Below are 56,363 nucleotides of genomic sequence, written 5' to 3'. Positions count from 1 at the left end.
TCACATTGACGACACCCATGACCGCGCAGCGGTCCCACTCTGGCAGGCCTTGGACCGTGCCTCGTCCACGCAACGTACTCATGCGACCAGCGTAGGCCCCGTACGGCACGCTGTTACGCCGCGCGGGCGTGGTGCTCCTGGCCCGGCGCCCGGGTGTGGGCGCAGGGGCGGGGCGGGCGGGCCGGGAAGCGGCGGGCGAAGGGACGCGGCAGCGCGAAGTTCACGAAGCCTTCGGCCTGCATGGCCGCGAGGGAGATGCGGGGCAGGTCACGGGCGGTGCGGTAGATGACGAAGCGGGGCTCCCAGCGGGGCCGGAACTTGGCGTTGAACTTGTACAGCGACTCGATCTGGAACCAGCGCGACAGAAAGATCAGCAGTCCGCGCCAGGTCCGCAGCACCGGTCCCGCGCCCAGCCTCTCGCCGCGGGCGAGCGCCGAGCGGAACATCGCGAAGTTCAGTGAGACGCGCGCCACGGAGAGCTTGGGGGAGGCATGGAGGGCGGCGACGATCAGCAGTTCGTTCATCCCGGGGTCGGCGGAGCGGTCGCGGCGCATCAGATCGAGGGACATGCCGTCGCTGCCCCACGGGACGAAGTGGAGTAAGGCCTTCAGGTCGCCGTACGGGGAGTCGTCGGTGTGCTCGTCGGCCTTGTGGGCGGTGGCGACGACGCAGTCCCCGTCGGCCGGGTCGCCGATCCGGCCGAGGGCCATGGAGAAGCCGCGCTCGTTGTCGGTGCCGCGCCAGTCGGCGGCGGCCCACCGGATGCGGGCCAGTTCGGCCTCGCCGATGTCGCGTACGCGCCGGACCCGGGTCTCGTAGCCGAGACGTTCAATGCGCTTCACCATCTGGCGTACGTTGCGCATCGCGCGCCCGGCGAGCGAGAAATCCGTGACATCCACCACCGCCTCGTCGCCGAGTTCCAGTGCGTCGAGCCCGGTCTCGCGGGTCCAGACCTCGCCGCCGGTCTCGCTGCAGCCCATCACGGCGGGGGTCCAGGAGTGGGCCCTGGCCTCGTCCATGAAGCGCTCGATGGCGCCGGGCCAGGCCTCCACGTCGCCGATCGGGTCACCGCTCGCCAGCATCACCCCGGACACGACGCGGTAGCAGACGGCGGCCTTGCCGCTGGGCGAGAAGACGACGCCCTTGTCGCGGCGGAGCGCGAAGTGGCCGAGCGAGTCGCGTCCGCCGTGCTTCTCCAGCAGGGCGCGCAGCCGGGCCTCGTCGTCCTCGGTGAGGCGGGCGGCAGGATGTTCGGGGCGGAACGCGAGGTAGATGGTGGTGACGGCGGTCAGCAGGCCGAGGGCGCCGAGCGAGTACGCCACGGTCCAGGAGGTGACTCCGGCGTAGTCGACGGGGCCCTCGAAGCCGAACAGCCCGTACAGCACGTGCTGGAGCCGGTCGGCGATGCTGGGGCTCCCCACGAGCCGGCCGGGGTGGATGCTGACGATGACCAGGCCGAGGCCCAGCGAACCCGCGCCGAGGAGCACGAAGTTGGCCAGGGCCCGCCAGCGGCTCCTGGGGTCGGGGAGCGCGGCGAATTCACCGCGATGGCGGATCAGCAGCAGGCAGAGCGCCAGCGAGACGAGCGTGCCGATGAGCGAGTGCCGGTAGACGAACTGCGCCAGCGCACCGGCCGGCAGCAGTACGACGGCCGCCCGCCAGGCCCGCCGTTTGTGCCGCTTGAGGCCGTGGGCGAGCAGCAGCAGCAGGACGCCCGCACTCAGGGAGAGGGCGGCGGCGAACGGCCCGAGGGCGCCGGGGAGTACCTCGGCGAGGGTGTGCATCCGACTGTGCCGGAAGCGCGGGAAGACGCCCGCGGCGACATCGATCAGGCCGACGACGGTGCAGGCGGTACCGACCAGAGTCGGTACGGATTCGGGGCGCGGGCCGCGTACGAACCTGCGTACAGGGTTCGGAACCGATCCCGATTTATCCCCATCTAGCGTGATAGACATCGCTTCCCGTGGTTCCGCGAGAGATTCTTGAGTCCTTCGGCCGAGGCCCTCCGGACGATGTGCGACCTTTAGGACGAAGCTTCCGGGGCGAGGGTTCACCCGCCGACCGGAAAATTCCAGACAAGAGAGCTCACCCCCCATGGGTCTTACGAGCAGGACATTTCTGACCCTGGCCATCGTGCTGGCCGTGGTGTTCTTCACCGCCACGGTCTGGCTCTGGCCGCGACTGGCCCGACGCAGCGTGTCCGCGGTGTTCGGCAGGATCGGTCTGCTGCTGGCGACTCAGGTGACGGTCTTCGTCTCCGTCGCTCTGGTGGCCAACAACTCGTTCCTCTTCTACGGCTCCTGGGCCGATCTGTTCGGCCGGCAGCAGGAATTGGGTGTGGTCACCGACCACGCGGCCGGAACGCCGGCCTCCAAGAACATCGTCCGGGTCGGCATGCAACGGCCGGACGTGCCGGGCGGTTCGCGGCCCGCGACGGGCGGACGGATCGACAAGGTCGTGATCGCGGGGCGGCAGTCGAAGATCGAGAGTTCGGCGTATGTGTATCTTCCGCCGGAGTACTTCCAGCCGGCGTTCGCCCGCCTGAAGTTCCCCGCGGTCGTGGTTCTCACCGGCTACCCGGGCGTCTCGGAGAACCTGCTGAAGGGCCTTCGGTACCCACGGACGGCACACGACCGGGTGAAGGCCGGTCGGGCGCAGCCGATGATCCTGGTGATGCTGCGGCCGACGGTGGCGCCGCCGCGGGACACCGAGTGCGTGGACGTAGAGGGCGGGCCGCAGACCGAGACGTTCTTTGCCGAGGACCTGCCGCAGGCGGTCTCGGACGCGTACCGGGTCGGCAAGTCGGCCCGTAACTGGGGCATCATGGGCAATTCGACCGGCGGCTACTGCGCGCTGAAGATCGGGCTCCATCACCCGGACCGGTTCGCCGCGAGCGCTGGGCTCTCCGCGTACTACAAGGCGGCCGAGGACCCGACGACCGGCGACCTCTTCCACGGCGACCAGGGGGCGCGCAACCGCTCCGATCTGATGTGGAGTCTGGACCATCTGCCGCAGCCCGACGCGTCCTTCCTCGTCACGACCTCCAGGCAGGGCGAGGGGAACTACCGCACCACACGGCAGTTCATCGCCAAGGTGAAGCCGCCCGCCCAGGTCTCGTCGATCGTGCTCGACAGCGGTGGGCACAACTTCAACACGTGGCGGCGGGAGATTCCTTCGGCGCTGGACTGGATGAGCAGCCGGCTCGACGAGAACTGAGACGAGCCGGGGCCGGGGGCGGACCCCGAGACGGGGCCGGGGCCGGGGGCGGACCGGCCCCCGGCTCAGCGTGCGGCGGCCTTGGTGACCCTCTCCACGGTCTCGACGGCCACCTCGGCGCGCGGGACGTCCTGCGCGTCCGCGTCGATCGAGCGGCGCAGTGCCTCATGGAGCCGTGCCGGGGTGAGCACACCGAGGAACCGGCCGGTGCTCTCCTTGTCGATGACGGCGATCCAGCCCGCGTCGTGCTGGAGCATGGTGGCGAATGCCTGCTTGAGCGGGGCGCCGACGGGCAGCCACGCCTCCATCCGTCGGGCGTGGGCGCGCACCGTGTCCTTGGCCCCGGTCCCGGTGGCGGAGCTGTCGGCCGGGATCCAGCCGTGCAGATTGTCCTCGCCGTCGAGCACGACGGCCCAGCGGGCCCCCTCGGCCCGCAACCGCTCGGTCGCCCTCGCCAGGGAGTCGTCGAGGTGGACGACCGGTGGCTGGTCGAGGTCGTCCTCCTCGATGGGGGTCACGGAGAGCCGCTTGAGACCGCGGTCGGCGCCGACGAAGTCCGCGACATAGGGGGTGGCGGGGGCGCCGAGTACGGTGGCCGGGGAGTCGAACTGTTCGATGGAGCCCTGTCCGTAGACGGCGATACGGTCACCGAGCCGGACCGCTTCCTCGATGTCGTGCGTGACGAACAGCACGGTTTTGCGGACCTTTTCCTGGAGTTTCAGGAATTCGTTCTGCAGTCGTTCCCGTACGACGGGGTCGACCGCACCGAAAGGCTCGTCCATCAGCAGAACCGGCGGATCCGCAGCCAGCGCCCTTGCCACGCCCACGCGTTGACGCTGGCCGCCGGAGAGCTGTTCCGGATAGCGGTCGCCATAAACGGAAGGATCGAGTCCGACAAGGTCGAGGAGTTCTGCCGCGCGCACACGGCCCTTTTCCCGTTTCCAGCCGAGGAGATGGGGAACGGTCGCGGTGTTTTCCAGGATCGTGCGGTGCGGGAAGAGCCCCACCTGCTGGATCACATAGCCGATACGGCGGCGCAGCCGGACGGGGTCGATGGCGGATATGTCGTCCCCGTCGAGCAATATCCGGCCCTCGGTCGGTTCGATCAGCCGGTTCACCATCTTCATGGTGGTCGTCTTGCCACAGCCCGACGGTCCGACGAGCGTGACCAGTTCACCCTCGGCGACCTCGAAGGAAAGGTCGTCGACGGCGGTCGTGCCGTCCGCGTACCGCTTGGTGACGTGCTCGAAACGGATCATGGTTCCCCATTGTCGCGCGTGTTCTGTGAAGGACATGTTGCTGGAATACAACGGCCTCGGTGATTGTCAGTGGTCGGGGATAGGGTCGCCAGACATCGGTGCGACGCGGTAATCGGGAGGTGGGGGACGGATGACTGCCGCACAGAACTGCATGGTGACGAACGACTGGATCTGCGGGGAGTATCTCCGTTCCCGCAGCCAGGAGTTGACCGATGCGACGGTCCAGCACATCTGGATCACCGTGGCCTCGGTGGTCATCGGGCTCGTGGTGGCCTTTCCGCTGGCGCTGCTCGCACGCCGCGGCCGCCGCTTCGCCGTACCGGTGCTGGGGCTGACGACGGTGCTCTACACCGTGCCGTCGCTCGCCATGTTCTCGCTGCTGCTGCCGCTGTTCGGACTTTCCGCGGAGCTGGTCGTCACGGGCCTGGTGCTATATTCGCTGACCATTCTCGTGCGGAACATCCTGGCGGGCCTCGAAGCGGTTCCGCAGGAGGCGAAGGAAGCCGCGAAGGGAATGGGATACGGGCCGGTCCGGTTGCTGTGGGAGGTCGAACTTCCCCTGGCGATGCCCGCGTTAATGGCCGGCGTACGAATCACCACGGTCTCGACGATCGCGCTGACGACGGTCGGATCGATCATCGGAAGAGGCGGCCTCGGCAACCTCATAGGGGACGCCCTGCCCAGCTTCTTCAAGGCACAGGTGCTCACCGCCTCGGTCCTGTGCGTACTGCTCGCGGTCGCCGCGGATCTGCTGTTGCTGGGCCTCCAGCGGCTGCTGACCCCCTGGACTCGAATACGCACCACTCACGCGCGTGTGGGCGCGGTCGCGGGTGTCACGGCAAAGGCGGCCTGATCCATGGGAGTTCTCGGCGGGGCCTGGACCTGGCTCACCACCAGCGCCAACTGGTCGGGGGAGAGCGGGGCGGCCCACCGTCTCGGCGAGCACCTGTACGTCAGCGGCGTCGCGCTCGCCCTGGCCTGCGCGATCGCGCTGCCGACCGCGCTGTACCTCGGGCACATCGGGAAGGGGGGCGCGCTGGCCGTCAACATCTCCAATGCCGGGCGGGCGATCCCGGTCTTCGCGGTGCTGGCCCTCTTCATGGTCTCGCCGCTGCGCAATGCCGGATATGTGCCTACGATCATCGCGCTGGTGCTGTTCGCCGTGCCGCCGCTGCTCACCAACGCCCATGTCGGGATGACGGAGGTCGACCGGTCGGTGGTCGAGGCGGCCCGGGGCATGGGAATGTCCGGGAGCCAGCTCTTCGTACGGGTCGAACTCCCGCTTGCCTACCCGATGATCACGGCCGGGCTGCGATCGGCCGCGGTCCAGGTGGTCGCCACGGCGACGATCGCCGCGATGGTCGGCCAGGGCGGTCTCGGCCGGATCATCACCGCCGGGTTCAACACGTACAACACGCCGCAGGTGGTCGCGGGAGCGCTGCTGGTTGCCGTGCTCGCACTGCTGGTGGAGGCGGTGCTGGTGGGGCTGGACCGGATGCTGTCACCGCTACGCCGTCGCAGGACGGCATGACGGCGCGGCACGACCGTCCGTCGGGCCCAGGCCAACGCACCCCCTCGATCGCCGGATCCCATCCCAAATAGACCCTGTTGCTGTGGACGGAGAACAACTCATGAGCAAGACCTCGCGCATAGCCGGCGCGGTCATCGGCATGGTCGCGCTGGCCGGCTCGCTCGCCGCCTGCGGCGGCGACAGCCTGGAGAAGGACAAGGGGGGCTCGGCATCGTCCGGCGGCTCCGGCGGCTCCGGCGAGAAGGGCTCGCTCGTCGTCGGCGCGGCCTCCTTCACCGAGTCCAAGGTGCTCGCGGAGCTGTACGCACAGATCCTGGACGACGCCGGATACAGCACCTCAGTCACCACGGTGGCCAATCGGGAACTGTACGAACCGTCCCTGGAGAAGGGCGAGATCGATGTCGTTCCCGAATATGCCGCGACGATCGCCGAATTCCTCAATGCCAAGGTGAACGGGGCGAAGGAGGCGGAGAAGAAGCCGGTCGCCTCCGGTGACGCGGCCGCCACGGTCGCCGCGCTGGAGAAGCTCGCAACCCCGCGCGGACTGAAGGTGCTCCCGGCGGGCGAGGCCGTCGATCAGAACGCCTTCGCGGTGACCGAGGAATTCGCCGCCGAGAACAAGCTCAAGACCCTTTCGGATCTTGGCAGGTCGAAGGCAGAAGTGAAGATTGCGGCGGGTGACGAGTGCGAGGTGCGGACGTTCTGCGCGCCGGGCCTGAAGAAGACGTACGGCATCAATGTCATTGGCATCGACCCCAAGGGAGTCGGTACACCGCAGTCCAAGCAGGCAGTCAAGGACGGCAAGGACCAGTTGGTCCTCACCACCACCACGGACGCGGTGCTGGACAGTTACGGCCTGATGTTCCTGGAGGACGACAAGAAGCTCCAGAACGCGGACAACGTACTGCCGGTCGTCAACGCCGAGGACGCGGGTTCCCAGGACATTGCCGACGCACTCGGCAAGCTCACCAAGGCCCTCACGACCGAGGATCTGGCGGAACTGAACCGCAAGGTCGATGCCGAGCGTGCAAAGCCCGCCGATGTGGCCAAGGGCTATCTGCAGTCGAAGGGCCTCATCAAGAAGTAAGGATTGGGGAGATATAGGGGGCCGCCAGGTAACCGGCCGGGAACAGATTGGCGGGCGGCCTCCCAAGCGCCGCGTACACACGGTAAATTTCAGGCCATGCCACGTGGACGTCATCGCCATTCGCCACCTCTGCACAGAATCCTTCCGTCTTCGGTCGTCGTCGGAGTCGCGATCCTCTGTGCCGCGGGCGCCTGGCTGCTCGCCGAGCCCATGGTCCTGCGCGGTCTGGTGGCCGCCGCGGCGGCCGCTGCTGTGACCGGTGCGTATCTGATGCGCAGTTGGGACCGGGAAGCGGGCCGTCGTGTCGCGGAGCTGACGCGGGCCCGCGCCGGTGACGGATGGCGGGCCGAGGAGCGCATGGCCGAACTCGAGGCCGACCTGGAGGAGTCGCGGGAGCTGCGCGTACGTCTGGAGACGAAGCTGCGCCACAAGCGCGTGGAACTCGCCGGACTGCGAGGGGAGCACGCCGCGCTGTTGCGGCGGTACGCCAACGCCGAGACCGAGCGGGCCAGCGCGCTGGAGGGTCGCAGGCAGCTCGCGCTCGAAGCCTCCGCCGCGCCCCGGGAGCTGCCCGCCGCTCGCAGCACACCGACACCGGCCGCCTATCTGCGTGCGGCCCAGGCGCTGGAGGACCTCTCGCGCAACGGGGCACTCCAGGAGGCTCGCCGCACCGCCGAGCAGGCCAGGAAGCGGGATCTCGCGGAGCGGGCCCGGGAGGCGGAGGAGCGGCAGGGCAGGCACGCGGCGGCCCCGGACCCGTCCGGGGCACAGCACCTGCGCCCGCCGACCGCCCTTCCCGCGACCCGGCCGTCCGCCGCGCTGCCCGCGACCCGGCCGTCCGCCGCGCTGCCCGCGGCGCGCACCGTGCCGGCCGTCGGCGCGGTCGCTCCGTACGCGGCGTCCCGCCGCCCTCCGGTGCCGCAGGGCAGCTTCGACTTCTTCGGTACGCAGAAGGCGCGCGCCGCCATCGAGTCCGTGCAGAACGAGGACCTCGCGGACGTGGTGGGCGAGGAGGCGCTGGCCGTGCACCGCACGGGCACGGCCGAGAGCCGGGCCGTCGGCAAGGTCATCGACCTGACCGCGCACGACGAGACCCAGCAGACGGACGTGGTGGAGCTGCGCAGCGCGATCTCGTAGGCGTGCAGGGGCCGCGAGGGCCGGGGGAGCGCGTCGGCTGCGCGCCGGTGCCGATCGCTTCCCGGCCTACTTATCGCTTCCCGGCCTACTTGTCGATGTCGCCGACGACGAAGAAGAGCGAGCCCAGGACCGCCACCATGTCTGCGACCAGCGTGCCCGGCAGCAGCTCGGTGAGTGCCTGGATGTTGTTGTACGAGGCGGAGCGGAGCTTCAGCCGGTACGGGGTCTTCTCGCCCTTGGACACCAGGTAGTAGCCGTTGATGCCGAGCGGATTCTCGGTCCAGGCGTAGGTGTGGCCCTCGGGGGCCTTCAGCACCTTGGGCAGCCGTTGGTTGATCGGACCGGGTGCCAAGGCAGCCATACGGTCCAGGCAGGCGTCCGCCAGATCCAAGGCGTTGTGCGTCTGCTCCAGCAGGCACTCGAAGCGGGCCAGGCAGTCGCCCTCGGTGCGGGTGACGACCTTGAGGATGTCCTGGAGTTCCCCGTACGCCAGATACGGCTCGTCGCGCCGCAGATCGAAGTCGACCCCCGAGGCGCGGGCGATCGGCCCGGACACCCCGTACGCGTGGACGGTCTCGGCGGACAGCGCGCCGACACCGCGGGTGCGGCCCCGGAAGATCTCGTTGCCGAGCACCAGGTCGTCGTACACGTCCATGCGGGACCGGACCGAGGCGACGGCGTCCCGGGCGCGGCCGAGCCAGCCCGCGGGGAGGTCCTCCTTGAGGCCGCCGACCCGGTTGAACATGTAGTGCATCCGGCCGCCGGAGACCTCCTCCATCACGGCCTGGAGCTCCTCGCGCTCGCGGAAGGCGTAGAACACCGGGGTGATCCCGCCGAGTTCGAGCGGGTACGAGCCGAGGAACATCAGATGGTTCAGGACCCGGTTCAGCTCGGCGAGCAGGGTGCGCGTCCAGACCGCGCGCTCCGGGACCTCCATGCCGAGCATGCGCTCGACGGCCATCACGACGCCCAGCTCGTTGGAGAACGCCGACAGCCAGTCGTGGCGGTTCGCGAGCATCACGATCTGCCGGTAGTCGCGGGCCTCGAACAGCTTCTCCGCGCCGCGGTGCATGTAGCCGATGACCGGTTCGGCGTGCTGGATGCGCTCGCCGTCGAGGACGATGCGCAGACGGAGCACGCCGTGTGTGGAGGGGTGCTGGGGGCCGATGTTGAGCACCATGTCGGTGCTCTCCGCTGCGCCGCCGATGCCGACTGTCGTCTCCGTCATATGGCCAGTATTCCCTGAGCGGCCGGGGCCCCGCCCCGGGCCCCGCGCATCGATCGCCGACGGGGCCGGGGCTTCAGCCCGGCCGCCGCGCCACCCGTTGCATCAGCCAGCCGAAGTCGCCCAGGCCGCCCCGGGCCGTCAGTTCCGCTGCCTCGCCCGCCGAGGCGAGGGCCCGTACGTATCCGGCCGGGTCGGTCGACGCCAGGGCCAGTGGCGGGCGCTCGCCGTTGATGCCGAGGTGGCGCAGCGCCTCGCGCTGCGTCAGCACCTCGGGAGGAGCCCCGGCCCCGTCGCCCATCGCCGCCGCGCACGCGTCCAGCGCCACGTGCGAGGTGAGGTCGCAGCTGCCGTCCGGCACCGGCCGCACCTCACGGCCGGACCGGAAGCCGGTCAGTGTGCCGAAGGGGGGCCGCGCCTCCCGTACGTGCGCATAGTCCACCGCCACCGCGAGCCCTTCGGCCAGCGTGGCCACCGCCCGTGCCCAGGCCTCGTCGCGCGGGCGGCCGATCTCCGCGCGGCCGCCCGGTCCGGCCGACGGCCACCAGCGGCGCAGCCACTCGGCGTCGGCCCCGGTCACCGGCTCGCCCAGCCGTTCCGCGCCGTCCGCCGTCCGGACGAGGACATACCGGTCGACGCCGTCCGCGTCGGTCTCGGCGACCTCGGTCGGGACGTTGTCCAGCCACTCATTGGCGAACAGCAGACCGTGCGTCCCGGCCGGCGGTTCGGCGCACCACTCGATCCGGGGGTCCAGACCGGCCGGGCGGGCGGCGACCTCCACGGCATGCGCCCGTACGGCGAGACCGTCGGCGCCCACGGCCGGCAGCGCCGCCAGCACCCCCGTGAGCAGTTCGCCCCGCCCCGCCCCCAGGTCCACCAGGTCCACCGAGTCGGTGCCCAGCTCCCGTGCCGTCCTGACCAGCAGCCGGGCGACGGCGGAGGCGAACAGGGGCGATGCGTGGACGGAGGTGCGGAAGTGGCCCGCCGGTCCTTCGGGGCTCCGGTAGAACCCCCCGTCTCCGTACAAAGCGGTCTCTGCCGCCTCCTGCCACCCACGCCACTCATCCGTCACGTTCCCAAGTCTCCACCTTGGGGAGTACGGTCCCAGGAGCCGGATCGGCCCTCCGGCTGACCCGTGCACCTACCGCCTGTCCCTACGCTGGGTTACGTGCAGCGCCTCTATGACTTCATCCGCAGACACCCGACGGGCGTCGACAGCTTCTGGGCTGTCTTCCTCCTCGGGCTCTCCGGCCTGTCCATGGTGGTGCACGCGGGCAGCACCGGTGAGCGGCTCACTGCCGGACTGATCGTCATCGGTTTCTGCACCGCCGTCGCGTTGCGCAGGCGCGCGCCGGAGAAGATGCTGCTGCTCACCATCGCGATGGGCGTCGCACAGTTGGTGTTCGGGGTCAGGCCGGGCGTCGTGAACTTCGCGATGCTGGTGATCGTCTTCACCGTGGCCGCCCTCGGGGAGCGATGGGCGTCCCGGCTCGCGCTGGTCTGCGCCCTGAGCGCGGCCGGTCTCTCCCAGCTGCGCTGGCCGCAGGACGTACCGCAGACCGGCTGGGCCCAGCAGGTCTTCGTCGCCATTGTGATGACCGTGCCGTTCGTGCTCGCCTGGGTGCTCGGCGACTCGATGCGGACCCGGCGTGCCTACTTCAGCCAGCTGGAGGAGCGCGCAGCCCGGCTGGAGCGGGAGCGCGAGGCGCAGTCGAAGGTCGCGGTGGCCGCCGAGCGGGCCCGTATCGCCCGCGAACTCCACGATGTCGTCGCGCACAACGTCTCGGTGATGGTGGTGCAGGCCGATGGTGCGGCGTACGTCCTGGACGCGGCCCCCGACCAGGCCCGCCAAGCCCTGGAGACCATCTCCAGCACCGGCAGGCAGGCCCTCGCCGAGATGCGACGGCTGCTCGGGGTGCTGCGGACCGGGGACGCCGAGGAGAGCGGGGAGTACGTCCCGCAGCCCGATGTGGGCCAGATCGAGGACCTGATCGAACAGGTCAGACAGACCGGACTGGCTGTCGACTTCAAGATCGAGGGCACGCCGCGCCCGCTGCCCAGCGGGGTGGAGCTGACCGCGTACCGCATCGTGCAGGAGGCCCTGACCAACACCCGCAAGCACGGCGGCCCGGACGCCGGAGCCAGTGTGCGGCTGGTCTACTTCGACGACGGGCTCGGGCTGCTGGTCGAGGACGACGGGCGGGGTGCGGCGCACGAGCTGTACGAGGACGGCGGCGCCGACGGCGGGGGCCACGGAATGATCGGCATGCGCGAGCGGGTCGGCATGGTCGGCGGCACGCTGGACGCCGGGCCACGGCCCGGCGGCGGGTTTCGGATCAGCGCATTGCTGCCGCTCAAGTCGGCCGACTAGTGCGCTCCCGGCAAGCTTTGTCGGGAGGGCACTGGTCGGCCGGCCCACCAGACTTTCGGTTGGTGCAGGACAGACACAGGACAGACAGGAGACAGCACCCCTCATGGTGATCCGCGTGATGCTCGTCGACGACCAGGTGCTGCTGCGCACCGGTTTCCGGATGGTGCTCGCCGCCCAGCCGGACATGGAGGTCGTGGCCGAGGCCGGCGACGGCGCGGAGGCGATCGAGATCCTGCGCTCCACCGCCGTCGACGTGGTGCTGATGGATGTGCGGATGCCGAGGCTGGACGGCGTCGAGGCCACCCGTCGCATCTGCGCGCAGCCGGGTGCGCCCAAGGTGCTCATCCTGACCACCTTCGACCTCGACGAGTACGCCTTCTCCGGGCTGAAGGCCGGGGCCAGCGGCTTCATGCTCAAGGATGTGCCGCCCGCCGAACTGCTCGCCGCCATCCGCTCCGTGCACAGCGGTGACGCCGTCGTCGCCCCGTCCACCACCCGTCGGCTGCTCGACCGCTTCTCACCGATGCTGCCGAGCGGAAACAGCGAACCGCAGCACAAGGGCATCGGCAAACTCACCGAACGCGAACGCGAAGTGATGCTGCTGGTCGCGCAGGGCCTGTCGAACGGCGAGATCGCGGCCCGACTGGTGCTCTCCGAGGCGACCGTGAAGACACACGTGGGCCGCATCCTCACCAAACTGAGCCTGCGTGACCGGGTGCAGGTCGTCGTCCTCGCGTACGAGTCGGGGCTGGTCCGGGCCGGCGGGGGCTGACGCGCTTCGACTGAACCGGCCCCGCTTCGAAGCAGTGGCCGCGGGCCGCCCGGCGCGTGGCCGTTGGCGGGCGGCTCTGCGGGTCCTGTTCCTCCGAAGCCACCGCACCGGTCGGCCCGGCGCGGTCGGCCGGTGCGGCAACTCCAGCGCGTCCGGCGTGTGAGGGCGGAACCGTTCGGGCGGGCTTTCCGGGGAGAACCTGTCCGGCACGGGTCGGCCGGCCCGTGCCGGACAGCAGACCGGTCGCCGGACGCCCCGTGCACGTACCGCCGCTGGGGCCTGTTCTGAGTTGGCCCGCGGCGTCGCGATGCCCGATGCGCACGCTCGCCGCACCGAACGCCGCTCCTGCCCCCACGGGGCAAGTCAGAACAGGCCCTGAGCCAGCCGCTCCAGGAACTCCGCCACCGCCGCCCGTACGTCCGCCGCCGTCCACTCCAGCCCTTCCCGCCCCACCGTGACCTCGGTGAACGACACCCCGGGCGGCCCGGCAGCCGCAGGGTGCCAGGTGCGGAAGAGCGCCACGCCCGTCTCCTCCGCCTGCCGCACCGACGCCTCCGTCAGGACATCCGCCCCGTACGGCAGCCACACCTGGAACTGGTGCGTGTGCGGCGGCTCCGGATGCACCCGGAACCACCCGGCGCCGGCCGCCGAGAAGCCCTCGGCCAGTGCCCCGGCCACCACCTTCGCGTGTGCCACGTACGAAGGCAGCTGCGGCAGTTCCCGCTCCAGGCCGATCAGCGCGGCGAGCGCCGCCGGGAACTGCTGGAAGAGCTGCCCGCCGTACCGGTGGCGCCAGGTGCGGGCCTCCTCGATCAGCGACTCGGAACCCGCCAGCGCGGCTCCGGAGATTCCGCCGAGGGTCTTGTAGAACGAGACGTACACGCTGTCCGCGAGCGCCGCGATCCGAGGCAGCTCCTGCCCGAAGTGGGGGGCGCACTCCCACAGCCGCGCGCCATCGATGTGCACCACTGCATCGCGCTCCCGCGCGGCCGCCACCATGGCCTCCAGCTCCTCCCACGTCGGTAGGACGAAACCGGCATCGCGCAACGGCAGCTCCAGCATCATCGTGCCGAACGGCTCGGCGAAGTCACGGATCTCCTGAGCCGTGGGCAGCCGGGGCTCGGACGTCGGATGGACGGTACGCAGCCCGCTGAGCGCCTCCAGCGCGCCGCGCTCGTGGACCTCGGGATGAGCGAGGGGATGCAGTGCCACCGTGGAGTTGCCGGTCCGCCCGGCCCAGCACCGCAGCGCGACCTGCTGGGCCATCGTCCCGGTCGGGAAGAACGCGGCGGCCTCCGTGCCCAGCAGGTCCGCGATCCGTTCCTCCAGCTCGGCGACGACGCCATTGCCGTAGCTGTCCGCAGGGTGGTCGAGGTCGGTGACCGATCCAGCCCCCGCGGCCAGTGCGGCCAGGCGTTCACCGAGCGGGAGGTCCATGGGCGGCCTGATCAGCACCCGCTCGGCCGCGCGCCAGGCCTTCAGCCTGCGCAGATGCTGCGCATCCTGCTGCGGCCGGCCATGATCCTCCGCGTCGCCTCCCGCCCCGTCCGCTTCCCGGTCCTCCGCGTCGCCTCCCGCCCCGTCCGCTTCCCGGTCCTCCGCGTTACCTTCCGCCCCGTCCGCCGCCTGCCTCCGGCGCGCCTGCTCATCCATGTCCGCCACATTTGTCATGGGACGATCATCACTCAGGACACAGGCCGGGACCGCATGTTCTCCCGGCCCACCCGGGCCCCTTTGACCGGACGCCCGCCCGGACTTTTCCCACAGGCTGTGGACAGCCAGGGGGCGGGGCGAAACGCTGGCGTAGCATGCAGAGAAATCGTCCGGTACCCCCCGCGGACTGGAACGGAAGGCCACCGCCGCGTGAATGCAACAACCCCCAAGGAACCCCTCGACGCGAGGGACCGACCCGCCCGCCTCACAGTCGGCGTCGTGGGCGCGGGCCGCGTCGGCCCCGCTCTCGCCGCGTCCCTGCAACTTGCCGGGCACCGACCGGTCGCCGTGTCGGGCGTCTCCGACGCGTCCGTGCGCAGGGCGGCCGCCCTGCTCCCCGACGTACCGCTGGTGCCGCCCGCCGAGGTCCTCGCGCGCGCCGAGCTGGTGCTGCTGACCGTCCCCGACGACGCCCTGCCCGGCCTGGTCGAGGGCCTTGCCGAGACCGGTGCGGTGCGGCCGGGTCAGCTGATCGTCCATACGTCGGGGCGGTACGGGACGAGAGTGCTGGACCCGGCTCTGCGGGCCGGTGCCCTGCCGCTCGCCCTGCACCCGGCGATGACGTTCACCGGCACCACCGTCGACGTGCAGCGGCTGGCCGGCTGCTCCTTCGGCGTGACCGCCCCCGAGGAGCTCCGGCTCGCCGCAGAGGCGCTGGTCATCGAGATGGGCGGGGAGCCCGAATGGATCGCGGAGGAGTCCCGCCCGCTCTACCACGCGGCCCTCGCCCTCGGCGCGAACCACCTGGTCACGCTGGTCGCCCAGTCGATGGAGTTGTTGCGTACGGCCGGGGTCGCCGCCCCCGACCGGATGCTCGGCCCCCTCCTCGGCGCCGCACTCGACAACGCCCTGCGCTCCGGTGACGCCGCCCTGACCGGCCCCGTGGCCCGCGGCGACGCGGGCACGGTCGCCGCGCACATAGACGAGCTGCGCAGACACGCTCCGCAGGCCGTGGCCGGCTATCTCGCGATGGCCCGCGCCACCGCCGACCGCGCACTCGCCCACGGCATGCTCAAGCCGGAGCTGGCCGAGGACCTGCTCGGAGTCCTGGCCGACGGCACCGGCACCACGGGCGGCACCGGATCACAGGAGCCCCGATGACCAACACGACCGGCAGGCCCGGCACGTCTGGTGCTGCGCACACGTCCGGTGCTGCGCACTCGCCCGGTGCTGCGCACCCGTCCGGTGCTGCGCACTCGCCCGGTGCTGCGCACCCGTCCGGTGCTGCGCACTCGCCCGGTGCTGCGCACCCGTCCGGTGCTGCGCACCCGTCCGGTGCTGCGCACTCGCCCGGTACGCCCGGCACGCCCCACCCCGCCGCCCCGCCCCGCACACCCGGCACCGCCCCCGCGGCCACCCTTCTTCGTACGGCCGTGGAACTCGCCGCGTTCTCCCCCCTCAAGGGGCAGCGGGCCGTCGTCATGACCATGGGCGCCCTGCACGAGGGCCACGCCACCCTGATCCGTACCGCACGCGCGGCCGTGGGCCCGGACGGCCAGGTCGTCGTCACCGTCTTCGTCAACCCGCTCCAGTTCGGGGAGGCCGCGGACCTGGAACGCTACCCCCGTACCCTCGACGCCGACCTCGCCGTGGCGGGTGCCGCCGGGGCGGACGCGGTCTTCGCCCCGTCCGTCGACGAGGTCTACCCCGGCGGCGAACCGCAGGTCCGGATCTCGGCGGGCCCCATGGGCGAGCGGCTCGAAGGGGCCTCCCGCCCCGGGCACTTCGACGGAATGCTCACCGTCGTCGCCAAGCTCCTGCACCTCACCCGCCCCGATGCCGCGTTCTACGGGCAGAAGGACGCCCAGCAGCTGGCACTGATCCGCCGCATGGTGCGCGATCTGAACTTCCCCGTGGAGATCGTCGGCGTGGAGACGGTCCGCGAACCGGACGGCCTCGCGCTCTCCAGCCGCAACCGCTTCCTGGACGTCGAGGAACGGCACACCGCCCTCGCCCTGTCCCGGGCCCTGTTCGCTGCGCGGGACAGGCTTGCCGCCCAGCAGGCGCTGCACGCCCGCGCGCAGACCACCGCGGCGACCACCGGCCGGGCCGCCGCGCTCACCGCGCTCGGCGAGACCCGTGCGGCCGCCGACACCCAGGCGGTGGCACTGGCCCGCCCCGTGGACGGACCCGCGGCGGTACGCGCCGCGGCGCAATTGATCCTCGACGACGCGGCCGCCGAACAGCCGCCGCTCGCCCTGGACTACCTGGCGCTCGTGGACCCGGCCGACTTCACCGAGATCCCCGACGACCGCACCACCGGTGACGCGATCCTCGCCGTCGCCGCGAAGGTCGGCAAGACCCGCCTCATCGACAACATCCCGCTGACCTTCGGAGCCACCACGTGACCGGAATACGGCTGACCGCCCCCGCCCCCGGCTGGTCCATCGACGCCGACGTCGTGGTGGTCGGCTCCGGCGTGGCCGGTCTCACCACCGCGCTGCGCTGCGCAGCTGCGGGCCTCGCCACCGTCGTCGTCACCAAGGCCCGCCTCGACGACGGTTCCACCCGCTGGGCGCAGGGCGGTATCGCGGCGGCCCTCGGCGAGGGCGACACGCCCCAGCAGCATCTGGACGACACCCTGGTCGCGGGCGCGGGCCTGTGCGACGAGGCGGCGGTGCGGACCCTGGTCACCGAGGGCCCCGACGCCGTACGCCGGCTGATCGATACCGGCGCCCACTTCGACACCACGGACAGCGGAGACATCGCGCTGACCCGCGAAGGCGGCCACCACCGCCGCCGTATCGCCCATGCGGGGGGCGACGCGACGGGCGCCGAGATCTCCCGCGCCCTGGTCGAAGCGGTCCGCGAGGCCGCCCTGCACACCGTCGAGAACGCCCTGGTCCTGGACCTCCTCACGGATGCGGAAGGCCGTACCGCGGGCGTCACCCTGCACGTCATGGGCGAGGGCCAGCACGACGGCGTGGGTGCGGTCCATGCCCCCGCGGTGGTCCTCGCCACCGGCGGCATGGGCCAGGTCTTCTCCGCGACCACCAACCCGGCGGTCTCCACCGGCGACGGCGTGGCCCTGGCGCTGCGGGCCGGTGCGGAGGTCTCCGACCTCGAATTCGTCCAGTTCCATCCGACGGTCCTCTTCCTCGGCGCCGACTCCGAGGGCCAGCAGCCCCTGGTGTCGGAAGCGGTACGGGGCGAGGGCGCCCATCTCGTCGACGCGTCCGGTACGCGCTTCATGGCCGGGCAGCACGAACTGGCGGAACTGGCCCCGCGCGACATCGTCGCCAAGGCCATCACCCGCCAGATGGAGCTGCACGGCACCGAGCACATGTATCTCGATGCCCGCCACTTCGGCGCCGAGATGTGGGAGCAGCGCTTCCCCACGATCCTGGCGGCCTGCCGCGCCCACGACATCGACCCGATCACCGAACCCATTCCCGTCGCCCCCGCCGCGCACTACGCCTCCGGTGGCATCCGCACGGACCTGCGGGGACGTACGACCGTGCCCGGCCTGTACGCCTGCGGTGAGGTCGCCTGCACCGGCGTGCACGGCGCGAACCGGCTGGCGTCCAATTCCCTCCTGGAGGGCCTCGTTTTCGCCGAGCGCATCGCGGCGGACATCGTCGAGGACCGGCCCCGCGCGGGCGCCGCGTCGGCCGGCACCCTTCCCACCCCCTCGCCGCTGCTCGCCTCCGAGGCACGCGGCACGATCCAGCGGATCATGACCCGGGGCGCCGGAGTGCTCCGTTCCGCCGAGAGCCTGGCCGCCGCCGCCGAAGAGCTGGAGGCCCTGCACCACAGTGCTGCCGAGGCCGCCGGGGCTGCCGAGCCCAAGGCCGCGGTGCCCGGAGTCGAGGCGTGGGAGGCCACCAACCTGCTCCTCGTCTCGCGCGTCCTGGTCGCCGCCGCCCGGCAGCGCGAGGAGACCCGCGGCTGCCACTGGCGCGAGGACCGGCCCGAGCGCGACGACGAGAACTGGCGCCGCCACCTCGTCGTCCGGCTCACCCCGGAGCGCCGACTTGTCCTCCGTCGGACGGAGACCGAGGCATTCGGACCCGTACGCACGGCGCAGGCACCAGACTGCGCAGCAGCAGCACCCCTGATTCACCCCGCCGACGTCACCGAGGAGCCGTAACCGTGAGCACGCCCGAAGAGAATCCGCGCCCCGCATCCGTGGACGTACCGCTGATCCAGATCGGCGCGCCCGCACCGTCCGCGGGCGGCTGCGGGGACGGCTGCGGTTGCGGCGGGGACGAGTTCTACGAGCTCAACCCCCTGGAGTGCGGCCTCGACCCCGACCTCGCCCGGCTCCTCGCCGACGCGGGCTTGGACCCGGTCCAGGTCGAGGACATCGCGCATGTCGCCATCGAGGAGGACCTCGACGGCGGTGTCGACGTCACCACCGTCGCGACCGTCGCCGAGGACGCCGTGGCGACCGGTGACTTCACCGCGCGTGAGGCGGGCGTTGTGGCCGGTCTGCGCGTCGCCGAGGCCGTCCTGTCCATCGTCTGCACGGACGAGTTCGCGGTCGAGCGCCATGTCGAGGACGGCGACCGTGTCGCCCCCGGCCAGAAGCTGCTGACTGTCACCACCCGCACCCGCGACCTGCTCACCGGCGAGCGCAGCGCGCTCAATCTGCTCTGCAGGCTCTCCGGCATCGCGACCACCACCCGCGCCTGGGCCGATGTGCTCGAAGGTACGGAGGCCAAGGTCCGCGACACCCGCAAGACCACCCCGGGCCTGCGCGCCCTGGAGAAGTACGCGGTGCGCTGCGGCGGCGGCGTCAACCACCGCATGTCCCTGTCGGACGCGGCGCTGGTCAAGGACAACCATGTCGTCGCGGCGGGCGGCGTGGCCGAGGCCTTCAAGCGGGTACGGGACGAGTTCCCGGACGTACCGATCGAGGTCGAGGTCGACACCCTGCAGCAGGTCCGCGAGGTCATCGACGCGGGCGCCGACCTGATCCTGCTGGACAACTTCACCCCGCTGCAGACGGCTGAGGCGGTGGCTTTGGTCGGCGGCCGCGCGGTCCTGGAGTCCTCCGGCCGGCTCTCCCTCGACACCGCACGCGCCTACGCGGAGGCGGGCGTCGACTACCTGGCCGTCGGCGCGCTCACCCACTCCTCGCCGATCCTCGACATCGGACTGGATTTCCGCGACACCGACGGGGCCGGCGCCTGATGCTGCTCACCATCGACGTCGGCAACACCCACACCGTGCTCGGCCTGTTCGACGGTGAGGAGATCGTCGAGCATTGGCGGATCTCCACCGACGCCCGCCGCACCGCGGACGAGCTCGCGGTGCTGCTCCAGGGCCTGATGGGCATGCACCCGCTGCTCGGCGAGGAGCTGGGCGACGGCATCGAGGGCATCGCGATCTGCTCCACGGTCCCGGCCGTCCTGCACGAGCTGCGCGAGGTGACCCGCCGCTACTACGGCGATGTCCCCGCGGTCCTCGTCGAGCCGGGCATCAAGACCGGGGTGCCGATCCTGATGGACAACCCGAAGGAGGTCGGCGCGGACCGCATTATCAACGCGGTCGCCGCCGTCGACCTGTACGGCGGTCCGGCGATCGTCGTCGACTTCGGCACGGCCACCACTTTTGACGCGGTCTCCGCCCGCGGCGAGTACACCGGCGGTGTCATCGCCCCCGGCATCGAGATCTCGGTCGAGGCGCTCGGCGTCAAGGGTGCCCAGCTCCGCAAGATCGAGCTGGCCCGGCCGCGCAGCGTGATCGGCAAGAACACGGTCGAGGCGATGCAGTCGGGCATCATCTACGGCTTCGCCGGCCAGGTCGACGGTGTCGTCGCACGGATGAAGAAGGAGCTGGCGGCCGACCCCGACGACGTCACCGTCATCGCGACGGGCGGCCTTGCGCCGATGGTGTTGGGCGAGTCCTCCGTCATCGACGAGCACGAGCCCTGGCTCACCCTCATCGGTCTGCGCCTGGTGTATGAGCGGAATGTGTCCCGGATGTAGCGGATACGGGACGTACCTGCGGGAACGGTTCGGCGCGGCGGGGGCCCCGCCGCGCCGCCGACGGCCAGCTAAGCCGATTTTGTCCATTTAGCACGTATTGTCGCTTCATGCCCACGCCTTACGGATCACGCGGCGGTATGGCGTTCAGCGCGGACGAGCTGCGTGTGCTCCGACGCGCCCTCGCGATCGCCCTTCACCCCACGCCCCTGCCCGACGAGGATGTCCAGGACTGCCTGCGGCTGGCGGGCGCCGTGGACGAGGCGGTCGGCGAGGCGGGACGGCTGCGCACGTTCCTCCTCGCCGATCTCGTCCGCTACCGCAACGCCCTCCCCGGCTCCGTCAGCGGCTACCTGGAGCTCCTCCAGGACGCCCTGGCGGGCGGATACGACCCCCGTCCCGACGACCTCGCCGCGCTGCGCGCCCTGCGCCACAGGCCGGTGGCCGCGGCGCTCCTGGAGCGCTGCCAGGTGCTCGCTGAGCGGTCGGTGCGGGCCCGCCTCACCGGATGTGCCGCGTCGACGGCGACCCCCGCGCCCCGTAACCGGCTCCTCGCCCTGCCCGGTGGCCGGGCCGCCGACACCGAGCCCGAACCCGAACGGCCGAAGACCCCGGCGACCCCGCCCCGGCCGACCCAGCCGTCCGGGCGCCCGGCGCCGAAGCCCTCCGAGGTCTTCCCGCCCCGCCGCCGCCCGGTTCCGCCACCGCCGCAGCGAGCCGCGGGATAGCCGCGCCGCAAGGCGGAGGGGGCGCGCGGGAGCCGGTACCGGCCTCGTTACTCTGGATGCCATGGACTACGTAGCCGCGCTCCTGCCCCCCGTGGTGATGGCCGCCTTCTTCATCGGCCTCGTCGTGACGATCGTCAAGAGCCAGGGCGGTCCCAACAAGGCCAAGGAGGACGCGGCCGTGGACATGGCGATCAGCCGCGCCGAGTCGGCCCAGCAGCCCCCGCGGACCGACGGCGTCTGATTTTCCGCACCTCGCAGCACACGAAGGGCGCACGGCCCGTCAAGAGCCGTGCGCCCTTTCGCTATGCAAATAACAGAGCATTCCCGGCATCTCGCACTAAAGTGACATTGTGCCCCGCCAATTGGGAGATCTGGAAGACGCCGTGATGACACGGGTCTGGCAATGGAACCGTCCGGTCACTGTGCGGGAAGTCCTTGAGGACCTTCAGCAGGAACGCTCCATCGCCTACACCACCGTCATGACGGTAATGGACAATCTTCATCAGAAGGGCTGGGTGCGCAGGGAAGTCGACGGCCGCGCATATCGATATACGGCGGTCTCCACCCGCGCCGCCTACTCGGCCGCACTGATGAACGAAGCCTGGTCGCACAGTGACAACCCCGCCGCCGCTCTTGTCGCCTTCTTCGGCATGATGTCCGCCGAGCAGCGCGAGGCCCTCCAGGACGCCATGCGGATCGTTCTGCCCAGTCTCTCCAGGGGCCCCGGACTCCCGGCCGATGAAGCGGCGGATGAACCAGCCGATGAACCGCCCGGCGAACCGACTGATGAACCGGCCGGAGAAGCGACCGCAGATCCGGCCGATGAGACGGGTCCGCAGGCCGGGCGATAGCGTCTGGGTATGTCCTCAGAGCTTCCGCATACCGATTTCCGTACCGAACCGTCGGTTATAAACGTGGCCATCACTGTCCGCCGTGCCAGGACCAGCGATGTGGCTTCGGTCCGCCGTCTCCTCGACGGGTACGTACGTGAAGGCATCCTGCTCGACAAAGCAACAGTGACGCTTTACGAGGACATCCAGGAGTTCTGGATCGCGGAACGCGACGAGGACGGCCGGGTCGTCGGCTGCGGTGCACTGCACGTGATGTGGGAAGACCTCGCCGAAGTGCGTACTCTCGCGGTCGATCACAGCATCAGGGGTGCCGGAGTCGGCCATCAAGTACTGGACAAGTTGTTGCAGACCGCCCGCTGGCTTGGCGTGCGGCGGGTTTTCTGTCTCACCTTCGAAGTCGACTTCTTCGTGAAGCACGGCTTCGTGGAGATCGGAGAGACGCCGGTCGACACAGATGTCTACAGTGAGCTGCTGCGTTCCTATGACGAAGGTGTAGCAGAGTTCCTGGGTCTCGAACGAGTGAAGCCGAACACCTTGGGCAACAGTCGCATGCTTCTGCACCTGTGAACGCCACAAGAAGCCGTAGCCCTATGTCCGAATCGCGCACGTTTCCCGTCTTCTCGCGATCCTGAACCTCTCCCGAGGGTTTGTGTTTTCCGGAGAAAAGCGGTTTCCTTTCCGCGTACTGCATTTTCGATGAAAGGAAATCCGGTGGCACAGAAGGTTCAGGTCCTTCTTGTCGATGACCTCGACGGTGGCGAGGCGGACGAGACAGTCACGTTCGCGCTTGATGGCAAGACGTACGAGATTGACCTCACCACGAGCAACGCGGACAAGCTCCGTGGTCTTCTTGAGCCGTACACCAAGGGTGGCCGGCGTACGGGTGGCCGCGCAGCGGCCGGCCGTGGCAAGGGCCGCGCCGTTGCGGGCGGCAACAAGGACACCGCGGAGATCCGTAAGTGGGCGCGCGAGAACGGCCACAATGTGAATGACCGCGGCCGTGTTCCCGCGGAGATCCGCGAGGCTTACGAGAAGGCCAACGGCTGAGCTGTCGACTCATCGGTCGACCGCCCCGTTCGGGCGCGCATCAACCGGGCCCGGTGGCATTCCGTCGCCACCGCGTCCACGAGCCGTACGAGATCGGGAGCACCCCCACCCCTGCTCCCGAGGCCGACGAGGGCCGGGAGTCCCGGCTCTCCCTCGTGCCGTAGCCCGGGGGGCCGCAGCCATACGGCGGCCCCCGACCGGCCCGCCGCTCGTCCGGGCGGCGTCGGAGCAGTGATCCGGCCGCCCGCACCGATGGCGGTCAGCGAGAGGGCGATCCCGCCCCACTCCAGCCAGTCGAGCAGCCCGGGCAGTTCGTCGGCGCTTCCCGCTGCCACGAGCAGGCTCATCCGTGCGCCGGTCAGCGCCACCGGTCCGGTGCGGCCCACCCGCCGCAGCGCCGCATGGCCGGCGACCGCGGGCACCTCGAGGACGTCGAACCGCAGCCCGGTCAGCAACCGCACCGGTGCGGTGCCCTCCGTTGCCCAGCCGAGCTCACGCTCGTACCACTGCGCCGACCGTGCGCACGCGTCGAGGTCCGCCCGCTCGTCGGCGAACGACGGCAGGGGGGACGGGACGGTGATGCCCATGCCGGAAGAACGGCCGAAGCACCCCCGGGGTTACGCAGGGTCCGGGCGCGAGCGCGCAGTGTGTCCGGGATGGGGGCGTGGAAAGGCATTCGGGAGCGCGAAGATGTTCGCCCGTAGCGGAGGGAACCGACGTGCGCCGCATGGACTGTCTGTAATTGCGGGTAAGACATCCCTAGTGGGGAGGGGCGACACGCAGGCTCGGGCATCTCACGTTCGCCATCGGCGTACTGGCGATAGGGGTATCTGCCTGGCCTGCGGGAACATCGTCTCGCACCATCGGGTTGGAGCAGATGTCGGCGTTCGGGGCAGGAGGCCAAGGACGGTGTCGGCAGTTGGAATGAGCGGTCCCCGCTTGCGGGACTAAGCTGCGGAAGGACAGGGAGGGGACCGACCCCTTACTGCCTGACCGCTCTGAGGAGCGATTAACGATGTTCGAGAGGTTCACCGACCGCGCGCGGCGGGTTGTCGTCCTGGCTCAGGAAGAAGCCCGGATGCTCAACCACAACTACATCGGCACCGAGCACATCCTCCTGGGCCTTATCCATGAGGGTGAGGGTGTCGCCGCTAAGGCCCTGGAGAGCCTCGGGATTTCGCTCGAGGCGGTCCGCCAGCAGGTGGAGGAGATCATCGGCCAGGGCCAGCAGGCCCCGTCCGGGCACATCCCCTTCACGCCCCGGGCCAAGAAGGTCCTGGAGCTGTCGCTCCGTGAGGCCCTCCAGCTCGGCCACAACTACATCGGCACCGAGCACATCCTGCTCGGCCTGATCCGCGAGGGCGAGGGCGTTGCGGCCCAGGTCCTCGTGAAACTGGGCGCCGACCTGAACCGGGTGCGGCAGCAGGTCATCCAGCTGCTCTCCGGGTACTCGGGCGGCAAGGAGGCGGCAACCGCGGGCGGCCCCGCGGAAGGCACGCCCTCCACGTCCCTGGTGCTCGACCAGTTCGGCCGGAATCTCACCCAGGCCGCTCGCGAATCCAAGCTCGACCCGGTCATCGGGCGCGAGAAGGAGATCGAGCGGGTCATGCAGGTGCTGTCCCGCCGTACCAAGAACAACCCGGTTCTCATCGGTGAGCCCGGCGTCGGCAAGACGGCGGTCGTCGAGGGACTGGCGCAGGCCATCGTCAAGGGCGAGGTGCCCGAGACCCTCAAGGACAAGCACCTCTACACCCTCGACCTCGGCGCGCTGGTCGCCGGCTCCCGCTACCGCGGTGACTTCGAGGAGCGCCTGAAGAAGGTCCTCAAGGAGATCCGCACCCGCGGCGACATCATCCTGTTCATCGACGAGCTCCACACCCTGGTGGGTGCGGGCGCTGCCGAGGGCGCGATCGACGCCGCGAGCATCCTCAAGCCGATGCTCGCCCGCGGTGAGCTGCAGACCATCGGTGCCACGACGCTCGACGAGTACCGCAAGCACCTGGAGAAGGACGCCGCTCTTGAGCGCCGCTTCCAGCCCATCCAGGTCGCGGAGCCGTCGCTGCCGCACACCATCGAGATCCTCAAGGGTCTGCGCGACCGCTACGAGGCCCACCACCGCGTCTCCATCACGGACGAGGCGCTGGTCCAGGCCGCGACGCTGGCGGACAGGTACATCTCGGACCGCTTCCTGCCGGACAAGGCGATCGACCTGATCGACGAGGCCGGTTCCCGGATGCGCATCCGCCGGATGACCGCGCCGCCGGACCTCCGCGAGTTCGACGAGAAGATCGCCGCTGTCCGCCGCGACAAGGAGTCCGCGATCGACTCGCAGGACTTCGAGAAGGCCGCGTCCCTGCGCGACAAGGAGAAGCAGCTTCTCGCCTCGAAGACCAAGCGCGAGAAGGAATGGAAGGCCGGCGACATGGACGTCGTGGCCGAGGTCGACGGCGAGCTGATCGCCGAGGTCCTGGCCACCGCGACCGGCATCCCGGTCTTCAAGCTGACGGAGGAGGAGTCCTCCCGGCTGCTGCGCATGGAGGACGAGCTCCATAAGCGCGTCATCGGCCAGAAGGACGCCATCAAGGCCCTCTCGCAGGCGATCCGCCGTACGCGAGCCGGTCTGAAGGACCCGAAGCGTCCCGGTGGCTCGTTCATCTTCGCCGGCCCGTCCGGTGTCGGTAAGACGGAGCTCTCCAAGACGCTCGCCGAATTCCTCTTCGGCGACGAGGACGCGCTGATCGCCCTCGACATGTCGGAGTTCAGCGAGAAGCACACGGTTTCCCGCCTCTTCGGTTCTCCCCCCGGTTACGTGGGTTACGAAGAGGGCGGTCAGCTCACCGAGAAGGTGCGCCGCAAGCCGTTCTCGGTCGTCCTCTTCGACGAGGTCGAGAAGGCCCACCCCGATATCTTCAATTCCCTGCTCCAGATTCTGGAAGACGGTCGTCTGACCGACTCCCAGGGCCGGGTCGTGGACTTCAAGAACACGGTCATCATCATGACGACCAACCTCGGGACCCGGGACATCTCCAAGGGCTTCAACCTGGGCTTCGCCGCCCAGGGCGACGTCAAGACCGGTTACGAGCGAATGAAGAACAAGGTCAACGAAGAGCTCAAGCAGCACTTCCGCCCCGAGTTCCTCAACCGTGTCGACGACACGGTCGTCTTCCACCAGCTCACCGAGGAAGACATCATTCAGATCGTCGACCTCATGCTTGCCAAGGTGGACGAGCGCCTGAAGGACCGCGACATGGGCATCGAGCTGAGCTCGGAAGCCAAGTCGCTCCTGGCGAAGAAGGGCTACGACCCCGTGATGGGCGCCCGGCCGCTGCGCCGGACGATCCAGCGCGAGATCGAGGACATCCTCTCCGAGAAGATCCTCTTCGGTGAGCTGCGCCCCGGTCACATCGTGGTCGTCGGCACCGAGGGCGAGGGTGAGGAGAAGAAGTTCACCTTCCGCGGCGAGGAGAAGTCGGCTCTCCCCGACGTCCCCCCGATCGAGCAGGCGGCAGGTGGCCCCGGCCCGAACATGACGAAGGACGTGTAGGGACGCTCCCGAGCGTCCGAGCATCTGAAGGGGCTGCCCCGGAACCGTGAGAAACGGTCCGGGGCAGCCCCTTTTGCCATGCCGCCGTGCGCCCCGCGTTGCCGGGCGTGCCCCGTCCTTCGCGCCCCGCGTTGCCGGGCGTGTACCCGTCTCCCGCGCTGCCGCGCGTGAGCCGTCCTTCGTGCCCCGCGTGGCCCCGTCTCCCGCGCTGCCCGGGTTCCGGGCCGCCATCACCGGCAACCATCAGCCCATCGGCGGCGGGACGCGTCGGCGCCCGCGTCGACCACCCAGGCCTTCACGCTGGTGCCGCCCTTGATCTCCTTACGGAGTTCGAGGGTGAACTCCATATGGATGTCGCCGACCTCGAAGGCCCCGGGCGGTCGGTGGCGCGGCCCGCGGCGTCGATGAGCTGGTTGCGGATGCCCCGGCGGCATCGGCGAGCTCGATGCCGTCCATGTCGCTGATGCCTGCGGCGTCACCGGCCATGGCTGTCCCCGGGAGCTGAGCGGGTCGCCGTGTCAGCGTAGTCAGGTCGCAGGCCGAAGGTCTCGAATCGGACGGCCTTTGGTCCCACCGGTAGTGACAAGGCACACAGCCCGATCAGGGCCTACTAGGGGCGATAGGGGAAAGCGCCGTGATCGCGCCAGGGGTCTTTGCCCCTGCGCAGCGAGGGGCTTCAGGGGGAGGGGGGCGAAAAGAGTGAATCGCTAGGTTTAGTCCGATTAGGGGCATTTGAAGCTGGTGTTAAACCTGCCCGGAAGAAGAGTTTCGATGGCTCCGGGCGTGAGGTGCGTGAGAGCGGCGGCGGTCGATTCCCAAGGCTTCGACTACGGCTTTTATTCGTAGATGGGGTATTTGTGCATCGGTCGGAGTGGGGGTTACCAAGGGATGGCCAGCCCGGCGGAAGTGCCGGGTCCAGTTACCTCCGGAGGATCTCCGCCTATGTCGAAGCGCGTTTCGTTCCAGCACTCCCGCCGCCCGTCCCTGTCCCGTGTCCGTGGCGCCGTCGTGGCAGCCGGCCTGGGAACGTCGATGGTTCTCGGCGCGGGCGCTGCGTTCGCGGCCGGCACGGCGGGTGCCCCCGGCGCCGTGAACCTGATCAGCAACTCCGCGGCCGAATCGGTCGCCCAGCAGGCGGTCGCGCAGGGCAAGGCGGCCCAGGCGGCAAAGGCGGCAAAGGCGGCCAAGGCCGCCGAACGCGCCGCGGTCAAGAAGGCGGCCTCGGCGAAGAAGGCCGCCGCGAAGCAGGTCGCCGGCTGGAAGGCCCCGGTGAGCCACTACGTGCTGAGCGCGAGCTTCGGCAATGACGGCAGCCGCTGGGCCCACAAGCACTCCGGCCAGGACTTCGCCGTGCCGATCGGCACCAAGGTCGAGGCCGCGCACAGCGGCACCGTCGTGAAGGCGGGCCCGAACGGCGGCGGCGACGGTCCCGCGTACGGCAATGCCATCGTGATCAGCCACGGCAACGGCACGTACTCGCAGTACGCCCACCTGTCGCAGATCAACGTGCACATCGGCCAGAGCGTGAAGACGGGCCAGAAGATCGCCCTCTCCGGCAACACCGGCAACTCCAGCGGCCCGCACCTGCACTTCGAGATCCGGACCACCCCGAACTACGGTTCCGCGATCAACCCGGTCTCGTTCCTGCACAAGGAAGGCGTCCAGGTCTGACCGACCGGGGCGGACCCCGCTACTGGGCGGACCCCGGGCCGTGTGCCCGAGTAACCAGTTCGAAGGCGACTTCGAGGACGGCCTTGCGCTTGTCCTCGGGGTCGTCTTCGAAGTCCTTGAGGGCGAACATGCTCGCGTGCAACGCGAAGAGCGCGGTGATGCAGCGCACCTGGTCGGCCAGTGGCGCATCGGGTTCCTTGATCAGATCGACCAGGCTGCCGGCGCGGCTCTTGATGGTCTCTCCGATGCTGAGGTCCCGTACGGTCGCCTGGTTCTCCTGCATGAAGCGGAAGAGCGGGGCGGCGGCGGTCAGCGCCGTGCTGTAGCGGCGCAGGATCTCCTTTTTCGTCTCCAGGGTGCGGGGCTGCTCCCTGCCCCACTCGATCAGCTCCTCGACCGGCCGGTTGAGGTCGTCGAAGATGCTGACCAGGATGTCTTCCTTGGTCTTGAAGTGGTAGTACAGCGCGGCCTTGGTGACATCCAGCCGCTCGGAGATCTCGCGCAGCGAGGTCTTCTCGTAGCCCTGTTCGGCGAAGAGCTCCAGGGCGACGTCCTGGATCCGCTGGCGCGTATTGCCCCGGCGTGGCTGCGGCGTGCTGCCCATGGCGCTCTCCCTCAAAACTTACTTGACGCCCGACTAGTTACGGGTCTACTTTTCCCCAGTGTAGTCAGCTAGCCGGGCGGCAAGTAAGTGCCTGGCGCACAACAGGGGATCAGGGGAGTGGGGACCATGTCGGACCTGAAGCAGGCGGCGGGCGGGAAGGCGGGCGGGCGGCCTGCCGAGAAAGCCGAGAGGCGGCAGCGCAGCGTCCGGGTGGTGATGCTTGCCCTGATGATCACGATGCTGCTCGCCATGCTGGACAACCTGATCGTCGGCACCGCCATGCCGACCATCGTCGGTGACCTCGGCGGTCTGGAGCATCTGTCCTGGGTCGTCACCGCCTACACCCTGGCCACTGCGGCCTCCACCCCCATCTGGGGCAAGCTCGGCGACATGTACGGGCGCAAGGGAATCTTCCTCACGTCCATCGTGGTCTTCCTGATCGGCTCGGTGCTGAGCGGAATGGCCCAGGACATGGGCCAGCTGATCGGCTTCCGGGCGGTCCAGGGACTCGGCGCGGGCGGCCTGATGGTCGGCGTCATGGCGATCATCGGCGACCTGGTGCCGCCCCGCGAGCGCGGCAGGTACCAGGGGCTGATGGCCGGTGTGATGGCGATCGCCATGATCGGCGGACCGCTGGTCGGCGGCACCATCACCGACCACCTCGGCTGGCGCTGGAGCTTCTACATCAACCTGCCGCTGGGCGCGGTCGCCCTCGCCATGGTCACCGCCGTACTGCACCTGCCGAAGCGGGAGCGCACCGGGGCGAAGATCGACTACCTCGGTGCGGGCCTGCTGACCCTCGGCATCACCGCGATCGTGCTGGTCACCACCTGGGGCGGCTCGGAGTACGACTGGAACTCCGCCGTGATCATGGAGCTCATCGCGATCGGTGTCGCCTCGCTCGTCGGCTTCCTCTTCGTCGAGACGAGGGCCGCAGAACCGATCATTCCGCTGCACATATTCCGCAACCGCAACTTCACCCTGATGTCCGTCGTCGGCTTCATGTCGGGCTTCGTGATGTTCGGCGCGGTGCTCTTCCTGCCGCTGTTCCAGCAGTCCGTCCAGGGCGCGTCGGCGACCAACTCGGGTCTGCTGCTCCTGCCGATGCTGCTGGCGATGATGATCGTCTCGCTGATCGCGGGACGGGTCACCACCAGCACCGGCAAGTACAAGATCTTCCCCGTGGTGGGCTCGATCCTGATGGTGACCGGTCTGTTCCTGCTCTCGCAGATGGACACGGGCACCACGCGGTTCACCTCGGGCATCTACATGGCGGTGCTCGGCGCGGGCATGGGCTTCCTGATGCAGATCACCATGCTCGTCGCGCAGAACAGCGTGGAGATGAAGGACATGGGAGTCGCCTCCTCCGCGACCACCCTCTTCCGTACGCTCGGCAGTTCCTTCGGTGTCGCGATCATGGGCGCGCTGTTCACCGGGCGGGTGCAGGACGAGATGGCGGCCCGCGGCGGCGGGGAAGCCACGGCGAAGTCCGCGCAGCTGGACGCGGCGAGCCTGGCGAAGCTGCCGGACGCGGTGCGCGAGGCGTACCAGTTCGCGGTGTCGTCCGGTACGCACATCGCGTTCCTGGTGGGCGCCTCGGTCGGAGTGGTCGCGTTGCTCGCCTCGGTGTTCGTCAAGGAGGTCCCGCTGCGGGGAGCGGGGCCGCAGGCCGCGTAGTCGGACGGTGCGCAGGAGGCCGGGCCGCAGCCGTCGGTCCCGAGCAGCCCGAGGCCCGTCCGGCCCCTTCGCGCAGTACGAGCGGCGTAGCCGTCTACGAGGAGGCTCCCGGGGCGCACCCCGGGAGCCTCCTTCCCTGTCCGGTCGTATCCGGCTCTGTGGTTGCCGCGTCGCCTGTGGCCGGGTTCTGTGTCCGGGTCGGTGGTTGCCGCGTCGCCTGCGGCCGGGTTCCGTGTCCGGCTCAGCCTTCCGTCGGCCTCCTACGGCCGGACTCCGCGCTCTCCCCGTCGCTCCTGCCCGGCGTGCGCTGCTCGGACAGGCGCAGGACCGGGAAGCTGCCGGTGTTCGTCGGTGCGTGTTCGGGCAGCCACAGCACGGCGATCGCCCCGCCCGCGCCCTTCGCCGCCCCTTCCGGCGCCGCGTTGCGGAAGGTCAGTCGGGCCCCGAGTACCCGTGCCTGACCGGCCGCGATCGTCAGCCCGAGACCGTGCCCGTGTCCGGCCCGGTCGCTGCTTCCGGTACGGAACCGGCTCGGGCCCTCACGCAGCAGCGCCGCCGGAAACCCGGAACCGTGATCGCGGATCCGCACCACCCGGCCCTCGACCGTGACCTCCACCGGGGTGGCACCGTGCTTGGCGGCGTTCCCCAGTAGATTGCCGAGGATGCGCTCCAGCCGGCGCGGATCGGTGTTGACCCACGACTCGTGCACCACCTGCACCCGCACATCCGGGTCCAGCAGCGCGATCCGGCGGCTGACGAACTCACCCAGCGCGATCTCCTGGAGCTCGGCCCGCTCCGACGCACTGTCCAGCCGGGCCACCTCGAGCACATCCTCGACCAGGGTGCGCATCGCCTGCGCCCGGTCCCGTACAAGCTCGGTGGGGCGGCCCGGCGGCAGCAGCTCGGCCGCCGTCAGCAGGCCGGTCACCGGGGTGCGCAGCTCGTGCGCGATGTCCGCGGTGACCCGGCGCTCCGCCTCGATCCGCTCGTTCAACGCGTCCGTCAACGCGTCCACCGCGCGGGCCAGCTCATCGGTCTCGTCCTGGACGACACCGCCGACGGCCTCCCTGACCCGTACATCCGTATTGCCCTGCGCGACCCTGCCCGCCGCAGCCGCCGCCTTGCGCAGCCGGCGCGACAGTTGCCCGCCGATCAGCACGCCCAGCGCGCAGCCGCCGAACACCACCGAGACCGAGCCGATGATCAGCGCCCGGTCGAGATCGTGCGTGATCGTGGCACTGCGGTCCGCGAAACGGGTGTGCAGCGAGAGCACATCACCATTGGCGAGCGGCACGGCCGCCCACACATCGGGCACCCCGTCCCCGTGCTCCTCGACATGTGTGGCACGCCGGTTCCTGCTGGTCTCCGCGCGCAGGCTGCGCGGCATCGTCGGGTCGTTGAGCTTGGCGCCGAACCGGGGGTCGGCCTTCTGCGTCTTCTTCGACTCGTACAGCAGTTGCGCGTACGTCAGCCGCTCCAGCTGGACCTCGCGCGCGTTCTCCAGCATCGAGACCCGGGCGGCGTTGTGGACGACGAAGCTGAGAGCGACCGCCGTCAGCGCGCCGACCGCCGCGATCGCGATGCTGATCTTCCAACGGACACCCGTCCGCAGGGCCGGCCGCTTCAAGGCCTGAGTTTGTAGCCGAAGCCGCGGACCGTCTCGATCCGGTCCTGGCCGATCTTGGTGCGCAGCCGCTGCACATGGACGTCCACGACCCGGGTGTCACCGCCCCACCCGTAGTCCCAGACCCGCTCCAGGAGCTTGTCGCGGGAGAGCACTGTGCCGGGCGCGGCGGAGAACTCCAGCAGCAGCCGCATCTCTGTCGGGGTCAGCGCCACCTGCTCGCCGCCCCGGTGGACCTCCATGCCGTCCGTGTCGACCTCCAGATCGCCGAAGGCCAGCACCCCGCCGACGGGCTGCGACTCCGGATCCCCGTTGCCCGGCTGTCCGCCCGCCGCATGCCCGAAGCGGCGCAGCACGGCACGGATCCGGGCGACCAGAACCGCCCCGTCGAAGGGCTTGGTGACGTAGTCGTCGGCGCCGGCCTCCAGGCCGAGCACCACATCGATCGAGTCGGCCCGGGCCGACAGCATGATCACGGGGACCGTCGACTCGTCGCGGATACGGCGGCAGAGGCTGACCCCGTCGAGCCCCGGCACCATCACATCGAGCAGGGCGATGTCGGGACGGTCGGCCCGGAACGCCTCAAGACCCGACAGTCCGTCGGGCATCGCGGTGACCGCGAAGCCGTCGCGTTCCAGCGCCAGCTGGGTGGCCTCGCGGATGACATCGTCGTCCTCGACGAACAGGACGTGGGTCTCGGCCATCGGACTGCTCTCAGTTCCCCGCCGGTTCGGCGGATTCCGGAAGACCGGCCCCTCCGTCACCGACGGCTCGGTTGAAGTCGTTGTGCACCCGGTCGTGCTCGCTGAACCGGTTGTCCGCCCAGCGGTAGGTGATCACTTCCTCGCCGGAGGGGTACGAGACCGAGTCGCTCTTCCCGTACACCTGGGCCGTCACCACCAGATCGCCGCGGTCGATGGTGCCGTACACCGCGGGCTGCTCGATGGCGAACACGTTCTCGTACGTGCCGTCGCCCCGCTGGCGGTACACATACGTGCCGACGCCCACGGAATCGGCGCAGGTCATCACGTTCACCACGACATCGGCCGAGGATCCGCCGGTCAGGGAGCCGTACGAGGTGTCCACCGGGTATTCCGAGCCGGTGCAGGGCTTCAGATCCGTCCTGACCCGCTCGCTGACCTCGGGATCCCGCTTGAGCAGCGCCACGGGATCGGCCCGGGGCGCGGGCATCGCCGTGGACGTCGCACCGGCGCTCGGCGTGACCTCGGCGACCGGCTGGGTACCTGCCGGGCCCTCGTCCCGGGTGCCGGTGCCACCGGTGGAGCAGCCGACGGTGAGCAGACCGAAAGCGGCGAGCCCGACCAGAGTCGTGGTGCTCGCCGCCCAGCCGGTCAGGGCCCGGCCGTGCCTGCCGGCGGCCCCGCGGCCACCGGTGTCTCTTCCGCCGCCCCGGTCGCCGCCACTGCCGCTGTCACCGCTGGCTTTCAGGCCGCGCACCGTTCCCGCCCCCGTTCGTCCATACCCCTGCCCGCCTGCGCCCGTACCTGTGCCATTGCCCGCGCACGTACCGGAACGCCGACGGCCGGAGCACGATCGGCCGCCGTCAGCCCCCGCTCCTCAACGAGCAGGGCCTCCCTGCTCGCTGCCTCACGGCTCTCCAGCTCCTGGCGCAGTCGCGCCAGTGCCCGGTGCAGCGTGCTCTTCACCGTACCGGCCGACATGCCGAGCGCCGCAGCCGTCTCCTCCGTACTCATCTGCTCCCAGTGTCGCAGCACGACGACGCTGCGCTGCTTGGGAGCCAGTACGCCCAGCACATCCATCAGCAGGGCGCGGTCGGCGCGCTGCTCGGTGCCGTCCTCGACGCTCGCGTCGGGCAGCTGCTCGGTGGGGACCTCGTCCAGCTTGCGGGCCCGCCACCACTCGGTACGGGTGTTGATCATGACACGGCGCAGATAGGCGTCGGCCAGGGACTTGTCGGCGATGCCGTCCCAGCGGCCGTACGTACGGGCCAGGGCGGTCTGCAGCAGGTCCTGCGCATCCACCGGGTCGGGGACCAGACGGCGTGCGCTGCGCAGCAGTGCCTCCTGCCGAGTGCGTACGTACTCCTCGAATTCGAGCACCTCGCCCTGCGCCATTCCAACCGCCTCCGTCCCCGTAGAACCCCGTAGAACCGCCGTCAGCCATCGATCGGTCGGGCTGACGTCGCTGACGCTACGGAGCTGTTGTCACGGGGTTGTGCGGAGCAGCCATACGCTGACGCACGGCTGTCCATCGGTTGTGTAACAGCGGGGGATAGGGGGCAGGAACCTCAGCTGAGCGGCAGCCGGTACTGGCCGTCGGCCAGCGGTTCGACCAGACCGTCCGCGACCAGGCCGTCCAGCGCACGGGCTCGTTGCACCGGTTCGTCCCACACCGCGTCCAGTGCCGACTGCGGAACCGGCGTCACGGCCTCGCGCAGCACGGCGAGCAGCCGTCCGCGCACCTGCCGGTCCGTGCCGGCGTAGGTCTGACCGCGCCGCGGGGGCCCCTGGTGGGCGGGCTTCCCGGCCAGCTGCCAGGCGCACTGGTCGGCGATCGGGCACCGGGTGCAGTCCTCGTTCTTGGCGGTGCAGACGAGGGCTCCGAGCTCCATCGTCGCGGCGGCCCAGCGCGCGGCCCGTTCGTCCTCCTCGGGGAGCAGCGCGCGGGCGAGCTTGCGCTCGGCGGCGGTGGTCGCGTTCGGCGGGTACTGGATGCCGGACGCGGCCCGGGCGAACACCCGGCGCACGTTCGTGTCGAGCACGGCATGCCGCTGTCCGTACGCGAACGAGGCCACGGCCGCCGCGGTGTACTCACCGATCCCGGGCAGCGCGAGCAGCTGACCGTGCTCGCTCGGTACATCGCCGCCGTGCCGTTCAGTTATTGCCTGCGCGGCCCCGTGCAGCCGGAGCGCCCGGCGCGGGTAGCCGAGCCGGCCCCAGGCGCGGACCGCCTCACCGGGCGGCTCGGCGGCCAGGTCGGCCGGGCGCGGCCAGCGGGCCAGCCACTGTTCGTACACCGGGAGGACCCGGCTGACGGGGGTCTGCTGCAGCATGAACTCGCTCACCATCACGCCCCAGGCGCCCGCTTCGGGGCGGCGCCAGGGCAGATCGCGGGCGTGCTGGTCGAACCACCCGATGACGGGAGCGTGGAGGGAGGTGGGGGGCGTCTGTGTCGCAGTCATGGCAGTCATCGCACCGACGATCCTGGCACGAAAGCGCAGGCGACGGCTCCGCGCACGGTGGTGTCGCTCCTCCTGAGGGCCCTTGGGGTGATAATGCCACCCGTCTGTCCCCCCGATATCCGGCAACCGGCCCAAGGGCTGCCCCGGGCCGTCAGCGCCGCTTGGCCCGCCGCCGGCCCCGGCCGACCGGGGCCGGCGGTGTCCCTGTACCCGGCCCGGACACCAAGACCGCCACCGGCGCCCCGCTGCTCCGTACCGTCCGGGCGAGCGACTCTGCCGGGCGGTACAGCACGGCGACCATCACGGCCGACACTGCCGCACCCAGCAGCAGACCGACCGCCACGTCATGCGGATAGTGCACCCCGACGAAGACCCGGGAGAAGGCCATCAGCAGGGCCAGCGGCACGGTGAGCCAGGCCAGCCGGGGCCGGGCGATCGCCAGGGCGACGGCCGCCGCTCCGGCGATCGCGGAATGGTTGCTGGGGAACGACCAGTCGCCCGTCGGCGGACATGGCACCAGCGAGGCCGCCGCCCCGACGACCGACCGGCAGGGGCGCTCCTCGTCCACCATCGACTTGAGCGTCTCGCTGGCCACATAGGCGAAGGCCGTCGCGATGGGCGCGAGCACCGCCAGCGCCAGGGCGCGGTCGTCCGCCTGTCGGGCGCGCCACCACCCGGTGATGAACAGGACGCCGAAGACCAGAAGTCCGAGCTCCGTCCAGATCTCGGCCAGGTGTTGCACCCATGACGGCATGTCGTGAGCGAAGTCGGTGATGTCCCGGTAGAGCGGGGCAGTAGATGAACTATCCATGTGACAGAGGGTAGTCAACGAAACGAGGCTGTCACCTCGGACGATTCCCGGGGTGCCGGCTCGACGGAAACCCCGGCGGGAGCGGGGATGGCCGAAACGGGCCGTCCCGAGATGATGATCCGCAAAACTTCAGGAGAGGGTGGTGGGCGGGGCGGGAGTTGGCGCCGATCTCTCGTACAGTTTGCGCCGTGGGATCTTTGCGTAATCCGATCGGTCCGCTTCCCTCCACCATCTACTGGCGACGGAGGGCAGTAGCGGCGACGCTGGTTGCGCTGCTCGCGTTGCTGATCGTATGGGGCGTCACCTCCGGTGGCAGCAAGAAGAACACGGACGACTCCCGGCCCGGCGGCTCGGGCCCCGTGCGCTCGATCACTCCTGGTCCCTCCCAGTCGGGTCCGGCCGTCAGCCAACAGCCGGGCGGACGCGACGAATCGGGCGACTCGGGCGGTGGCGACGGAGGCGGCAGCGGGACGGGCGAGGGCTCCGACGGCGGCGCGAGCGCCGGTGCCAGCGGTACGGACACCGGCGGCGTCCCGGGAGCCGGAGCCGGAGCCGGAGCCGGCGGTGCGAGCGGCAGCGGCGTGACGATCGGCGAGCAGGTCCCGGCAGGTTCCTCGCTCCCCAACTGCACGTCCGGAGCACTGCAGTTGAGCCTGAGCACCGAACTCAGCTACAGCCCCGGCGAGAAGCCGAAGTTCCGGTTGGTCGCCACGAACGCCTCGTCCACCACCTGCAAGGCCGACTTCGGGCCGAAGAGCGCGGTGCTCACCATCACCGAGGCCGGTGGCGACGACAACCAGGTGTGGTCCTCCCGGGACTGCCCGCGCAACGCGGGCAGCCTGCTGCTGAAGGTTCCGGCGGGCGCCACCGTCGTCCACACCGTGGAGTGGGACCGCAAGAAGAGCGTTCCGCAGTGCGCGACGCCGCCCGCGGGGACCGCGGGGCCCGGTACGTATCTGGTCGAGGCGAAGGCTCCGGGGGAGCCGGTGCAGCGCGCCTCGTTCGTCCTCGCGAAGGACTGAGGGCCCGGGAGACCGGACCCTCGAAACACTTCGGGGCCCGGTCTCCCGGGCCCCGACCGTCTTTCTGCGCGTCCCGCTAGACGTACCGTTCAAGGATCGACGACTCGGCCAGCCGCGACAGTCCCTCGCGCACGCTCCGCGCCCGCGCCTCGCCGACCCCGTCCACCGTCTGGAGGTCGTCCACGCTGGCGGCGAGAAGCTTCTGCAGACCGCCGAAGTGCTCCACCAGCCGGTCGATGATCGCCCCGGGCAGCCGCGGGACCTTCGCCAGCAACCGGAAGCCGCGCGGCGAGACCGCCGAATCCAGCGTCTCCGGCGAGCCGCTGTACCCCAGCGCCCTTGCCACGACCGGGAGTTCGAGCAGTTCGGTGTGGGAGAGCGCGTCGAGTTCGGTCAGCGCCTGGCCGACGGTACGGGACCGCTTCGCGGTCGGCTCCGGCACATAGTCGCGCACGACCAGCTCACGCTCCGGCTCGACGCCCGCGATCAACTCGTCGAGCTGGAGGGAGAGAAGCCGGCCGTCGGTGCCCAGCTCCACCACGTACTCCGCGATCTCGGTCGCGATCCGGCGGACCATCTCCAGCCGCTGTGCCACGGCCGTCACATCCCGGACCGTCACCAGGTCCTCGATCTCCAGCGCGGAGAGCGTGCCCGCGACCTCGTCGAGCCGGAGCTTGTACCGCTCCAGGGTGGCGAGTGCCTGATTGGCGCGGGAGAGGATCGCGGCGGACTCCTCCAGGACCCGCCGCTCCCCGTCCACGTACAGCGCGATCAGACGCATCGACTGCGAGACGGAGACGACCGGGAAGTTGCACTGCCTGGAGACCCGGTCCGCCGTGCGGTGGCGGGTGCCGGTCTCCTCGGTGGGGATGGAGGCGTCCGGCACCAGCTGCACACCGGCCCGCAGGATCTTGGTCATGTCCTTGTCGAGGATCAGCGCCCCGTCGAGCTTGGCAAGCTCACGCAGGCGCGTCGCGGTGAACTCCACGTCCAGCACGAAGCCGCCCGTGCACATCGACTCCACGGTCTTGTCCATACCGAGCACGATCAGCCCGCCGGTGTTGCCACGGAGAATGCGCTCCAGGCCGTCCCGCAGCGCCGTTCCGGGCGCGACGGCGCTCAATGAGGCGCGCATCAGCGCCTCGTTACCGGTGCCTTGGCCGGACTTTCCGGGCGATGCTGCCCGGTCGCTGGCTGCCACTGCACTCCTCCGGTCACAGGTTTGCGGTGCCCTTACGTCCCTCATGCCGTTCGTACGGACGGGCGAGACCAGGGCAAAGTCTACCGGCGCGCGTTCTCCTCCTGTGGGGCCTGTGCACGAGACCGCCGCGGGAGCACACTCAGTGCATCGCCCATGTTGCCGACTTCTGTGACCTTCATACCGGCCGGTACCCTCCCCGGGTCGGTCGGAACGAGGGCGTGCGTGAAGCCCAGACGGTACGCCTCGGCCAGCCTGCGCTGGACTCCCGTAACCCTTCTGACCTCGCCCGCGAGGCCCACCTCGCCGATCGCCACCAGGTTCTTGGGCAGTGGTGTGTCGCTTGCCGCGCTGGCCAGCGCCAGCGCGACCGCGAGGTCCGCGGCGGGCTCGGAGAGCTTCACGCCACCGACCGTCGCGCTGTAGATGTCCCGTTTGCCGAGCGAGCTGATCCGGCCGCGCTGTTCCAGAACGGCCAGCATCATCGACACCCGGGACGTCTCCAGACCCGAGGTGGTGCGCCGGGGCGAGGGGATCTGGGAATCGACCGTCAGCGCCTGTACCTCGGCGACGAGCGGCCGCTTGCCCTCCAGGGTGACGGTCAGGCAGGTGCCGGGCACGGGTTCGTCGCGGCGGGTGAGGAAGAGTCCGGACGGGTCGGCGAGGCCGGTGATGCCCTCGTCGTGCAGCTCGAAGCAGCCGACCTCGTCGGTCGCGCCGTACCTGTTCTTGACGCCCCGCACGAGCCGCAGGCGGGCATGGCGGTCGCCCTCGAAGGACAGCACCACATCGACGAGATGCTCCAGCAGCCGCGGCCCCGCGATCGCCCCGTCCTTGGTGACGTGGCCGACCAGGAGCGTCGACATGCCGCGCTCCTTGGAGGCCCGGATGAGGGCCCCGGCGACCTCCCGGACCTGGGCCATGCCGCCGGGCGCCCCGTCGATCTCGGGCGAGGCGACGGTCTGTACGGAGTCGAGGATGAGGAGCGACGGCTTGACGGCGTCCAGATGGCCGAGCACCGCGGACAGGTCGGTCTCGGCGGCGAGATACAGATGATCGTTGATCGCGCGGATCCGGTCGGCGCGCAGGCGCACCTGGCTCGCGGACTCCTCCGCGGTGACATAGAGCGTGCGGTGATCGTCGCTCGCCGCCTTGGCGGCCACGTCCAGCAGCAGCGTCGACTTTCCGACGCCCGGCTCGCCCGCGAGCAGCACGACGGCACCCGGGACGAGGCCGCCGCCGAGCACCCGGTCCAGCTCGCCGACGCCGGTCGACCGGGCGGTGGCCTGGCGGCTGTCGACCTGGCCGATGGGGAGCGCGGCGGTGCTGACCCGGCCGGCCGCGGTGGTCCGCACGGCGGGGGCGCCGCCGAACTCCTCGACCGTCCCCCATGCCTGGCATTCGGGGCAGCGGCCGAGCCACTTGGCGGTCGTCCAGCCGCATTCGGTGCAGCGGTAGGACGGCCGGTCCTTCGCGGATTTCGTACGGGCAGCCATGGCGCAACCGTATAGGTGGGGTACGACAACGCCGCCAGGCGCGGTCGGTCGGTCGGTCGGCACAGCCCGGCGGGTGCGCGCCCGGCAACGGTTCCGCCGTTTCCGGCCGATTCAGGAATTCTTGCCCCATGAGTCAGGACTCCTGTTCGAATCGAGGACTCCTGTTCCCTTTCGAGCGATACGTTCACCCGTAAGGATTAAATGTGCTGAAGCGGCGCTATAGGCATGCTCCGTGCTGCCTACGGTCGCCAGGTGATGAGCAGCAGGCCGGAGCCCTCCATGCACACCACCGGCGCACACCGGGCGCGGCGCCGTGCGCCCCACTCCTCGACGCAGCCGTCGCCGCGGCGGCTTCCCGCACGTTACGAGCCGCATCTCGACGGCCTGTTCACCTACTGCCTCTCCGTGCTCTGCGACCACGATGCCGCCACCGAGGCGCTCGGCGGTGTGCTCGCGATCGCGGAACGGCAGGACGGCCGGTGCCCGGCGGGTGAGGAGGAACGTAAATCCTGGCTTTACGCGCTGGCCAGATGGATGTGTCTGCGCAAGCTCGCCGAGCAGAGACAGGTCCGTCCGGCACACCGCCACAAGGCCGGGAAGCTGTCGGGAAGACAGTCGGCCGAGCAGGAGGCGATGCGGGCGGGAGGCGGGCCTCCGGGCGAGCAGCCGAGCGGGACGGCCACCCAGGGGGCGCGCGTGGGACGTCGTACGCCCCCTGCCGTTGTCGTGAAGGCCGCTGCCCCGGCCCCCTTCACTCCGGGCGGCGCCCCGGCCGGCAACGCCCGTGCCCCCGAATCCGAAGCCGCCGCCGAGGCTCACCGCCGTGAACTCGCTCGGCTGGCCTGGCCCGAGGCCGCGGGCACCACCCCCGAACAGCGCGAAGCGCTCGAACTCGCCGTACGCCACCGCCTCGCCCCGCGCGCCGTCGCCTCCGTCCTGGGCCTCGAACCGGCGATCGCCCGTGAGCTCCTGGCCGCCGCCGCCTGCGAAGTGGAACGCACCCGCGCCGCCCTGGCCGTCGTGGAGACGGGCAACTGCCCCACCATCGCCCGGCTCACCGGCGACCACCGCGTCCTGCTCTCCGCCACCCTGCGCCGCGAACTCGTCCGCCATGTCGACGACTGCCCCCGCTGCCGTCGCGCCGCCGAGCGGGTCGGCGCCGAGGGCCCCTGGCCGGGCGCTTGTGTCACCCCGGCCGCCGCGCTGCCGGTTGTCGAGGCGCCACGGCCCTCCGCGTACGTCGCGATGGTCCACGCCCAGCGGAACCGGTCCGGTGGCCCGCGCTTCGACCGGGCGGGCTTCCCCATGGACCCGAAGGACCACGCCGCGCGCCGGGACCGGCTGCGGGCCAGGGTCGTGACGACGACGGTGGTGGCAACGGTCGTCGCCGCCCCGGTGATCGCGCTGTGGACCGCCTACCGCGGCGCACCGCAGACCGGCGAGGGCCACGACGGCTCCTCGGTCACCGCGACCGAGACGGACGCAGGCCACGACTTCGACGGCACCCCGGACGGTCACTACGAGAACGCGGGCAACGCCCGTCCCCAGCCCGGTGCCCGCTTCAAGGACGGCCGCACCCCGGACGTCTCGGCCGAGGTGATCAGCTCGGGCCCGTCGCGGGGAGGCATCGGCGGGCTCACCGTCGATGCCCACTCGTCCGGCGGCACGACACTGATCCGGCTGACCGCGTCGGGCCGCGCACCCGTCGCCTGGTCGGCCCGCGCGGATGTGTCCTGGCTGCGCCTCAGCAGCTCCTCGGGCACGCTTGCCGCGGGCGAGAGCATCACGATCCGTGTCCTCGTGGTCCAGCGGCGGGAACCCGCCCGTCCCTGGAGCGCGCGCATCGCCCTCGCCCCTTCGGGTTCGGTCGTGGCGATCCGGGGCTACGGGGCGACGGCGCCCGCCGGCCCAGGGCATTCGGGTCCGCCCGCACCCTCCGGCCCCTCGGGCCCGTCCGTACCGTCGGTTCCGCCCTCATCCTCGCCGGATCCCACACACCCGACCCCTGACCCGACGGACCCCACGCCGTCACCGTCGGACCCGTCCCCGACCGATCCGACGTCGTCCCCGGACCCGTCCGGCTCCACGACCCCGACCGACCCGGGTACGGGCACCACCACATCGACGCGCTGAGGCAGTCGGGCCGGTGCTGTGACAGCCCGCGCCACATGACCGGCCGAGCCACCGGAAGGCACCTCAGTCGTCAGGCCCCGTGGTCACCGGAAGGCACCTCAGAGCCTGTCGGGTGACCTCCGACCGGGCGGCCACGCCCTGGCACGCACGCTTCCCGCGTTGTCGTCAGTCACCAACTCCCCCATAGCCTTGAAGGCATGGGGGGGGACCCCCTTCGCGTTGACTCCCTCCTCCGCCTTGGAATCGCACGCACCAGACCGCGTCCGCTATCCGATCGGAGGTCACCCGACAGGCTCTCAGCCGTCAGGCCCCGTGGTCACGCCGGATCGACCGGATCCGCCGGGTGCGGCGCCATCGGCAGCAGCGAGGACAGGCGCTCCTCGCACAGCTCGACCAGCCGCTCGTACCCCTCCTTGCCCATCAGCTCGGTGAGTTCCGGGCGGTACGACACGTACACCGGCTCCCCGGCCCCGTGCGCCGAGGTCGCCGATGTGCACCACCAGTGCAGATCGTGACCACCGGGGCCCCAGCCCCTGCGGTCGTACTCGCCGATCGAGACCTGGAGCACGCGTGTGTCGTCGGGCCGGTCGATCCAGTCGTATGTACGCCGGATCGGCAGCTGCCAGCAGACATCCGGCTTGGTCTCCAGGGGCTCCTTGCCCTCCCGCAGCGCCAGAATGTGCAGCGAGCAGCCCGCGCCCGCCGCGAAACCGGGACGGTTCTGGAAGATGCACGAACCCTTCCAGCGTCGCGTCTGGCGTTCCCCGTCGTCGTCGACCTCGACCCAGCCGGTCTCCGTGCCGACATCGTGGAACTGCCACAGATCGGGAGTCAGCCGTTCGACATGGCTCGCGACCCGCTTCTCGTCGTCCTCGTCCGAGAAGTGCGCACCCAGCGTGCAGCACCCGTCGTCCGCCCGGCCCGCCTGGATTCCCTGGCAGCCACTGCCGAAGATGCAGGTCCACCTGGAGGTGAGCCAGGTCAGGTCGCAACGGAAGATCTGTTCGTCGTCCGCGGGGTCGGGGAACTCGACCCAGGCGCGTGCGAAGTCGATCCCCGTCTCGTCTTCGGACCGGTTCGGCCCGTTCGCTTCCAGCTGCATCTCCTGCTTCGTTTTCTGCTTCTTTGTGATTTTGCCCGGCTTCGCCTTTTTCGTCTTTGGCACGCGCCAAGAGTAAGTCCGCGGTCCCGGTAGCGTTCCGGGTATGAGACTCGGAGTCCTCGACGTGGGTTCGAACACAGTGCATCTGCTGGTGGTGGACGCGCACCCCGGCGCCCGCCCACTGCCCGCGCACTCGCACAAGGCGGAGCTGCGCCTGGCCGAACTTCTCGACGGCGACGGGGCGATCGGCCCCGACGGCGTGGACCGGCTCGTGGCGACGATCACAGACGCGCTCCAGGCCGCCGAGGACAAGGGGTGCGAGGACGTTCTGCCGTTCGCCACGTCCGCGGTGCGGGAAGCGAGCAACGCCGATCAGGTGCTGGCCCGGGTGCGGGACGAGACAGGCATCGACCTCACCGTCCTCAGCGGTGCGGAGGAGGCCCGGCTCACCTTCCTCGCGGCGCGCCGCTGGTTCGGCTGGTCGGCGGGGCGACTGCTGGTCCTCGACATCGGGGGCGGCTCGCTGGAGATCGCGTACGGCATGGACGAGGAGCCGGACGCCGCGGTGTCGCTGCCGCTCGGGGCCGGCCGACTCACCACCGGGTGGCTGCCGGGCGATCCGCCGGACCCGGCGGAGGCGAAGGCGCTGCGCCGTCATGTGCGGGCCACGATCGCCAGGAGCGTCGGGGAATTCACCCGCCTCGGGCGCCCGGACCATGTCGTCGGCACCTCCAAGACCTTCAAGCAGCTCGCCAGGATCGCGGGCGCCGCACGCTCCACCGACGGCCTGTACGTCCAGCGCGCCCTCACCCGCAAGGCGCTGGAGGAGTGGGTTCCGAAGCTGGCGCCGATGACCATCGAGCAACGGAGCAACCTGCCCGGGGTCTCCGAGGGCCGGGCCCAGCAGCTGCTGGCCGGGGCGCTGGTCGCGGAGGGGGCCATGGATCTGTTCGGGGTCGAGGAGCTGGAGATCTGTCCCTGGGCGCTGCGCGAGGGCGTCATCCTGCGCCGCCTGGACCACATGCCGGCGGAGCGGGCTGCGTTGGGCTGAGCGCCGGCGGGGCGGCTGCGTTGGGCTGAGCGTCGTGGGGGCGGGGCTGCGTCGGGCTGAGCGCCGGCGGGGCGGCTGCGTTGGGCTGAGCGTCGTGGGGGCGGGGCTGCGTCGGGCTGAGCGCCGGAGGGGCGGCTGCGTTGGGCTGAGCGCGTCGTGGGGGTGGCCGCGTCGGCCCTCAGCGCCGCGGAGGTGGCCGGAAGTCCGCCATGGCCCTCCTCACTTTCCGCCCGGGTCTCTCGGTGTGGCGTCACACTGCCCGTACGCTGTCCCAGTGGCAGAACCAGTGGTGCGCATCCCGGATGCGAAGGTCGCCCTGTCTACGGCTTCCGTTTACCCGGAGTCGACGTCGACGGCCTTCGAGATCGCCGCGCGTCTTGGTTACGACGGTGTCGAGGTCATGGTGTGGACCGACCCCGTCAGCCAGGACATCGAGGCACTGCGACGGCTCTCGGACTACCACCAGGTGCCGATCCTGGCCGTCCACGCGCCCTGTCTGCTGATCACGCAGCGCGTCTGGTCCACCGATCCGTGGGTGAAGCTCCAGCGGGCCCGTGCCGCCGCGGAGAAGCTCGGGGCGACGACCGTCGTCGTCCACCCGCCGTTCCGTTGGCAGCGCAACTACGCGCGCGACTTCGTCACCGGGATCTGGCGCATGGCGGACGAGACCGATGTGCGGTTCGCCGTCGAGAACATGTACCCCTGGCGCTACCGGGACCGTGAGATGCTCGCGTACGCCCCCGACTGGGACGTCACCAACAGCGACTACCGCCACTTCACCGTGGACCTCTCGCACACCGCGACGGCCCGCACGGACAGCATGGCGATGGTCGGCCGGATGGGCGACCGGCTCGCCCACATCCATCTGGCCGACGGCAAGGGCTCCAACAAGGACGAGCACCTGGTGCCCGGCCGCGGCGACCAGCCCTGTGCCGAACTCCTGGAGCACCTGGCCCGTACCGGCTTCGACGGCCATGTCGTCATCGAGGTCAACACCCGCCGCGCCATGTCCACCGCCGAACGCGAGGCCGACCTGGCGGAGGCGCTGGCCTTCACCCGGCTCCACCTGGCGTCGTCCTCGGCCGAGGTGCCGCGCCCATGACCGGTGGCCATACCGACCCCACGGGTCCCGCTCCCAAGCGCCGCGGCCGCCCCTCCCACAAGGCCGAGACCACCGGCCCCGACGCCCGCACCCGCATCCTGGAGGCGGCCCGCACCGCATTCGCGGAGCGCGGCTACGACAGGACGTCGATCCGGGGCATCGCCAAGGCGGCAGGCGTCGACTCCGCCCTGGTCCACCACTACTTCGGCACGAAGGACGAGGTCTTCGCCGCCGCCATCGAGCTCTCCTTCGAGCCGGCCCTGGTGATCCCGGCCATCCTCGACGGCGGCACGGACGGCCTGGGGGAGCGGCTGGCCCGCTACTTCATCGCCGTATGGGAGAACCCGGCGTCCAGGGCCCCCTTGCTGGCGATCATGCGGTCCGCGCTCACGCACGAGGCAGCGGCGAAGGTCCTTCGCGGCTTCGTCCTGCGCCGCCTCCTGGAACGCGTCGCGGAGGCACTGGACGTACCGGACGCGACGTTCCGTGCGGAACTGGCCGCCTCGCACATGCTCGGGATCGCGATACTGCGCTACGTCATCCGGGCGGAACCCCTGGCCTCGGTATCCCCCGAGAAGATCATCGAGATGGTGGCGCCGACGCTGCAGCGCTATCTGACGGAACCGGCCTAAGCGATCCCGCCCTCCGGCTGCCCCAGTCCGCTCAATGGCCCCCGCTCAATGGCCCCCGCTCAACGGCCCCCACCCCCGCCCATCCACCGAACCTCATCCCGCATACCGGACATCGTGTCCAGATCTTGGAGTCGGAGGCGTACGCTCGGAGACAGTCTTTTACGTCGAAGGAGCGAGAGACGATGCCCCAGCTGAGGTCCCGCACTGTCACCCACGGCCGCAACATGGCGGGCGCCCGCGCTCTTATGCGGGCCTCGGGCGTAGCGAGCGAGGACATCGGCAAGCCGATCATCGCGGTCGCCAACTCCTTCACCGAGTTCGTCCCCGGCCACACCCACCTGGCTCCCGTGGGCCGGATCGTCTCCGACGCCATCAAGGCCGCAGGTGCCGTGCCGCGCGAGTTCAACACCATCGCCGTCGACGACGGCATCGCGATGGGCCACGCAGGGATGCTGTACAGCCTCCCCTCCCGCGACCTGATCGCCGACTCCGTCGAGTACATGGTCGAGGCGCACTGCGCGGATGCGCTGATCTGCATCTCCAACTGCGACAAGATCACGCCCGGCATGCTGATGGCCGCGATGCGCCTCAACATCCCGACGGTCTTCGTCTCCGGCGGCCCGATGGAGGCCGGCAAGGCCACCCTCGTCGACGGCACGGTCCGCAAGCTCGACCTGATCAACGCGATCAGCGACGCCGTCAACGAGAGCGTCTCGGACGAGGACATCCTCCGTATCGAGGAGAACGCCTGCCCCACCTGCGGCAGCTGTTCCGGCATGTTCACCGCCAACTCGATGAACTGTCTGACCGAGGTCCTCGGCCTCTCCCTCCCCGGCAACGGTTCCGTCCTCGCCACGCACACCGCCCGCAAGGCGCTGTACGAGGAGGCCGGCCGCACGGTCGTCGAGATCACCAGGCGCTACTACGAGCAGGACGACGCGACGGTCCTGCCCCGCTCCATCGGCACCCGTGCCGCGTTCGACAACGCCATGGCGCTCGACATCGCCATGGGCGGCTCGACCAACACGATCCTGCACCTGCTCGCCGCAGCGCAGGAGGCCGAGCTCTCCTACGGCCTGGACGACATCAACGAGGTCTCGCGCCGCGTCCCCTGCCTGTCGAAGGTGGCCCCCAACGTGGCCCCCGGCGGCACGTACTACATGGAGGACGTGCACCGGGCCGGCGGCATCCCCGCCATCCTCGGCGAGCTGCACCGCGGCGGCCTGCTGAACGAGGACGTGCACTCGGTCCACTCCGCCACCCTCGGCGAGTGGCTGAAGAACTGGGACGTCCGAGGCGGCTCCCCGTCCCCCGAGGCCGTCGAGCTGTGGCACGCGGCCCCCGGATGCGTCCGTTCCGCGACGGCCTTCTCCCAGTCCGAGCGCTGGGAGACCCTCGACCTGGACGCGGCGGGCGGCTGCATCCGCGACATGGCGCACGCGTACTCCAAGGACGGCGGTCTCGCGGTCCTCAAGGGGAATCTCGCCGTGGACGGCTGTGTCGTGAAGACGGCGGGCGTCGACGAGTCGATCTGGACCTTCGAGGGCCCGGCGGTCGTCTGCGAGTCGCAGGAGGAGGCCGTCGACAAGATCCTCCGCAAGGAGATCAAGGAGGGCGACGTCGTCGTCATCCGTTACGAGGGCCCGCGCGGTGGTCCCGGCATGCAGGAGATGCTCTACCCCACGTCCTTCCTCAAGGGCCGCGGCCTCGGCAAGAGCTGCGCCCTCGTGACCGACGGCCGCTTTTCCGGAGGCACGTCGGGCCTGTCCATCGGCCACGCGTCGCCGGAGGCCGCATCAGGCGGCACGATCGCGCTCGTCGAGGACGGCGACCGGATCAGGATCGACATCCCGAACCGTTCGATCGAGCTCCTCGTCCCCGAGGCCGAGCTGACCATCCGGCGAGATGCGCTGAACGGCGTGTACGCGCCGAAGAACCGCGACCGCAAGGTCAGCGCGGCGCTGCGCGCGTACGCGGCGATGGCGACGAGCGCGGACCGGGGCGCGGTGCGGGACGTGTCCAAGCTCGGCTGACGACCGGCCCGGGCGAAGTGGGGATCACTGCCGGTGCGTCACCAGCCGGCCGGATCCCGCCCGTCCACCGCGAATACGGAACCGTCCGGGGCGGTCGCGCACACAGTCCCGCCGAGGACGACGGGCGCGGGCAGGGACGAGGCGTGGCTGAGCTTCCCCGCCGTCAGCCGTGGGCGTGTCTGCCCGAGCAGCGTTCCGTGCTCCGTGTCGACGGCCAGCAGCCGTCCGTCGGCCGCCGAGAAGAACAGACGGTTCCCCTCTCCCAGGACGGGCGCGGAAGTCAGCCCGACGGCCGTCTCCAGACTCCACCGTTCGGCTTTCCCGCCGTTTGGACGGACACCGACGGCCAGCAGTCTTCCGCCGCGCTCCAGCAGATAGGCGGTGTCCCCGCCCACCACGACCTCCGGTGCGTTCATCCGGAACGGCAGCGCCACCGGCGTGACGCTCCTGTCGGCCGGGTCGTAGTGGACGAGCCCGACGGTCTGCGCGTTCCCGTTCATGGACGTCAGGACGAGTGCGCCGTCCGAGGCCCCCACCGGGGTGAGCATTCCGTCGAGCCGTTGTTGCCACGCCGTGTGTCCCGTCGTCGCGTCGACGGCCGTGACCAGAGTGGTGGACCCGTAGGCCGAGTGCTCGAACGCGTAGGCCAGTCCCGTCGCGTCGTCGTACAGCGCGTAGTCCGGGCGCTGGTGCCCGGCGAGCGACTGCCGCCAGAGGGACACGCCGGTCGCGGAGTCGAGAGCTTCGGTCGTGCCGTCCTCGGCGACCAGCAGCAGCGCGTCACCTGCGGCGAAGGGGGTGCCGACGTACGGGGCGAGGTCCGCGTGCCAGACCTGTTCGCCCCTGTCGGGGTCGTACGCCCGGAGCTTCCCGCCCGGCACCGCCGTGTGCAGCAGACCGCCGGAGAGCGACACCACACCGACGGCCGAGGTGTCCCCGGCGGTGCGCCGGGACCACAGCACCCGGCCGTCCACGGGGTCCAAGCGGGCCGCACCGACACCGCCCGCCGCGCAGTACAGACCCGCGGACCGGCCGGACGACTCCTCTCCGGCGCGGCCCGCCGGGGAACAGACCGGCGTCGAACCGCGGACGGTCTGCAACGGCGTCTGCCACGGTACGAATTCCGCAGCCGAGCCCGTGTCCCCGCTCGACGCCCCTGACTCACCTGAGCCACCCGACCCGTCCGAGTCGCCCACCACACCGGCTGCCCACATCCCACCGGCACCGATGACGACCAGCGCTGCAGCGGCTGCCAGCCACCGGCGCTTGCCGCCGCCGGTCGCGGCCGTCTTCCTGCCGCGCGCCGCCGCACCCGCGCCCACATGCGTGTCCGCGTCCGTCCCCGACACGGTCCCCGGCACCGGGCCCGACACCGCTGCCACGGCTTCGGCAGCCGCCGACGGTCGTCGCTGCGACGGTATGAACGCGGCGGCGTCGTACGAGGGAGGGCGCAGCGCTGCCATGACCTCGTCGGGAGTGGGCCGCTCGGCCGGGTCCTTCGCCAGGCACTGCCCGATCAGCGGGGCCAGATCCGTCGGCACGCCCGCCAGATCGGCCTCGTCGTGCACCACCTGGTAGGCCACGATGTACGGGCTGTCCGAATCGAAGGGCCCCCGGCCGGTCGCCGCATGGACGAGTACCGCCCCCAGGGCGAACACATCCGCGGCGGGCCCGACCTCACGCGGCCGCTGGAACTGCTCGGGTGCCATGTACGGCGGCGAGCCGATCAACTTGCCCGTCTCGGTGCGCAGATCGCTGTCGTACGGCCGGGAGATCCCGAAGTCGATGACCTTGGGCCCGGAGTCGGCGAGCAGCACATTGCTCGGCTTGAGGTCACGGTGGATCACACCGGCCCGGTGGATGTCGCGCAATGCCTCGGCAAGTCCCGCCGTCAGCCTGCGCAATTCGGCGGGAGCCATCGGCCCGTTCCGCTTCACCTGGTCGGCGAGCGTGGGACCGGGCACGTACAGCGTGGCCATCCACGGGCGTGCGGCGTCCGGATCGGCATCGACGACCGGTGCCGTGAAGGCGCCGCTGACCCGACGCGCGGCCCCGACCTCCTGCCGGAAACGCGCCCTGAACTCCGGGTCCGCCGCGTACTGCTGGTGCACCACCTTGACCGCGAGCTGCAGCCCGGAGGCGGAGCGCGCCAGGTGCACGACACCCATGCCGCCCGCGCCGAGGCGTGCCTCAAGACGGTACTGCCCGGCGTACTCCGGATGCTCCGCTTCCGGATTGGCTCCGGTACCTCGCAGCGGCGGCATCGCCCACCCCCGTGTGTTCGTCCGCTAGCGCGACGCACGGAGCCTAGTCGATGGTGTGTGCGATACGGACGGGGCTTGTAGCCTGCGCGTCGTACACACCGTCTCTCAACGGGGGAGGCCTCATGGCCATGGATGAGCACACCGAGACCACGACCGAAGCCACCGACATCACCGAGGACGCCGGGACGCTCGCCGCGACCGCCGACGTCGTCACGTATCCCATCGCGCCCGGCTACCGCGTCAACGTCCGCACGGGACCGGGTACCCAGTACAGCATCGTCAGGACACTGCCGTACGGGATGAGGGTTCCGGTCTACTGCCAGAAGCCGGGGGAGCGGGTCACCGGCCCGTACGGCACTTCGAACCTCTGGGACAACATCGCCAACGGGCAGTTCGTGGCGGATGCCTATGTCCACACGGGCAGCGACGGCTACATCGCACCGCGCTGCGACTGACCGGGACCACGGCGACGGGGTCCGCGACGGCGACGGGGTCCGCGACGGCGACGGGGGTGCGGACCGCGACGGGGTCTGCGACCGCGACGGGGGTGCGGACCGGGACGGGGGCCGCAAGCGCCCGGGGATAATCGACCTCGTGAGCGAGAACAGCGAAGCCCCCGGCGCCGGCACCACGCCAGGCAGCACTCCGCCCGGCTCCACCACGCCCGGCCCGCAGCCCGAGCCCCTGCTCTTCTTCGGTACGACCTGGGTCGACCACGACGGGGGCTACGGGCTGCGACGTGCCGGGGCGACGGTCGGCTCCCTCGCCGCCGCGGTCGCCGCCTGCTTCGTACTCCGCCTCGCCTTCCAAGGACTGGAGATCGCCGGCGTCGGCAACCTCATCGGCATCCTGATCGTCCTGATGTTCGCCATCTGCAGCGCCATCGCCTTCCGTAAGACATGGGAAGGCTTCAGCCGCCGCCCGGCCGATCCGGCGCGCGAGGCCAATCTGCGCGGTCTCAAGGCGATCGGCTTCGTCGGCTCGCTGATCGCGTACTTCCTCCGTACGTTCAAGGAGGCACCGGGCGAGCAGCTGCGCCGCACGGAGTACGAGACGGCTCTGGCCCGCTACACGAAGCGCCGCTCGGCCCGCACCGGAAACCCGGCGGCCCGCAAGGCGACCAAGACAAAGCGACCCAAGCGCAAGTAGGGCCCCGCGAGCGCGGGCCAAATCCCGCGAGCACCAGCGCAAGCCCCCCGCGCGGGCCACGATGGCCCCACGCCTCCTTCCACCGCCGATTCCCGGTCACGCACCCCCTCGCCCACCACCCCGGCCCCACCCCGCGCCCTCTCCTTCGACCGCGCAGCTGCTTCTTCGGTGCCCTCGGTGCCGACGAAAGCGCCCACGGCTCGCCCGTCCGCTCCCGCGATCTGCCGTCCGAGCTCGGCTTCGTACACCGCGCGGTGCCCTGGACCCGACGGGTGTCCCTCGACACCCACCTCGCCAACCTCGGCAGCCACTCCGCCTTCCTCGTCCTCGGTGAGGAACCCACGCACCGATTCCTCACCGAGGAGCGCGACCGGCTCGCGGAGCTCTTCCCGGACGGCACGGTCGAGGAGAGTTACGTAGTCGACCTGAGCGTGGCGATCCGCCCGGGCTCGGCCCCGGCCCCACCCCCGTCGCGCCCCTGACCGCGCGCCGGAGCGCCTAGCGCGCCTCGCGGGCCTCCCGCTCCGCGGCCCAGCTCTCCAAGGCCGCGGCGCACGCGTGGTCGGTGTGGTGCAGCCCGCTCAGGTCCAGCACCACGGCCCGGTCGCGCGGCAGGTCGTCCAGTGCGTCCAGCAGCTTCGGCAGCCGCAGGAATGTGGCGTGGCCCGCGATCCGTACCCGCAACACCCCGTCGCCGCCCCCCTCGTCCGTCTCGATGTGCACATGGCTGATGTCCCAGGCGGTCTTGGCCACGGCCAGCAGCAGCCCCACCAGCACCCCCTCGAAAAGACTTGTCGCCACGATCGTCCCCGCCGTCACTGCCAGCACGACCGCCTCCCCGCGATGCTCACGCCACAGCAGGACCAACGCCCGTACGGGCACGAGCTTGAAGCCCGCATGCAGCAGCACCGCCGCCAGCGCCGCCACCGGAATCACTCCGAGCGCGCTCGGCAGCGCCGCCGCGAAGACCAACAGCCACACCCCGTGCAGCACCCGCGACGCCTTCGTCCTCGCCCCCGCCCGGACATTGGCCGAGCTGCGCACGATCACCGCGGTCATCGGCAGCGAGCCGAGCAGCCCGCACACCGTGTTACCCGCCCCCTGTGCGATCAGCTCCTTGTCGTAGTCCGTCCGCTTCCCGTCATGCAACCGGTCCACGGCGGCCGCGCTGAACAGTGATTCGGCCGAGGCGATCAGCGCGAAAGCGAGGACGGTGCCGATGACGCCCACTTCCATGAGCCGTACCCATTCCCCGGGCCCCGGATGCCGTACGGCATCCAGCAGCCCACTCACCGCGACCCGCCGCACGGGCAGATCGAACAGCCAGGTCGCCCCGGACGCCAGTCCCACCGCCACCAGGGGCGCGGGCACCACGCGGGCCGCCCGCCGCCACTTCGGCCACAGCATGAGCACGAGCAGTGCCCCGGCCCCGACGGCGACCGCGCTGCCCGTCACTCCCGTACCGAGCACCAGCCGCGGCAGCCCACCGAGCTTCTGCCCCATGGACCCGGGCGCCGCCGCATCGGCGAGCACGTACAGCTGCCCCACGACCAGCACCAGGCCGATCCCGGCGAGCATCCCCTGCACCACGGCGACGGACACGGCCCGGAACCACTGCCCGAGCCGCAGCACCCCCAGTCCCACCTGCACCAGCCCGGCGGCCAGCACCAGCACCCCGAGGGCGCCGACCCCGTAGCTGTGCACCGCCTCGTACACGAGCACGGTCAGCCCGGCGGCAGGCCCGCTGACCTGCAGACTGCTGCCCGGGAGCAGGCCCGCGACGAGCCCGCCGACTATCCCGGTGATCAGCCCCAGCTCGGCCGGCACCCCGGAGGCGACGGCCACCCCCACGCACAGCGGCAGGGCGACCAGGAAGACGACGAGCGAAGCGGCGAAGTCGGCAGGCGAGATCGGAAAGGGTCGAAAGCTCGGGCGATTCGGAGAACCACGCACGGGAAGCACCTCCATCGACTGACGGACACGTCATGGATAGGGAGATGCATGGGTACCGAGGGACGGTGAAATTCATTGTCCTTTACGGGAGTTGAACGCCCGGCCGGGATCGGGAAACCGAATGGCGGCTACGGAAGCGCAAAGAGGTGGAATGCCCCCGTCCGATCACGCCCCCAACCGCCTGCGCCCACACCACGCCCCGCGCCGCACTGCCCAGACCCCCACCGCGCAGACCCCCACGCGCAGACCCCCACCGCGCAGACCCCCACGCGCAGACCCCCACTGCTCAGACCCCCACCGCTCAGACCCCCCACCGCCCCGCAGGCCGGACCGCGCCGCGCCCTTGACGGGCAGACATCGCCAGGATCAAAATTCATCACATGATGAATTCTCCGGGTGTCGCCATCGAGGCCCGCGGCCTCACCGTCGTACGAGGCAACCGCACCGTCCTCCGCGACCTCGACTTCACCGTCGAACCCGGCAGGATCACCGGCCTCCTGGGCCCCTCCGGCTGCGGCAAATCCACCCTGATGCGTGCCGTCGTAGGCACCCAGGCCAAGGTCACCGGCACCCTCGACGTGTTCGGCACCCCCGCGGGCCACCCCACCCTCCGCCCGCGCATCGGGTACGTCACCCAGGCTCCTTCCGTCTACACCGACCTGACCGTCCGGCAGAACCTCGACTACTTCGCGGCGATCCTCCAGCCGGGCCGCCGGCACCGGGACGCCCGCCGCGCCGCCGTCACACGCGCGACCGCCGAGGTCGACCTGACCAGCCACGCCGACGCCCTCGCCGGCGCCCTCTCCGGCGGCGAGCTCACCCGTGTCTCCCTCGCCGTGGCCCTGCTCGGCACCCCCGAACTCCTGGTCCTCGACGAACCGACCGTCGGCCTGGACCCGGCACTCCGTCGCGACCTGTGGAACCTCTTCCACACTCTCGCCGCCGACCGCGGCACCACACTCCTCGTCTCCTCCCACGTCATGGACGAGGCCGAGCGCTGCCACCGCCTGCTCCTCATGCGCGAGGGCGAGATCCTCGCCGACGACACCCCCGAGGCTCTGCGCACCGCCGCCCACGCCGCCACCGTCGAAGAGGCATTCCTCCACCTGGTCGACGAAGCCGCCACCCGACAGGAGACCGCCCGATGAGCACCCCGCACCCGCAGCCCCCGGCTCCGCCCGCCCCCGCCGCACCACCCCTGAGCCCCGCCCGCGTGCTCGCCACCGCCGCCCGCATCCTGCGCCAGCTGACCCACGACCCCCGCACCGTCGCACTGCTCCTCCTGATCCCGGTCGTGATGATCACGCTGCTCCGGTACGTGTTCGACGGCAGTCCCCGCACCTTCGACGCCATCGGTGCCTCGCTCCTCGGCATCTTCCCGCTGATCACGATGTTCCTGGTGACCTCGATCGCCACCCTGCGCGAACGCACCTCGGGCACCCTCGAACGTCTCCTCGCCATGCCGCTCGGCAAGGGCGACCTGATCGGCGGCTACGCCCTCGCCTTCGGCGCCGTCGCGATCGTCCAGTCCCTCCTGGCCACCGCACTCTCGGTCTGGGCACTCGGCCTGGACGTCACCGGCTCCCCGTGGCTGCTGCTCCTCGTCGCCCTGCTCGACGCCCTGCTCGGCACGGCACTGGGCCTTTTCGTCTCCGCGTTCGCCGCATCCGAGTTCCAGGCCGTCCAGTTCATGCCGGCCGTGATCTTCCCGCAGCTCCTGCTCTGTGGACTCTTCATCGCACGCGACCGGATGGCGCCCGTCCTCGAAGCCATCTCGAACGTCCTGCCCATGTCGTACGCCGTCGACGGCATGAACGAGGTCCTCCACCACACCGACATCACCGGCGACTTCGTCCGCGATGTCCTGGTCGTCGCGGGCTGCGCCCTCCTCGTCCTCACCCTCGGCGCGGCCACGCTCCGCCGACGTACCGCCTGACCGGCCCCGGTGCGAGGATGACGAACACGAGGGCCGTCAGCACGACGTACCGAGAACCGCGAGTACCGCGAGCACCGCCCGGAGGGTGAACCACATGACCCAGACAGTTGCAGTCCTCGGCACCGGAAAGATCGGTGAGGCCCTGCTCAGCGGCATGATCCGGGCAGGCTGGCGCCCGGCGAAGCTGCTGGTCACCACCCGCCGCTCCGAGCGTGCCGAGGAACTCCACAGCCGCTACGGCGTCGACTCCGTCACCAACGCCGAGGCAGCCAAGCGCGCCGACATCCTCATCCTCGCGGTCAAGCCCCAGGACATGGCCCGGCTCCTCGACGAGCTCGCCGAGCACGTCAGCGCCAACCGCCTGGTCATCAGCGCCGCCGCAGGCATCACGACCGCCTTCATCGAGGAGCGCCTCACCGCGAACACCCCGGTCGTACGCGTCATGCCGAACACTCCCGTCCTGGTCGACGAAGGCATGTCCGTCATCTCCGCAGGCAGCCATGCCACCACCGAACACCTCGCCGCCGCCGAGGCGATCTTCGGCGGTGTCGGCAAGACCCTGCGCGTCCCCGAGTCGCAGCAGGACGCGGCGACCGCCCTCTCCGGCTCCGGCCCCGCGTACTTCTACTTCCTCGTCGAGGCGATGACCGACGCGGGCATCCTCCTCGGCCTGCCCCGCGCACAGGCCCACGACCTGATTGTCCAGGCCGCCATCGGCGCCGCCGTGATGCTCCGCGACAGCGGCGAACACCCGGTCAAGCTCCGCGAAGCCGTCACCAGCCCGGCCGGCACCACCATCAGCGCCATCCGCGAGCTGGAGAACCACGGCGTACGAGCCGCCCTCATCGCCGCCCTCGAAGCCGCCCGCGACCGCAGCCGCGAACTCGCCTCCGGCAATGGCTGACGGCTACCCGGCCTCTTCCTGCGCCAGCACTTCGCCACCCACCTCTCCACCAGCCCCCGCGACTACCGCCTGGCCTTCCGCCCGAACCCGGTTCAGCCCGGGGTTGACACGACACGCCCACATCCGTAACGTTCTCCGAGTTGTCCGACGTGAGCGCCGACTTTGGTCGGTCCCCGGACAGCCATTCCGCAGCAACCACATCTGGTCGACGACATCTGTCACTCGGCTTCCTGTGCGCATTTGCGAAATGAGGAATCCGCGTTCGAAGGAGCGCAACCCCGATTAGCGTCGGGGCCCAGGATTCCGCTAAAGTCTCACTCGTCGGAACGGCCCAACAGCCGGGAAGGCAAACCCCGCTGACTGGGAATCAGGCCCGAAAGGATCTGATAGAGTCGGACTCGCCGGAAAGGGAAACGCGAAAGCGAAG

General features: G+C 70.5%; 51 protein-coding genes and 1 pseudogene (1 of these 52 running past the window's edge). 32 read left to right on the top strand and 20 right to left on the bottom strand.

Going from position 1 to position 56,363, the window contains the following annotated elements; genetic code table 11:
* Window positions 1–82, bottom strand: the 5' end (the start) of a protein-coding gene (folP, locus tag ACZ3IC_RS14860; protein ID WP_467416192.1) for a dihydropteroate synthase. It extends 779 nt beyond the left edge of the window; 82 of the gene's 861 nt are visible here — the first part of the coding sequence; the start codon lies at window positions 80–82; its stop codon lies beyond the left edge, outside the window.
* A 31-nt stretch (window positions 83–113) separates the two neighbouring features.
* Window positions 114–1,955, bottom strand: coding sequence for a phosphatidylglycerol lysyltransferase domain-containing protein (locus ACZ3IC_RS14855; RefSeq protein ID WP_467416191.1), 1,842 nt, complete (start codon window positions 1,953–1,955; stop codon window positions 114–116).
* Window positions 1,956–2,094: 139 nt separating this feature from the next.
* Between ACZ3IC_RS14855 and ACZ3IC_RS14850 the strand changes: the two genes are divergently transcribed.
* Entirely contained in the window at window positions 2,095–3,216 is a 1,122-nt protein-coding gene (locus tag ACZ3IC_RS14850) for an alpha/beta hydrolase (protein ID WP_467416189.1), read from the top strand.
* 65 nt (window positions 3,217–3,281) lie between these two features.
* On the opposite strand, the gene ACZ3IC_RS14845 is transcribed toward ACZ3IC_RS14850, so the two are convergent.
* Complete coding sequence (locus tag ACZ3IC_RS14845) at window positions 3,282–4,475, bottom strand: ABC transporter ATP-binding protein (RefSeq protein WP_467416188.1); 1,194 nt, start codon at window positions 4,473–4,475, stop codon at window positions 3,282–3,284.
* Between the two features lie 130 nt (window positions 4,476–4,605).
* Here ACZ3IC_RS14845 and ACZ3IC_RS14840 point away from each other — a divergent pair, with 130 nt between their 5' ends.
* The 4 genes from ACZ3IC_RS14840 to ACZ3IC_RS14825 all read left to right on the top strand — a co-directional run bounded on the left by ACZ3IC_RS14840 (window position 4,606) and on the right by ACZ3IC_RS14825 (window position 8,230).
* On the top strand, window positions 4,606–5,328 hold the full coding sequence (locus tag ACZ3IC_RS14840; RefSeq protein WP_467416186.1) for an ABC transporter permease: 723 nt from the start codon (window positions 4,606–4,608) through the stop codon (window positions 5,326–5,328).
* Between the two features lie 3 nt (window positions 5,329–5,331).
* Window positions 5,332–6,006 carry an ABC transporter permease gene (locus tag ACZ3IC_RS14835; protein WP_467416185.1) on the top strand — a complete coding sequence of 225 codons (675 nt, stop codon included), beginning with the start codon at window positions 5,332–5,334 and terminating at the stop codon, window positions 6,004–6,006.
* 100 nt (window positions 6,007–6,106) lie between these two features.
* On the top strand, window positions 6,107–7,093 hold the full coding sequence (locus ACZ3IC_RS14830) for an ABC transporter substrate-binding protein (RefSeq protein WP_467416184.1): 987 nt from the start codon (window positions 6,107–6,109) through the stop codon (window positions 7,091–7,093).
* A 96-nt stretch (window positions 7,094–7,189) separates the two neighbouring features.
* Window positions 7,190–8,230: a hypothetical protein gene (locus tag ACZ3IC_RS14825; RefSeq protein WP_467416182.1), complete on the top strand. Its 1,041-nt coding sequence runs from the start codon at window positions 7,190–7,192 to the stop codon at window positions 8,228–8,230.
* A gap of 85 nt (window positions 8,231–8,315) precedes the next feature.
* On the opposite strand, the gene ACZ3IC_RS14820 is transcribed toward ACZ3IC_RS14825, so the two are convergent.
* Together ACZ3IC_RS14820 and ACZ3IC_RS14815 are read right to left on the bottom strand one after the other, a co-directional pair.
* On the bottom strand, window positions 8,316–9,458 hold the full coding sequence (locus tag ACZ3IC_RS14820) for an NADH-quinone oxidoreductase subunit D (RefSeq protein WP_467416181.1): 1,143 nt from the start codon (window positions 9,456–9,458) through the stop codon (window positions 8,316–8,318).
* 73 nt (window positions 9,459–9,531) lie between these two features.
* The gene (locus ACZ3IC_RS14815; RefSeq protein WP_467416179.1) at window positions 9,532–10,527 is read right to left on the bottom strand and encodes an SAM-dependent methyltransferase; all 996 of its coding nucleotides are present in this window, start codon (window positions 10,525–10,527) and stop codon (window positions 9,532–9,534) included.
* Window positions 10,528–10,623: 96 nt separating this feature from the next.
* Here ACZ3IC_RS14815 and ACZ3IC_RS14810 point away from each other — a divergent pair, with 96 nt between their 5' ends.
* Window positions 10,624–11,826 (top strand): sensor histidine kinase, encoded by a 1,203-nt coding sequence (locus tag ACZ3IC_RS14810; protein WP_467416178.1) that lies wholly within the window; start codon window positions 10,624–10,626, stop codon window positions 11,824–11,826.
* Window positions 11,827–11,929: 103 nt separating this feature from the next.
* Window positions 11,930–12,598, top strand: coding sequence for a response regulator (locus tag ACZ3IC_RS14805; protein WP_467416176.1), 669 nt, complete (start codon window positions 11,930–11,932; stop codon window positions 12,596–12,598).
* A gap of 363 nt (window positions 12,599–12,961) precedes the next feature.
* On the opposite strand, the gene ACZ3IC_RS14800 is transcribed toward ACZ3IC_RS14805, so the two are convergent.
* Window positions 12,962–14,251, bottom strand: a complete 1,290-nt coding sequence (locus ACZ3IC_RS14800) for a threonine aldolase family protein (protein ID WP_467416696.1) — start codon at window positions 14,249–14,251, stop codon at window positions 12,962–12,964.
* Between the two features lie 210 nt (window positions 14,252–14,461).
* Between ACZ3IC_RS14800 and ACZ3IC_RS14795 the strand changes: the two genes are divergently transcribed.
* From ACZ3IC_RS14795 to ACZ3IC_RS14750, 10 genes are all read left to right on the top strand, one after another.
* A complete protein-coding gene (locus tag ACZ3IC_RS14795; RefSeq protein WP_467416174.1) occupies window positions 14,462–15,412 on the top strand; it encodes a Rossmann-like and DUF2520 domain-containing protein in 951 nt (316 codons plus the stop codon).
* On the top strand, window positions 15,409–16,659 hold the full coding sequence (panC, locus tag ACZ3IC_RS14790) for a pantoate--beta-alanine ligase (RefSeq protein ID WP_467416173.1): 1,251 nt from the start codon (window positions 15,409–15,411) through the stop codon (window positions 16,657–16,659). The genes ACZ3IC_RS14795 and panC overlap by 4 nt, the downstream gene beginning before the upstream one ends.
* On the top strand, window positions 16,656–18,401 hold the full coding sequence (locus ACZ3IC_RS14785; protein ID WP_467416171.1) for an L-aspartate oxidase: 1,746 nt from the start codon (window positions 16,656–16,658) through the stop codon (window positions 18,399–18,401). Before panC ends, ACZ3IC_RS14785 begins: the two co-directional genes overlap by 4 nt.
* Window positions 18,402–18,403: 2 nt before the next feature.
* Complete coding sequence (gene nadC / locus ACZ3IC_RS14780; RefSeq protein WP_467416170.1) at window positions 18,404–19,447, top strand: carboxylating nicotinate-nucleotide diphosphorylase; 1,044 nt, start codon at window positions 18,404–18,406, stop codon at window positions 19,445–19,447.
* Complete coding sequence (locus tag ACZ3IC_RS14775; protein WP_114245204.1) at window positions 19,447–20,244, top strand: type III pantothenate kinase; 798 nt, start codon at window positions 19,447–19,449, stop codon at window positions 20,242–20,244. The genes nadC and ACZ3IC_RS14775 overlap by 1 nt, the downstream gene beginning before the upstream one ends.
* Window positions 20,245–20,381: 137 nt before the next feature.
* A complete protein-coding gene (locus tag ACZ3IC_RS14770; protein ID WP_467416695.1) occupies window positions 20,382–20,969 on the top strand; it encodes a hypothetical protein in 588 nt (195 codons plus the stop codon).
* A gap of 61 nt (window positions 20,970–21,030) precedes the next feature.
* On the top strand, window positions 21,031–21,210 hold the full coding sequence (locus ACZ3IC_RS14765) for a hypothetical protein (RefSeq protein ID WP_467416168.1): 180 nt from the start codon (window positions 21,031–21,033) through the stop codon (window positions 21,208–21,210).
* Between the two features lie 109 nt (window positions 21,211–21,319).
* Window positions 21,320–21,820 carry a BlaI/MecI/CopY family transcriptional regulator gene (locus tag ACZ3IC_RS14760; protein ID WP_467416167.1) on the top strand — a complete coding sequence of 167 codons (501 nt, stop codon included), beginning with the start codon at window positions 21,320–21,322 and terminating at the stop codon, window positions 21,818–21,820.
* Between the two features lie 9 nt (window positions 21,821–21,829).
* Window positions 21,830–22,387, top strand: a complete 558-nt coding sequence (locus tag ACZ3IC_RS14755) for an amino-acid N-acetyltransferase (RefSeq protein ID WP_467416165.1) — start codon at window positions 21,830–21,832, stop codon at window positions 22,385–22,387.
* Between the two features lie 144 nt (window positions 22,388–22,531).
* Entirely contained in the window at window positions 22,532–22,867 is a 336-nt protein-coding gene (locus ACZ3IC_RS14750; protein WP_362193591.1) for a histone-like nucleoid-structuring protein Lsr2, read from the top strand.
* On the opposite strand, the gene ACZ3IC_RS14745 is transcribed toward ACZ3IC_RS14750, so the two are convergent.
* On the bottom strand, window positions 22,846–23,454 hold the full coding sequence (locus ACZ3IC_RS14745) for an SCO3374 family protein (protein WP_467416164.1): 609 nt from the start codon (window positions 23,452–23,454) through the stop codon (window positions 22,846–22,848). The two genes, ACZ3IC_RS14750 and ACZ3IC_RS14745, sit on opposite strands and share 22 nt — an antisense overlap.
* Before the next feature lie 428 nt (window positions 23,455–23,882).
* On the opposite strand from ACZ3IC_RS14745, the gene ACZ3IC_RS14740 reads away from it, so the two are divergent.
* Entirely contained in the window at window positions 23,883–26,411 is a 2,529-nt protein-coding gene (locus ACZ3IC_RS14740) for an ATP-dependent Clp protease ATP-binding subunit (protein WP_467416162.1), read from the top strand.
* A 257-nt stretch (window positions 26,412–26,668) separates the two neighbouring features.
* Here ACZ3IC_RS14740 and ACZ3IC_RS14735 read toward each other — a convergent pair.
* Window positions 26,669–26,897 (bottom strand): annotated as a pseudogene (locus ACZ3IC_RS14735) (trypco2 family protein); the annotation flags it as partial.
* A gap of 456 nt (window positions 26,898–27,353) precedes the next feature.
* Between ACZ3IC_RS14735 and ACZ3IC_RS14730 the strand changes: the two are divergent.
* Window positions 27,354–28,082, top strand: a complete 729-nt coding sequence (locus tag ACZ3IC_RS14730; protein WP_467416161.1) for a M23 family metallopeptidase — start codon at window positions 27,354–27,356, stop codon at window positions 28,080–28,082.
* Window positions 28,083–28,101: 19 nt separating this feature from the next.
* Here the strand turns inward: ACZ3IC_RS14730 and ACZ3IC_RS14725 are convergent, their stop codons facing one another.
* On the bottom strand, window positions 28,102–28,686 hold the full coding sequence (locus ACZ3IC_RS14725) for a TetR/AcrR family transcriptional regulator (protein ID WP_467416158.1): 585 nt from the start codon (window positions 28,684–28,686) through the stop codon (window positions 28,102–28,104).
* Between the two features lie 126 nt (window positions 28,687–28,812).
* On the opposite strand from ACZ3IC_RS14725, the gene ACZ3IC_RS14720 reads away from it, so the two are divergent.
* Complete coding sequence (locus ACZ3IC_RS14720; RefSeq protein WP_467416156.1) at window positions 28,813–30,363, top strand: MDR family MFS transporter; 1,551 nt, start codon at window positions 28,813–28,815, stop codon at window positions 30,361–30,363.
* A 241-nt stretch (window positions 30,364–30,604) separates the two neighbouring features.
* Here the strand turns inward: ACZ3IC_RS14720 and cseC are convergent, their stop codons facing one another.
* The 6 genes from cseC to ACZ3IC_RS14690 form a co-directional block, all read right to left on the bottom strand.
* Complete coding sequence (gene cseC / locus ACZ3IC_RS14715; protein ID WP_467416154.1) at window positions 30,605–31,990, bottom strand: two-component system sensor histidine kinase CseC; 1,386 nt, start codon at window positions 31,988–31,990, stop codon at window positions 30,605–30,607.
* Window positions 31,987–32,691: a two-component system response regulator CseB gene (cseB, locus tag ACZ3IC_RS14710; protein WP_467416153.1), complete on the bottom strand. Its 705-nt coding sequence runs from the start codon at window positions 32,689–32,691 to the stop codon at window positions 31,987–31,989. Before cseB ends, cseC begins: the two co-directional genes overlap by 4 nt.
* 10 nt (window positions 32,692–32,701) lie before the next feature.
* On the bottom strand, window positions 32,702–33,445 hold the full coding sequence (locus tag ACZ3IC_RS14705) for a hypothetical protein (RefSeq protein WP_467416152.1): 744 nt from the start codon (window positions 33,443–33,445) through the stop codon (window positions 32,702–32,704).
* Window positions 33,433–34,083 carry a SigE family RNA polymerase sigma factor gene (locus ACZ3IC_RS14700; protein ID WP_467416149.1) on the bottom strand — a complete coding sequence of 217 codons (651 nt, stop codon included), beginning with the start codon at window positions 34,081–34,083 and terminating at the stop codon, window positions 33,433–33,435. Before ACZ3IC_RS14700 ends, ACZ3IC_RS14705 begins: the two co-directional genes overlap by 13 nt.
* A gap of 173 nt (window positions 34,084–34,256) precedes the next feature.
* A complete protein-coding gene (locus tag ACZ3IC_RS14695) occupies window positions 34,257–35,159 on the bottom strand; it encodes an HhH-GPD family protein (protein WP_467416148.1) in 903 nt (300 codons plus the stop codon).
* Between the two features lie 142 nt (window positions 35,160–35,301).
* The gene (locus ACZ3IC_RS14690) at window positions 35,302–35,961 is read right to left on the bottom strand and encodes a phosphatase PAP2 family protein (RefSeq protein ID WP_467416145.1); all 660 of its coding nucleotides are present in this window, start codon (window positions 35,959–35,961) and stop codon (window positions 35,302–35,304) included.
* A gap of 188 nt (window positions 35,962–36,149) precedes the next feature.
* Here ACZ3IC_RS14690 and ACZ3IC_RS14685 point away from each other — a divergent pair, with 188 nt between their 5' ends.
* Window positions 36,150–36,983, top strand: coding sequence for a hypothetical protein (locus ACZ3IC_RS14685; RefSeq protein WP_467416143.1), 834 nt, complete (start codon window positions 36,150–36,152; stop codon window positions 36,981–36,983).
* Between the two features lie 76 nt (window positions 36,984–37,059).
* Here the strand turns inward: ACZ3IC_RS14685 and disA are convergent, their stop codons facing one another.
* Together disA and radA are read right to left on the bottom strand one after the other, a co-directional pair.
* A complete protein-coding gene (gene disA, locus ACZ3IC_RS14680) occupies window positions 37,060–38,184 on the bottom strand; it encodes a DNA integrity scanning diadenylate cyclase DisA (protein ID WP_467416142.1) in 1,125 nt (374 codons plus the stop codon).
* 80 nt (window positions 38,185–38,264) lie between these two features.
* Window positions 38,265–39,677, bottom strand: coding sequence for a DNA repair protein RadA (gene radA / locus ACZ3IC_RS14675; RefSeq protein WP_467416140.1), 1,413 nt, complete (start codon window positions 39,675–39,677; stop codon window positions 38,265–38,267).
* 255 nt (window positions 39,678–39,932) lie between these two features.
* On the opposite strand from radA, the gene ACZ3IC_RS14670 reads away from it, so the two are divergent.
* A complete protein-coding gene (locus tag ACZ3IC_RS14670) occupies window positions 39,933–41,810 on the top strand; it encodes a BACON domain-containing protein (RefSeq protein ID WP_467416138.1) in 1,878 nt (625 codons plus the stop codon).
* A 316-nt stretch (window positions 41,811–42,126) separates the two neighbouring features.
* On the opposite strand, the gene ACZ3IC_RS14665 is transcribed toward ACZ3IC_RS14670, so the two are convergent.
* On the bottom strand, window positions 42,127–42,975 hold the full coding sequence (locus ACZ3IC_RS14665; protein ID WP_467416136.1) for a DUF3109 family protein: 849 nt from the start codon (window positions 42,973–42,975) through the stop codon (window positions 42,127–42,129).
* Window positions 42,976–43,015: 40 nt separating this feature from the next.
* On the opposite strand from ACZ3IC_RS14665, the gene ACZ3IC_RS14660 reads away from it, so the two are divergent.
* The 4 genes from ACZ3IC_RS14660 to ilvD all read left to right on the top strand — a co-directional run bounded on the left by ACZ3IC_RS14660 (window position 43,016) and on the right by ilvD (window position 47,730).
* Window positions 43,016–43,963 carry a Ppx/GppA family phosphatase gene (locus tag ACZ3IC_RS14660; RefSeq protein ID WP_467416135.1) on the top strand — a complete coding sequence of 316 codons (948 nt, stop codon included), beginning with the start codon at window positions 43,016–43,018 and terminating at the stop codon, window positions 43,961–43,963.
* Between the two features lie 274 nt (window positions 43,964–44,237).
* Window positions 44,238–45,065, top strand: coding sequence for a sugar phosphate isomerase/epimerase family protein (locus ACZ3IC_RS14655; RefSeq protein WP_467416132.1), 828 nt, complete (start codon window positions 44,238–44,240; stop codon window positions 45,063–45,065).
* Window positions 45,062–45,697, top strand: coding sequence for a TetR/AcrR family transcriptional regulator (locus tag ACZ3IC_RS14650; RefSeq protein WP_467416131.1), 636 nt, complete (start codon window positions 45,062–45,064; stop codon window positions 45,695–45,697). Before ACZ3IC_RS14655 ends, ACZ3IC_RS14650 begins: the two co-directional genes overlap by 4 nt.
* A gap of 182 nt (window positions 45,698–45,879) precedes the next feature.
* Window positions 45,880–47,730: a dihydroxy-acid dehydratase gene (ilvD, locus tag ACZ3IC_RS14645; RefSeq protein ID WP_467416128.1), complete on the top strand. Its 1,851-nt coding sequence runs from the start codon at window positions 45,880–45,882 to the stop codon at window positions 47,728–47,730.
* 38 nt (window positions 47,731–47,768) lie between these two features.
* Here ilvD and ACZ3IC_RS14640 read toward each other — a convergent pair whose 3' ends face one another.
* Window positions 47,769–49,994 (bottom strand): protein kinase domain-containing protein, encoded by a 2,226-nt coding sequence (locus tag ACZ3IC_RS14640; RefSeq protein WP_467416127.1) that lies wholly within the window; start codon window positions 49,992–49,994, stop codon window positions 47,769–47,771.
* 122 nt (window positions 49,995–50,116) lie between these two features.
* Between ACZ3IC_RS14640 and ACZ3IC_RS14635 the strand changes: the two genes are divergently transcribed.
* From ACZ3IC_RS14635 to ACZ3IC_RS14625, 3 genes are all read left to right on the top strand, one after another.
* Window positions 50,117–50,449, top strand: coding sequence for an SH3 domain-containing protein (locus tag ACZ3IC_RS14635; RefSeq protein ID WP_467416126.1), 333 nt, complete (start codon window positions 50,117–50,119; stop codon window positions 50,447–50,449).
* 139 nt (window positions 50,450–50,588) lie between these two features.
* Complete coding sequence (locus tag ACZ3IC_RS14630) at window positions 50,589–51,143, top strand: hypothetical protein (protein ID WP_467416125.1); 555 nt, start codon at window positions 50,589–50,591, stop codon at window positions 51,141–51,143.
* Between the two features lie 272 nt (window positions 51,144–51,415).
* Entirely contained in the window at window positions 51,416–51,625 is a 210-nt protein-coding gene (locus ACZ3IC_RS14625; protein ID WP_467416122.1) for a hypothetical protein, read from the top strand.
* Window positions 51,626–51,641: 16 nt separating this feature from the next.
* On the opposite strand, the gene ACZ3IC_RS14620 is transcribed toward ACZ3IC_RS14625, so the two are convergent.
* Window positions 51,642–53,111, bottom strand: a complete 1,470-nt coding sequence (locus ACZ3IC_RS14620) for a SulP family inorganic anion transporter (RefSeq protein WP_467416121.1) — start codon at window positions 53,109–53,111, stop codon at window positions 51,642–51,644.
* A gap of 365 nt (window positions 53,112–53,476) precedes the next feature.
* Between ACZ3IC_RS14620 and ACZ3IC_RS14615 the strand changes: the two genes are divergently transcribed.
* The 3 genes from ACZ3IC_RS14615 to proC all read left to right on the top strand — a co-directional run bounded on the left by ACZ3IC_RS14615 (window position 53,477) and on the right by proC (window position 55,936).
* On the top strand, window positions 53,477–54,244 hold the full coding sequence (locus ACZ3IC_RS14615; RefSeq protein WP_467416118.1) for an ABC transporter ATP-binding protein: 768 nt from the start codon (window positions 53,477–53,479) through the stop codon (window positions 54,242–54,244).
* A complete protein-coding gene (locus tag ACZ3IC_RS14610) occupies window positions 54,241–55,032 on the top strand; it encodes an ABC transporter permease (protein ID WP_467416115.1) in 792 nt (263 codons plus the stop codon). Before ACZ3IC_RS14615 ends, ACZ3IC_RS14610 begins: the two co-directional genes overlap by 4 nt.
* A gap of 94 nt (window positions 55,033–55,126) precedes the next feature.
* Complete coding sequence (gene proC, locus ACZ3IC_RS14605; RefSeq protein ID WP_467416114.1) at window positions 55,127–55,936, top strand: pyrroline-5-carboxylate reductase; 810 nt, start codon at window positions 55,127–55,129, stop codon at window positions 55,934–55,936.
* The last annotated feature ends 427 nt before the right edge of the window (window positions 55,937–56,363 follow it).

This window comes from Streptomyces sp. NPDC002958, assembly GCF_055563255.1.
Note: the sequence above shows the minus strand (reverse complement) of the source record. Positions and strands in the feature narration are given on the sequence as shown.

What these genes read in the sequence shown, in the direction of transcription:
- ACZ3IC_RS14855 (WP_467416191.1), bottom strand. Translation starts at nt 1,955, where the DNA reads ATGTCTATCACGCTAGATGGGGATAAATCGGGATCGGTTCCGAACCCT.
- ACZ3IC_RS14850 (WP_467416189.1), top strand. Translation starts at nt 2,095, where the DNA reads ATGGGTCTTACGAGCAGGACATTTCTGACCCTGGCCATCGTGCTGGCC.
- ACZ3IC_RS14845 (WP_467416188.1), bottom strand. Translation starts at nt 4,475, where the DNA reads ATGATCCGTTTCGAGCACGTCACCAAGCGGTACGCGGACGGCACGACC.
- ACZ3IC_RS14840 (WP_467416186.1), top strand. Translation starts at nt 4,606, where the DNA reads ATGACTGCCGCACAGAACTGCATGGTGACGAACGACTGGATCTGCGGG.
- ACZ3IC_RS14835 (WP_467416185.1), top strand. Translation starts at nt 5,332, where the DNA reads ATGGGAGTTCTCGGCGGGGCCTGGACCTGGCTCACCACCAGCGCCAAC.
- ACZ3IC_RS14830 (WP_467416184.1), top strand. Translation starts at nt 6,107, where the DNA reads ATGAGCAAGACCTCGCGCATAGCCGGCGCGGTCATCGGCATGGTCGCG.
- ACZ3IC_RS14825 (WP_467416182.1), top strand. Translation starts at nt 7,190, where the DNA reads ATGCCACGTGGACGTCATCGCCATTCGCCACCTCTGCACAGAATCCTT.
- ACZ3IC_RS14820 (WP_467416181.1), bottom strand. Translation starts at nt 9,458, where the DNA reads ATGACGGAGACGACAGTCGGCATCGGCGGCGCAGCGGAGAGCACCGAC.
- ACZ3IC_RS14805 (WP_467416176.1), top strand. Translation starts at nt 11,930, where the DNA reads ATGGTGATCCGCGTGATGCTCGTCGACGACCAGGTGCTGCTGCGCACC.
- ACZ3IC_RS14800 (WP_467416696.1), bottom strand. Translation starts at nt 14,251, where the DNA reads ATGGATGAGCAGGCGCGCCGGAGGCAGGCGGCGGACGGGGCGGAAGGT.
- panC (WP_467416173.1), top strand. Translation starts at nt 15,409, where the DNA reads ATGACCAACACGACCGGCAGGCCCGGCACGTCTGGTGCTGCGCACACG.
- ACZ3IC_RS14775 (WP_114245204.1), top strand. Translation starts at nt 19,447, where the DNA reads ATGCTGCTCACCATCGACGTCGGCAACACCCACACCGTGCTCGGCCTG.
- ACZ3IC_RS14770 (WP_467416695.1), top strand. Translation starts at nt 20,382, where the DNA reads ATGGCGTTCAGCGCGGACGAGCTGCGTGTGCTCCGACGCGCCCTCGCG.
- ACZ3IC_RS14765 (WP_467416168.1), top strand. Translation starts at nt 21,031, where the DNA reads ATGGACTACGTAGCCGCGCTCCTGCCCCCCGTGGTGATGGCCGCCTTC.
- ACZ3IC_RS14755 (WP_467416165.1), top strand. Translation starts at nt 21,830, where the DNA reads ATGTCCTCAGAGCTTCCGCATACCGATTTCCGTACCGAACCGTCGGTT.
- ACZ3IC_RS14745 (WP_467416164.1), bottom strand. Translation starts at nt 23,454, where the DNA reads ATGGGCATCACCGTCCCGTCCCCCCTGCCGTCGTTCGCCGACGAGCGG.
- ACZ3IC_RS14740 (WP_467416162.1), top strand. Translation starts at nt 23,883, where the DNA reads ATGTTCGAGAGGTTCACCGACCGCGCGCGGCGGGTTGTCGTCCTGGCT.
- ACZ3IC_RS14730 (WP_467416161.1), top strand. Translation starts at nt 27,354, where the DNA reads ATGTCGAAGCGCGTTTCGTTCCAGCACTCCCGCCGCCCGTCCCTGTCC.
- ACZ3IC_RS14725 (WP_467416158.1), bottom strand. Translation starts at nt 28,686, where the DNA reads ATGGGCAGCACGCCGCAGCCACGCCGGGGCAATACGCGCCAGCGGATC.
- ACZ3IC_RS14720 (WP_467416156.1), top strand. Translation starts at nt 28,813, where the DNA reads ATGTCGGACCTGAAGCAGGCGGCGGGCGGGAAGGCGGGCGGGCGGCCT.
- cseB (WP_467416153.1), bottom strand. Translation starts at nt 32,691, where the DNA reads ATGGCCGAGACCCACGTCCTGTTCGTCGAGGACGACGATGTCATCCGC.
- ACZ3IC_RS14700 (WP_467416149.1), bottom strand. Translation starts at nt 34,083, where the DNA reads ATGGCGCAGGGCGAGGTGCTCGAATTCGAGGAGTACGTACGCACTCGG.
- ACZ3IC_RS14695 (WP_467416148.1), bottom strand. Translation starts at nt 35,159, where the DNA reads ATGACTGCCATGACTGCGACACAGACGCCCCCCACCTCCCTCCACGCT.
- ACZ3IC_RS14690 (WP_467416145.1), bottom strand. Translation starts at nt 35,961, where the DNA reads ATGGATAGTTCATCTACTGCCCCGCTCTACCGGGACATCACCGACTTC.
- radA (WP_467416140.1), bottom strand. Translation starts at nt 39,677, where the DNA reads ATGGCTGCCCGTACGAAATCCGCGAAGGACCGGCCGTCCTACCGCTGC.
- ACZ3IC_RS14670 (WP_467416138.1), top strand. Translation starts at nt 39,933, where the DNA reads ATGAGCAGCAGGCCGGAGCCCTCCATGCACACCACCGGCGCACACCGG.
- ACZ3IC_RS14660 (WP_467416135.1), top strand. Translation starts at nt 43,016, where the DNA reads ATGAGACTCGGAGTCCTCGACGTGGGTTCGAACACAGTGCATCTGCTG.
- ACZ3IC_RS14650 (WP_467416131.1), top strand. Translation starts at nt 45,062, where the DNA reads ATGACCGGTGGCCATACCGACCCCACGGGTCCCGCTCCCAAGCGCCGC.
- ilvD (WP_467416128.1), top strand. Translation starts at nt 45,880, where the DNA reads ATGCCCCAGCTGAGGTCCCGCACTGTCACCCACGGCCGCAACATGGCG.
- ACZ3IC_RS14640 (WP_467416127.1), bottom strand. Translation starts at nt 49,994, where the DNA reads ATGCCGCCGCTGCGAGGTACCGGAGCCAATCCGGAAGCGGAGCATCCG.
- ACZ3IC_RS14635 (WP_467416126.1), top strand. Translation starts at nt 50,117, where the DNA reads ATGGCCATGGATGAGCACACCGAGACCACGACCGAAGCCACCGACATC.
- ACZ3IC_RS14620 (WP_467416121.1), bottom strand. Translation starts at nt 53,111, where the DNA reads ATGGAGGTGCTTCCCGTGCGTGGTTCTCCGAATCGCCCGAGCTTTCGA.
- ACZ3IC_RS14615 (WP_467416118.1), top strand. Translation starts at nt 53,477, where the DNA reads ATGATGAATTCTCCGGGTGTCGCCATCGAGGCCCGCGGCCTCACCGTC.
- ACZ3IC_RS14610 (WP_467416115.1), top strand. Translation starts at nt 54,241, where the DNA reads ATGAGCACCCCGCACCCGCAGCCCCCGGCTCCGCCCGCCCCCGCCGCA.
- proC (WP_467416114.1), top strand. Translation starts at nt 55,127, where the DNA reads ATGACCCAGACAGTTGCAGTCCTCGGCACCGGAAAGATCGGTGAGGCC.